Annotated in this window: 36 protein-coding genes (2 of these 36 cut by a window edge); 6 read left to right on the top strand and 30 right to left on the bottom strand. The window is 42.7% G+C overall.

The genetic code is table 11. The features are described 5' to 3' along the window. The 3 genes from E0F88_RS27315 to E0F88_RS27305 form a co-directional block, all read left to right on the top strand. Window positions 1–455: the 3' portion of a (2Fe-2S)-binding protein gene (locus E0F88_RS27315; RefSeq protein ID WP_131961511.1), read on the top strand. Its footprint begins 43 nt before the window's first position; only the last 455 of its 498 coding nucleotides appear in the window; the start codon falls outside the window, past its left edge; it ends in the stop codon at window positions 453–455. After that, window positions 436–2,604 (top strand): xanthine dehydrogenase family protein molybdopterin-binding subunit, encoded by a 2,169-nt coding sequence (locus tag E0F88_RS27310; RefSeq protein WP_131961509.1) that lies wholly within the window; start codon window positions 436–438, stop codon window positions 2,602–2,604. The genes E0F88_RS27315 and E0F88_RS27310 overlap by 20 nt, the downstream gene beginning before the upstream one ends. An 81-nt stretch (window positions 2,605–2,685) precedes the next feature. After that, window positions 2,686–3,474: an alpha/beta fold hydrolase gene (locus tag E0F88_RS27305; RefSeq protein WP_131961507.1), complete on the top strand. Its 789-nt coding sequence runs from the start codon at window positions 2,686–2,688 to the stop codon at window positions 3,472–3,474. Between the two features lie 60 nt (window positions 3,475–3,534). On the opposite strand, the gene E0F88_RS27300 is transcribed toward E0F88_RS27305, so the two are convergent. The 10 genes from E0F88_RS27300 to E0F88_RS27255 all read right to left on the bottom strand — a co-directional run bounded on the left by E0F88_RS27300 (window position 3,535) and on the right by E0F88_RS27255 (window position 24,421). Further along, window positions 3,535–7,359 (bottom strand): sigma 54-interacting transcriptional regulator, encoded by a 3,825-nt coding sequence (locus E0F88_RS27300; protein WP_131961505.1) that lies wholly within the window; start codon window positions 7,357–7,359, stop codon window positions 3,535–3,537. A 189-nt stretch (window positions 7,360–7,548) separates the two neighbouring features. Then, window positions 7,549–8,436, bottom strand: coding sequence for a 3-hydroxyacyl-CoA dehydrogenase family protein (locus E0F88_RS27295; RefSeq protein WP_131961503.1), 888 nt, complete (start codon window positions 8,434–8,436; stop codon window positions 7,549–7,551). Window positions 8,437–8,520: 84 nt separating this feature from the next. After that, window positions 8,521–9,423, bottom strand: a complete 903-nt coding sequence (locus tag E0F88_RS27290) for a YncE family protein (RefSeq protein WP_131961501.1) — start codon at window positions 9,421–9,423, stop codon at window positions 8,521–8,523. Between the two features lie 24 nt (window positions 9,424–9,447). Continuing rightward, window positions 9,448–10,926 (bottom strand): CoA transferase, encoded by a 1,479-nt coding sequence (locus E0F88_RS27285; RefSeq protein WP_131961499.1) that lies wholly within the window; start codon window positions 10,924–10,926, stop codon window positions 9,448–9,450. Between the two features lie 178 nt (window positions 10,927–11,104). Next, a complete protein-coding gene (locus E0F88_RS27280) occupies window positions 11,105–15,265 on the bottom strand; it encodes a sigma-54-dependent Fis family transcriptional regulator (RefSeq protein WP_131961497.1) in 4,161 nt (1,386 codons plus the stop codon). Window positions 15,266–15,291: 26 nt separating this feature from the next. Beyond that, window positions 15,292–16,533 (bottom strand): MFS transporter, encoded by a 1,242-nt coding sequence (locus tag E0F88_RS27275; RefSeq protein ID WP_131961495.1) that lies wholly within the window; start codon window positions 16,531–16,533, stop codon window positions 15,292–15,294. Window positions 16,534–16,538: 5 nt separating this feature from the next. Further along, window positions 16,539–19,286 (bottom strand): sigma-54-dependent Fis family transcriptional regulator, encoded by a 2,748-nt coding sequence (locus E0F88_RS34110; RefSeq protein WP_131961493.1) that lies wholly within the window; start codon window positions 19,284–19,286, stop codon window positions 16,539–16,541. A gap of 75 nt (window positions 19,287–19,361) precedes the next feature. Then, complete coding sequence (locus E0F88_RS27265; protein ID WP_131961491.1) at window positions 19,362–21,947, bottom strand: TonB-dependent receptor; 2,586 nt, start codon at window positions 21,945–21,947, stop codon at window positions 19,362–19,364. 30 nt (window positions 21,948–21,977) lie between these two features. Continuing rightward, window positions 21,978–23,381: a dihydrolipoyl dehydrogenase gene (gene lpdA, locus E0F88_RS27260; RefSeq protein ID WP_131961489.1), complete on the bottom strand. Its 1,404-nt coding sequence runs from the start codon at window positions 23,379–23,381 to the stop codon at window positions 21,978–21,980. A 101-nt stretch (window positions 23,382–23,482) separates the two neighbouring features. Beyond that, the gene (locus E0F88_RS27255; protein ID WP_131961488.1) at window positions 23,483–24,421 is read right to left on the bottom strand and encodes an AraC family transcriptional regulator; all 939 of its coding nucleotides are present in this window, start codon (window positions 24,419–24,421) and stop codon (window positions 23,483–23,485) included. Between the two features lie 377 nt (window positions 24,422–24,798). On the opposite strand from E0F88_RS27255, the gene E0F88_RS27250 reads away from it, so the two are divergent. Next, a complete protein-coding gene (locus E0F88_RS27250; RefSeq protein WP_131961486.1) occupies window positions 24,799–25,632 on the top strand; it encodes a hypothetical protein in 834 nt (277 codons plus the stop codon). A gap of 445 nt (window positions 25,633–26,077) precedes the next feature. Here the strand turns inward: E0F88_RS27250 and E0F88_RS27245 are convergent, their stop codons facing one another. The 7 genes from E0F88_RS27245 to E0F88_RS27215 form a co-directional block, all read right to left on the bottom strand. Then, window positions 26,078–27,025 (bottom strand): hypothetical protein, encoded by a 948-nt coding sequence (locus E0F88_RS27245; RefSeq protein ID WP_131961484.1) that lies wholly within the window; start codon window positions 27,023–27,025, stop codon window positions 26,078–26,080. A 224-nt stretch (window positions 27,026–27,249) separates the two neighbouring features. Further along, window positions 27,250–27,669: a DUF262 domain-containing protein gene (locus E0F88_RS27240; protein ID WP_131961482.1), complete on the bottom strand. Its 420-nt coding sequence runs from the start codon at window positions 27,667–27,669 to the stop codon at window positions 27,250–27,252. A gap of 254 nt (window positions 27,670–27,923) precedes the next feature. Beyond that, window positions 27,924–28,523 (bottom strand): hypothetical protein, encoded by a 600-nt coding sequence (locus E0F88_RS27235; protein WP_131961480.1) that lies wholly within the window; start codon window positions 28,521–28,523, stop codon window positions 27,924–27,926. A 703-nt stretch (window positions 28,524–29,226) separates the two neighbouring features. Further along, entirely contained in the window at window positions 29,227–29,640 is a 414-nt protein-coding gene (locus E0F88_RS27230) for an OsmC family protein (protein ID WP_131961478.1), read from the bottom strand. Window positions 29,641–29,995: 355 nt separating this feature from the next. After that, complete coding sequence (locus tag E0F88_RS27225; protein WP_131961477.1) at window positions 29,996–30,817, bottom strand: alpha/beta fold hydrolase; 822 nt, start codon at window positions 30,815–30,817, stop codon at window positions 29,996–29,998. A gap of 29 nt (window positions 30,818–30,846) precedes the next feature. Next, entirely contained in the window at window positions 30,847–31,719 is an 873-nt protein-coding gene (locus tag E0F88_RS27220; protein WP_131961476.1) for an alpha/beta hydrolase, read from the bottom strand. Window positions 31,720–32,078: 359 nt separating this feature from the next. Continuing rightward, a complete protein-coding gene (locus tag E0F88_RS27215; protein WP_131961474.1) occupies window positions 32,079–32,981 on the bottom strand; it encodes an AraC family transcriptional regulator in 903 nt (300 codons plus the stop codon). 400 nt (window positions 32,982–33,381) lie between these two features. Here E0F88_RS27215 and E0F88_RS34405 point away from each other — a divergent pair, with 400 nt between their 5' ends. Beyond that, the gene (locus E0F88_RS34405) at window positions 33,382–34,236 is read left to right on the top strand and encodes a hypothetical protein (protein ID WP_229213931.1); all 855 of its coding nucleotides are present in this window, start codon (window positions 33,382–33,384) and stop codon (window positions 34,234–34,236) included. A 111-nt stretch (window positions 34,237–34,347) separates the two neighbouring features. Continuing rightward, window positions 34,348–37,059: a BamA/TamA family outer membrane protein gene (locus E0F88_RS27210; protein WP_229213930.1), complete on the top strand. Its 2,712-nt coding sequence runs from the start codon at window positions 34,348–34,350 to the stop codon at window positions 37,057–37,059. A gap of 146 nt (window positions 37,060–37,205) precedes the next feature. Here the strand turns inward: E0F88_RS27210 and E0F88_RS27205 are convergent, their stop codons facing one another. The 13 genes from E0F88_RS27205 to E0F88_RS27145 form a co-directional block, all read right to left on the bottom strand. After that, window positions 37,206–38,615, bottom strand: a complete 1,410-nt coding sequence (locus E0F88_RS27205; RefSeq protein ID WP_131961472.1) for an efflux transporter outer membrane subunit — start codon at window positions 38,613–38,615, stop codon at window positions 37,206–37,208. A gap of 65 nt (window positions 38,616–38,680) precedes the next feature. After that, the gene (locus E0F88_RS27200) at window positions 38,681–41,860 is read right to left on the bottom strand and encodes an efflux RND transporter permease subunit (protein ID WP_131961471.1); all 3,180 of its coding nucleotides are present in this window, start codon (window positions 41,858–41,860) and stop codon (window positions 38,681–38,683) included. A gap of 8 nt (window positions 41,861–41,868) precedes the next feature. After that, on the bottom strand, window positions 41,869–43,041 hold the full coding sequence (locus E0F88_RS27195; RefSeq protein ID WP_131961469.1) for an efflux RND transporter periplasmic adaptor subunit: 1,173 nt from the start codon (window positions 43,039–43,041) through the stop codon (window positions 41,869–41,871). A 112-nt stretch (window positions 43,042–43,153) separates the two neighbouring features. Beyond that, entirely contained in the window at window positions 43,154–45,712 is a 2,559-nt protein-coding gene (locus E0F88_RS27190) for a DUF5686 and carboxypeptidase-like regulatory domain-containing protein (protein WP_131961468.1), read from the bottom strand. Window positions 45,713–45,951: 239 nt separating this feature from the next. After that, window positions 45,952–46,443, bottom strand: a complete 492-nt coding sequence (locus E0F88_RS27185) for a hypothetical protein (RefSeq protein WP_131961467.1) — start codon at window positions 46,441–46,443, stop codon at window positions 45,952–45,954. Window positions 46,444–46,467: 24 nt separating this feature from the next. Then, window positions 46,468–47,736: an NAD(P)/FAD-dependent oxidoreductase gene (locus E0F88_RS27180; RefSeq protein ID WP_131961465.1), complete on the bottom strand. Its 1,269-nt coding sequence runs from the start codon at window positions 47,734–47,736 to the stop codon at window positions 46,468–46,470. Between the two features lie 42 nt (window positions 47,737–47,778). Then, a complete protein-coding gene (locus E0F88_RS27175) occupies window positions 47,779–48,942 on the bottom strand; it encodes an ABC transporter permease (protein ID WP_131961464.1) in 1,164 nt (387 codons plus the stop codon). Continuing rightward, window positions 48,939–50,117 (bottom strand): ABC transporter permease, encoded by a 1,179-nt coding sequence (locus E0F88_RS27170; RefSeq protein ID WP_131961462.1) that lies wholly within the window; start codon window positions 50,115–50,117, stop codon window positions 48,939–48,941. The genes E0F88_RS27175 and E0F88_RS27170 overlap by 4 nt, the downstream gene beginning before the upstream one ends. Before the next feature lie 14 nt (window positions 50,118–50,131). After that, complete coding sequence (locus tag E0F88_RS27165; RefSeq protein WP_131961461.1) at window positions 50,132–51,091, bottom strand: HlyD family secretion protein; 960 nt, start codon at window positions 51,089–51,091, stop codon at window positions 50,132–50,134. 108 nt (window positions 51,092–51,199) lie between these two features. After that, window positions 51,200–52,597, bottom strand: coding sequence for a TolC family protein (locus E0F88_RS27160; RefSeq protein WP_131961459.1), 1,398 nt, complete (start codon window positions 52,595–52,597; stop codon window positions 51,200–51,202). Window positions 52,598–52,864: 267 nt separating this feature from the next. Further along, window positions 52,865–53,866: a lipid A deacylase LpxR family protein gene (locus E0F88_RS27155; protein WP_131961458.1), complete on the bottom strand. Its 1,002-nt coding sequence runs from the start codon at window positions 53,864–53,866 to the stop codon at window positions 52,865–52,867. A gap of 300 nt (window positions 53,867–54,166) precedes the next feature. Then, window positions 54,167–56,644: a sensor histidine kinase gene (locus E0F88_RS27150; RefSeq protein ID WP_131961457.1), complete on the bottom strand. Its 2,478-nt coding sequence runs from the start codon at window positions 56,642–56,644 to the stop codon at window positions 54,167–54,169. Window positions 56,645–56,654: 10 nt separating this feature from the next. Then, on the bottom strand, window positions 56,655–57,671 hold the end of the coding sequence (locus tag E0F88_RS27145) for a sensor histidine kinase (protein ID WP_131961456.1). It continues 1,473 nt past the right edge of the window; 1,017 of the gene's 2,490 nt are visible here — the last part of the coding sequence; its start codon lies off the right edge, out of view; it ends in the stop codon at window positions 56,655–56,657.

The raw sequence follows: 57,671 nt of genomic DNA, 5'->3' as shown, positions 1-57,671 counted from the left end.
ATGTGGACCCTCAGATGCCGCTGCTATGGGTAGTCCGGGATGAGCTGAACCTGAAAGCAACAAAATACGGTTGCGGCAAGGCGATGTGCGGCGCATGTACGCTGCATGTAGATGGAGATATATTTCGTTCCTGCTCGTTGGCTGTGGAATATGTTTCCGGGAAATCGGTAACGACTCTGGAAGGTTTATCAAAAAACGAAGGTCATCTGCATCCGGTACAGCAGGCATGGATTGATGAAAACGTTCCGCAATGCGGTTATTGTCAGCCTGGTTTTATGATGGCGGCGGCGAAACTCATCACAGTAATCCCAAATCCGACCGACCAGGATATTAAGGCCAATATCAGCAACATCTGTCGTTGTGGTACGCATCCACGTATTATCAAAGCGATTAAAAGAGCAGCACAAATTCAGCAAACTACAACACTGATATCCGATGGAAAAGCAAAAGAATGAGGGGAAATCTTCCCGCAGAAAATTTTTGCAGACAGGCGCTATCATATTGGGCGGAACCATTGTTGCTACTTATCTGGGACGTGGGCCGCTGCGCCGATTTGCCGCCGAAACCGCAGAATCACTCGATACTCCACTTCTGGTTTCTACTTACAAGCCCGACTTTTGGTTTGAGGTTTTGACTGATAACACGATTTTGCTGAAATCACCAAAAGTAGAAATGGGGCAGGGCATTTTCACCGGGCTGGCAATGCTTGCAGCCGAAGAACTGGAAGTTTCTGTCAGTCAGATCAGGGTAGAACATGCCGGTTCGTCCAATGGTCCGATGGATTTGACTTTAACCGGTGGAAGCAGCTCTACGAGTTCTTTGTATGTACCGATCAGGGAGGTAGCGGCCACCATGAGAGAGATGTTAAAAAATGCTGCTGGTAAATATTGGAATGTTCAACCAGGCTCAATAAATGTCAAAGAAGGCATTTTGACATCAGGAAAAAACAGCATGAGTTATGCCGAGATATCTGCCTTAACCAAAGACTGGGATGTTCCCGATACGCCTGCTTTGAAATCTGTATCTGACTTCAAGTATGTAGGAACTAATGTGAAACGTATTGATCTTATCCCCAAAGTAATGGGGAAACCAATTTTTGGCATTGATTATACATTTCCTGATATGGTTTATGCACTCATCCTGCAATCACCTTACATCAATGGAACCATCAAAAGTCTGGACACAAAAAAAGCAGCTGAATCTGCCGGTGTGATCAAAGTCATTGAAGAGAAGGACCTGGTGGCAGTGGTTGCAAAAACAAGGTATGCAGCCGAGATGGCCCTGAGGCTTATAGAGGCAGATTGGGATATTCCCCGCAAATGGCAGCAAGCCGATTTTGAACAAATTGTGAAAGTGGGTAACGGAAATGCAGTCCATATCCAGGATGACGGAAGTGCAGAATCGCTTATCAACGAAAATCCTGGCAGCGCATTCAGACAAGAATACCGCACGCCTATGGCTGCCCATGCACAAATGGAGCCGAACGGAACGGTTGCTTGGGTGGAAAAAGACAGTGCAAAAATAGTGATCGGAACACAAATGCCCGGTATGGTTGCCAGGGCGGTTGCGAAAGCATTGGATTTAGATCCTGAGCAGGTCAATCTGCAGGTTGCGTATTCAGGAGGTGGATTTGGTAGGAGGGGAATGGTAAATAATGCTGTTCATGCTGCCATAATTTCAAAGCTTATCGGCAAGCCGGTCCATGTTTTTAACACCAGGGAACAGGAATTTCAGAATGCGGTTTACAGGCCAAATACACATCACGTACTGGAAGCAAAGATAGGTCAGGGTGGTGAAATTGAGGCGATTGTACATAATCAGGCAACTCCTGATACGCTGGTAGAAGCCTTTGCGGGAAGTACCGCATTGTCCCTGCTTGGCGCCGATTTTCTGTCGTCCGGACATGGTGCAGGTTTGATTTACAATATTAAAAACAGGGCTGCAATTGTCTGGCAAAATAAGCTTCCAGTACGGACCGGGATCTGGCGGAGCGTTGGTATGTATCCCAATACGTTTGCTGTTGAAAGTTTTATGAATGAACTGGCCGTGAAGACCGGGAAGGATCCGTTTGAAATGCGGATCGTATTACTGAAAGGTACAGAAAAAGTAAATGAAAGGTATGTGCATGTATTGGAAACTTTACGTGAAAGAAGTGGCTGGGATTCACCTAAACCGCCGGGCAAAGGAAGAGGACTTGCCATTTGCAATGACAGAAAAACGATTGCTGCTGCGGTTATTGAAGTGCAGGTGATTGATAAAAGAATAAAAATCATAAAAGTTACCAATGTGATCGATGCGGGTTTGAGTATTAATCCGGAAGGCATCCGTCAGCAGGTCGAGGGTTGTGTAATGATGGGTATAAGTTCGGCTTTATATGAAGAACTGACCGTAAAAGATGGACAGATTGCTGCCAGTAATTATCATGAATATCCTCTGGCAACATTGGCAGATACCCCACAGATCGAAGTCATTATTTTGCAGGGAACAGATCAGCCTCTGGGAGTAGGGGAGCCTCCGATCGAACCAATTGCCCCCGCTATTGCAGCAGCTGTTTTCGATTTGACGGGGCAAAATCTGCGCTCTTTACCGCTGAGGATCTTATAATTAACAGCTCGGTTTAAGTGCATAATCCTACTGCCAGTATATTAAATCGTAATCATTTTTTAATATCTTAACAACATATCTATGGGCAGTATTCAATCCAAAACAATCCTATTCATCACCGGTGCATTTGTAAGCAACACTTGCTGGGACGAATGGCAAAAGTACTTTCAAAGCAAAGGATATTCAACATCTGCGCCTGCATGGCCTTATAAAGATGCAAGTGTTCAGGAGCTCAGGGCAAGACATCCGCATGGAGATAAAGAGCTTGCTCTGCTAACCCTTCATGAACTGGTTGAATACCATGTGGCCATTATCAAATCGCTCCCCGAAAAACCTATTGTGATCGGGCATTCTTTTGGCGGGCTGCTGACGCAGATTATGGTTAACCGGGATTTGACTGCTGCCGGCGTTGCCATTCATTCGGTTCCGCCGCTGGGTGTTTTTCCTTACGAGTTTTCATTTTTAAAGGCTGGCTGGAAATCACTGGGACTTTTCACTTCCATTGAGGAAACTTACATGATGTCTTTTGAAGACTGGCAATACGCTTTTGTTAACGGAATGCCGCTGGAAGAGCAGCAGGCAGCCTATGACACTTTCACGATTCCGGAATCAAAAACCATAGCGCGTGATGCATTGACCAGCGCAGCAAAAGTTGATTTTGAAAAAGCACATGCACCTTTGCTTCTTACCGCAGGAGACACAGATCATATTATGCCCGCACACTTAAATAACCGTAATTTCAAGGCTTATAAGAACAGCGAATCGGTTGTCGATTATAAAATGTCTCCTAACAAGAATCATTTTGTTCTGGGACTTCCTAGCTGGAAGGAGGACGCAGATTATATTCTGGACTGGATCGGCAGAAACTAGACCATCGATGATTATCAAAACCAGAGCCTACCTGAATTTTGGAGGCTTTTGTTTTGACAATCAGATTTTTGAATAAAGTCCTTTTTCCTTATTAATACCCAGCTTTTTTATTTTGTGATTGAGCGTGGATATGTTCAGGTCTAAAATTTCAGCAGCTCCTCCCGGCCCGGATAGTTTTCCGTCACAACTGTTGATTACTTCAATAATGTAGTCCCTTTCATTTTCTTCAAATGTTTTCACGGGCTGCGCTGGTTCTACAAACATTTCTGTCTCTACCATTCTTTTAACAGGCAGATTCATATCGTTGAGGGTATTGTTTTTTGTAACCAGGATATTCCGTTCGATCAAATGCTCGAGTTCTCTGACATTTCCCGGCCAGTCGTAGTCCATCAGTTCTTTCATCGCTTTTGCAGAGATATTACTGATTTTTTTTCCTGTGTTGCGGGCATACTTTTCAATAAAATGAGATACAAGTGCCGGTATATCATTTCGTCGTTCCCGCAGCGGAGGGAGTATGATCGGAAAAACATTGATTCTGTAAAACAGGTCCCTTCTGAACCGGCCTTCATCTACTTCCCTTTGCAGGTTTCTGTTTGTGGCGGCAATGATGCGGACATCGATTTTAATTGTTGACTTTCCGCCGACCCGTTCGATCTCTTTCTCCTGAATCGCCCTGAGTAGTTTCACCTGAAGATCCAGAGGCATTTCCCCGATTTCATCCAGAAACAGAGTCCCGTGATTGGCAAGCTCAAATTTGCCGATCCTGCGCTCGGTTGCGCCGGTAAAGCTCCCTTTTTCATGGCCAAACAATTCGCTTTCAATCAGACTTGCCGGCAAGGCAGCACAGTTTACTTTGACGAGTAATTTATCTTTTCTGGGAGATGAGTTGTGAAGTGCCCTGGCAACGAGTTCCTTCCCCGTGCCAGTCTCACCTAATACCAGGACAGTACTGTCAGCAAATGCTACCTGAGAGAGCAGTCTGAATACTTTCTGCATCTCGGGGCCGAACCCCACAATATCATCATAGGAATAACCGCCTCCCGCTTCCTGTTGCAGATAGAGATTCTCCTCTTCGAGCTGCTCTTTGTAGCTTTTTATCTCTTCAAACTGCTGATCAATCTTCTCATTGGCAATAATATTGGATACTGCGGTCGAAATATGATGAGAAAGCCGCAGAATCAGGTTCTGATCTTCTGATGAAAACGAATTTGCCTGTTCTGACATCAGAATGATCGCTCCCATAAATTCATTGTTGTTCTGTATTCTGATGCCTGCAATCTCGGCTATCCCGGCCCCAAGCATAAAATTGACGTGAGGCATTTGCATGGCTAACAGCTGTTCATAAGAAAATATGACTGCATTGTCCGAATCAACGAGAACATTATGAATGCCGTCTGACAGAGGAAATACAGCTGTTACAATCTGGCCGAAATCGGGATGCAGTTCCATTTTCGGACAATCGTAAATAAAAATCTTATAGGTGCTGTTTTCAGTACTGTAGTTCGATACGCAGATGTCCGAAAAAGGCAGGATTCGCTTAAGGTGTTTTTGGATTACGTGAAGCAGATCCCTTTTGTCACGAATAGAAGAAATTGCGTCACTGACCGAGAGCAGTATTTCGTTTTCGTTGTCTCTTCTTTTTATTTCTTCAAGAAAAATAATATTGGAGACAGCTACTGACAGCTGGTCGGAAATCCCCTTGATAATATTCAGATTGATATTCTCAAAGGATTCTGCCGACTCGGAAAGAATATTTAAAAAACCAATCACTTCATTGTTGGAGGTCAGCTTTACAACCAACATTTTTTTTATGCCTGACTGGTGAATGAATTCTGTGCCGCTGTGTTTGTTAGGGCTTTGCAGAGCATGCTCAATATCGATAAAGACCGGGCCGTCGGCTTTCATGGCAACCTCGTGAATACCATCTTCGACAGGGAATTCGCTGGTAAGAAGAGGTCCGAAATCCGGATGTAATCCTCTTTTATCGTGAACATTGTGGGCGAAGATTGTATATTTTTTCTTTGGGGCATTATAAAGTGCAATAGATACATCGTCAAAAGAAAGAAGATCGGTCAAACGGTGCCGGATAACGCGCATCAGATCCGTCCGGTCTTTCACTTTATCTATATCACCACTAAGAGAAAGTAATATCCGTGTCTCCTTTTCTCTGCTTTCAATATTTTCATTGGCAATAATATTAGAGACAGCTGTAGCAACCTGATTGGATACACCCTCTATGATGTCCAGATGATTGGCTGTAAAGAAATTGATCCTGTCAGAATAAAAATTCAGTATGCCAAAAACTTCGTTCTCGTTGCGTAGCGCAACTGCAACCACCTCTCTGATGCCAACCTCATAATGCATTTTCAATACATTGGGTATCTGGCCGAAAAGAGCCATCTCTTCCAAATTCATATAAACCGGCTTTTCAGATTGGATCACCAGTCTTGGGAAAGGCTCTACCGGATGATTTGCTTTAACAAAAGACGCATAGTTTGGATGATTCTTAAGCGTTGATGCTGGATCTGCAAGAAATGCCCTCAGATACTTCTGATCTTCAGAGATCAATACAATGTTGCTATAGGAAAAATAAAACAGTTTTTTTAACTCCAGACGCATCACTTCCAGTAAATCGCCCTGGTTTCTGATCTGGGCCATGCGCTGACTTAAATTCAGCAAAACCATTTTTTCTTTGTCTCTCTCTTGAATGTCTTCATTGAAAAGAACGTTGGATAGTGCCGTTGACAGATGATATGATATTCTTTCCAGAAGACCCGCTATCCTTTGGTCAAAATGTCCTTTGCGATTGGAATAAAATGCCAGGACTCCGATAGGTCTCTGATCAGCCGAGCGCAGGGCCAGAGCAATACCATGGCGCAGCCCGGTATTAAAGTGCATTTTCATGTAGGCAGGTGCGTTAACCCGTAAAGCTTCTTTTTCGATGTCCACAATTACTGAGCTCTCTGAGTCAAGAACAATGTTAAGAAACCCGTCGTTGACAACCACGCGCTGAGAAACGATGTGCTGATAATTTGGATCCGTTCTGCTTTGTGAATGCGGATCGAGCAGAAATGTGGTCAGATAGCTAAGATCGTCGCTGCATTTGAGGGCCAGGCTATGTGAAAAACTAAAAAGGCTGCGAAGTTTATTTTGAATAATATCCATCAAACCTGCCCGGTCTTTCACTCTTGCAATGTCATTGCTGAGCGCAAGCATCGTTTCTCTTTCTTTAACCCTGTTTTCTATTTCTTCCTGAGCCAGTATGTTTGCAACTGCCGGAGCGATAAGGCTTGCAATACTCTCCACAAGCCAGAAGTTATCTTCGGTAAACTGACCTTTCATATCAGAAAAAAAATCAACGAAACCGAACACTTCGTTCTCCTTCATCAGCCGGCAGCCAATCATCTCTCTGATGCCACTTTCGTAGATTACCTTACCTTGTGGCGGTAATGTGCCCATTTCTTCAAGCTGATCGAAATCAAAGAAAATGGCATGGTCAGAATTGATGATGATATTATCTATTCCGTTGGCAATAGGAAAGGTATCTGTTATCAGGTTATTGTAATCATTGTGTTTTTTGACTTTCGAATTGGGATCCAGCAGGAAAGCACGCAACGACACCTTGTCTTCGCTTAAAGTGCATATGGTGCAATGATAAAAGTAAAACAGCTTACCAAACTTTGTTTTAATCAGCGCGTTTAAATCCTCCTTGGCTCTTATTGAAGCAATGTCTTTACTGAGCGATAGCAGAATATTTTTGTACTCCAGCTCTTTTTGAAGTTGGTCAATACTTTTTTGCTGTGTAAGGCCGGGACCTGCTGATTCATGTAAAGCGTCACGCTGCTTTTCAATGCCGGGCTCTGTGTTGTCTGATGATTCGAACATACCTCTAAATTACGGCAAAACAAGCCAGCGTAAAAACGCATCCGTCAGTTTTTGACTTGAAAAGAGAAATTTCCATTCCTGCAACAGGCGGCTTTAAAGACTCCTTGAGCTGATAGCTCCTGCAGCGATGGAAGGCAGGTCTTCATTTTGCATGTGTCTGGAATTGGAAAGCAGGACTGTAAGTTACGTTCACAGGTAATCGTTATAAAAGCCACGTCCGGTTTTTACACCCAGGTAACCCGCGTCAACGTACTGATGAAGCAGTTGTCGAGGGCCGACAGGTAAATGCGGGTTTTCGGCAGCATAATGATTTTCAATGTCCAGCACCACATCCAGACCAACTTTATCCATTAACCGAAATGGGCCGATTTTGGTGTGCATATTGATCTGACACATTTGATCCAGTTCAGAAGGTGTTGAAACGCCCTGTGCAACCAGAGCCAGAGATTCACGCTTAATGGCAGCCCAAACCCTGTTAAAGATAAATCCGGTGCTTTCTTTTCTGGCTTCAAATGGAAATACACCGTATCTGGGCAGTTCTTCAAGCAAAAAATCGATCACTCCCCGATCTGTACTGCCGCTGGACATAATATCAATTGCATTTTGTGTGGGCGGCATATAAAAGTGCGCATTTAATACACGTTCAGGATGCTCAACAAAGTCCAGGAATTGACTTGTCGGATAGGAGGACGAATTACTGGCAATAATGGCATCGAAGTCCGCAAGTTTGTCGAGTTCGCCGAACACCTTTTTTTTAAGATCCAGACGTTCCGGAATGGCTTCAATAATGAGCCAGGCGTCTTTGAGTGCTATTGTCAGATCTCCACTGGAAAATATCCTTCCCTCAGTACCGCCCGGGACGCTCGCAGTTACTGCGGGCAGTTGTTGTTGTACAAATTCAACGGCCTGCTGCCGCTGTTCTTCGGAAAGGTCATAGATACGAACTTCTCCTCCTCGGGTGCAGAACATCAGGGCAATTCTGCGTCCAAGTGTACCTGCGCCGATCACGGTGACGGGGCGGTTTTCCAAATTAACGGGAAGAGAAAATGGATTTTTCTTTTCTGTTGCGTTTTGCATATCGTATAAATTGTAACGTGGAATATTGTTTGAATAGATTGACGGTAACAGATGAAAATTCAGCCCGTTGCTGCAATTTTGAAATTACAAGCCTTCGGCAAGCAATGCGATTCCGGTATATTTCCCTTCACCCGAAAAAAAGTAGCAGCACATATCTTCGTACATTTTCCTGCAGTAGAGATTCCCACCCAGATCGCCATAAAAAACACGGTTGTTTTTAATATCCAGTGCCAGTCCTATTGCCTCTTTTAGTCCGGAACAGAGTATTTCCGGTTCTGTGCAGGTCCCTGCGTTTACACTGGCGCGATTCAGTGAATTCCCTTTTGGCTCTGCACCGCGGTCAGTCCAGTAGAGCTCTCCGGTTTGCACATTTAAATCCAGATCGATTGGTTCTGGCAGATTTTCCCAGAGCAACTCCAGATCTTCACGGTAAGCGGGGTCTTCATCTTTTGGAATTTGCAGCCCGGCGCGAAATATTCTTCCCTTTCCGCCCTTTGAAGGTCCTTTCTGTGTCCAGTACAAATAGCCGTTTTTTGTATCAAGAGCTATTCCTACGCAGTGATTGGTTTGATCCAGCTGGTCAGACACGGTGTGTCCGGTTTGAACAAGGGTCGTAATGTTCGAGCCATCCAGCTTCGCGCGCATCACCCGCATTCCCTCTCTGTCGCACCAGTACATCAGGCCATTTTCTAAGTCAAGTTTTATTTGTTTAGGTGTAAAAGTGGTTCCAGGCGGAATAATTATCTTACGATTTGATCCGTCAAAATCCACTCTTTCTATGTATCCGTCGTTCTGATCATAGTGGTTGCCCATATTTGTCCAGTATATATGGCGTTTATCTGCGTCGAGGGCAATGCCGTCCGGGGTACCTCCACAGTTTTCCAGCACCACTGAATTTGATGAACCATCTGCACTAAACGCAAGTATTTTCCTGTTCCAGCCATCAAGTACAAATAGTGTTTGCTGACTGCTTGTTTGGTTTTCCATAGTCATAAGTTTTAAGAATGATCCTTAATTTTCCCATTCCGGTTTGGCTGCACCCCGTGGGAGCAGTGCATATTTATAATGTCCGGGTGTCTCAGACATCGCAACCTGCTCGGCAACTCCCTGATATGTGCCCAAGGGTGTTTCTGCGGAAAACAGCTCAGGATCCAAAAATGCGTGTTCCGGAAAACTACCAGCCGTAGCAGCAGCATAATTTTTATCGAAAATTCCCAGCTGATACATCCAAAGAATTGTTCGCGACAAACAGATATGGATTTTGTAACTTCCTCCTTCTTTGGCTCTTCGGATCAGGGTAGACACGATTCCGGTGGTAATCAGCCAGGCCACCAGATAATCATCAACTACCATGATTGAAGGCAGTTTTGGCTCCTGAAGTGATCCTTCCAATGCCATTACGCCGGTGGCCACTCCGGCAGAAACGTCAAAGCCGCCATAACCAGCCCAGGGGCCTTGTTGTCCAAAGAGCGAAACGGTAGCATGGATGATTCCCGGGTTGATAACAGCCATTTCCTCTGCGGACAGGCCGTATTTTTCCAGATACCCCATCCGCCGGTTTGCAAAGAAAATGTCGGCACCTTTTATTAACTCATGCATCCTGGCTTTGCCCTGCTCAGATGCCAGATCCAGTTTAGCCGACCTCATCCCTACATCGGCAGTTGCATACAAACTTTCCATCTCTACATCATTCAGCGACCATATGTTCAGAACGTCTGCACCGTGCAAAGCCAGTGCACGTCCCGTCCCGGCTCCGGCAATGACATGGCCCATGCCCAGCGCCCTGATTCCGTCCAAAGGCGCTTTGGCGTCCTCAGTAAATGGTATCGGGAGGGATTCTCCGATTTTTTCAATTTGTATGATGGGTAAATGTGACAGCACATTAAACTGTTTTGTTTCTAAAAACTCCTCGACACTGCGTAGTTTGGTCATGACCAGACCCGCCTGGTTTGCTTTTTCTTCGAGCTCGTCTGAGTTCCATTGGGCAATTGCACCGGCTATGGCCTCTTTGTCTTCCGGTACGTTCAGAAACCGCAATGTGGAAATTCTTAACCTGTTGTAGAAATCCAAAGGCATAACGTGTCTTCCATCTTTGGTTTTATAAAAATGTGGTGAAAACGGACTGGCCAGCTCAGTGGGAAAACCGGGGCTGAAACCATTTATTTTCTCCCATTTCCCCTGAAAAAACGGAGATAGCCGGTGAATTACTTTTCGGAGGTCGACCTCAATATCCTGGCCTTTGCCTGAACGGAGTTTCCACAATTTAGCTATTGCGACCGCCTTGGCGGCCAGTCCGATTGCTGTGGCTGAGGCAAACCGGATGGTACTGGGAACAATGGGATCTTTTCCGATGAATTTGATCTTTCCTCCCGTATCCTGAGCAGACAGGTCGAAGTTTTTCAGAAAGGATTCCAGTTCACCGTCAATATCGAAAGGCTCGTCTGCCGATACTGGGTTGTTGACTGATTTTAAAATTTGTTCTTTGAGCATGTTAACGGATCTTAACAGATGAAACTTCCGGTTGTGATAGCCTGGCTTATTAAGAAACTCGGCAGAGTTGTGATTACAAAGCTACCTGGACATCCCTGGGGTGACAATGGATAAATAAGGACTCTGTTTGTATCTATTTGACCTGGAATCAAAAGTTCGTTGACCGATGCCCGGCCTTTCAGGGTTGTTTGTAAACGGTTTTTCCCTTTTTAATACCCAGTTTTCTTATTTTTGAATTCAGGGTAGAAATGTTCATATCCAGTATTTCTGCTGCGCCGCCTCTTCCATATATTTTTCCATTGCATTTGTTGAGTACCCCAATGATGTAGTCCCGTTCATTTTCTTCAAAAGTCCTGGTAAAATCCTGCTGAGTAAAATCTTTCATTCCTTCGCTTTTCACAGGTAATCCGGTCTGATCGATCGTAGAGCCACTCGTCATAAGCACACTTCTTTCAATGAGATGTTCCAGTTCTCTGACGTTACCAGGCCAGTTGTAAGCCATCAATTCCTTCATCGCCCGGGATGAAATATTCATCATTTTTTTACCGGCGTTCTTAGAATATTTTCTCACAAAGTGAGTAGCCAGAGCGGATATGTCGTTTTTTCGGTCCCTTAATGGAGGAAGGACAATCGGAAAGACATTGATCCGGTAGAACAGATCGCTACGAAATCTGCGTTCGTCGACTTCTTTCTGCAGATTGCGGTTGGTCGCCGCGATCAGGCGAACGTTCGTTTTGATCGTCGATTTACCACCGACGCGCTCAATTTCCTTTTCCTGAATGGCGCGAAGCAGTTTTACCTGAAGATCTAAGGGCATTTCTCCTATCTCGTCGAGAAACAATGTGCCATTATTGGCCAGTTCAAACTTGCCTATTCTGCGCTCGGTTGCACCGGTAAAGCTGCCCTTTTCGTGGCCAAAAAGTTCACTTTCAATCAGATTAGCTGGTAGTGCAGCACAATTGACCTTCACCATCAGTTTGTCTTTTCTGGGAGATGCATTGTGAATCGCCCGGGCAATCAGCTCCTTGCCGGTTCCGGTCTCACCCAATATTAATACAGTGCTGTCAGCAAATGAGACCTGTGAGAGAAGCTGAAAAACCCCTTGCATTTCCGGTCCGAAGCCTACGATGTCATCATATGTGTAACCGCTGCCGACTTCCTGTTGTAAGTAAGACTTCTCTTCTTCGAGTTGCTGTCTGTAACTTTGGATTTCAAGTAAATGCTGTTGTATTTTTTCATTGGCTATAATGTTTGAGATTGCTACCGCAATCTGAGCAGATACACTTTTGAGAAGGTAATTATTTATAACCTCTGGCTGAATCCAGAATATACCGATGTACTCGCCAGCGAATTTGAGCGAGGTTCCAATAACGGCATCAATACCTAATTCTTTCCAGAAATAAATGTAATCCGGCGCAGTCCCTTTTTTAATCAGCTCGTCCAGATTGTAATACAGGGGTTCTTCTGAATATAATGTGACATCCCATATACCGTCGGCGATATCAATGTGCCTGGTGTTGAAGCTTTCGAACGCGGGGTGTCTGGTGTAGGCAGCGTCTGAATCCGACAGGTACCCCACACACGTTTTTTTGTCCTCATTTAAAATGGATATGACGTATTCCTTTAATATGCCAAGACTTTTCAACTGACGGTTTATCACCTTTGAGAGTCCGTTCTTATCTCTGATGGAGGCGATCTCGTTACTGAATGCCAATAAGACTGATTTTTCTTTTTCTCTTCTTTTTATTTCTTCATTGGCCATAATATTAGCCATTGCCGTTGAGAGATGGTGGGAAATACCATTGATAATGTTAATTGCATAATTATCAAAGCTATTTTTGTTGTCTGCAAACAGGATAAAACAGCAGACACTTCTTCGTTCGTTTCTCAGGGCACAGATCATAGTTTCTCTGCTTCCCAGATCATAATTCATCCGTAAATACAATGGTGTGGCTTCGGCTTTTTCACTGACATATTTTTCAAGATCAAATACAACCGGGAAACCTGACTGCAAAGCGATGTCATAGAAGCCATCATCTACCGGATTGGCCATCGTAACAGCCTGCCGGTACAGGGGGTGTTCCTGGGATTTTGATCCAGGGTCCAACAAAAAGCCATTGTATGCCTTTTGTTGTTCATCTAAGACGCCAATGACACTATGCGTAAATGGAAATAATCTTTTTAGTTGTGAGTTGATTACTTTCAACCAGTCGTTTTTGTCTTGAATATCAGACATTTGAGCGCCCAGTTCCAGCATGACTGATTTTTCGTGATCGCGCTGCTGCAATTCCTCTATGGCAATGATACTGGAAAACGCAATGGCCATTTCATCGGATACACTCCTTAACAAAGCAAGATTTTTTTCGGTAAAACTGTTTTTAACATCCGAATGCAACACAAATGCCCCCAAGAATCCTTCACTGTTTATCATGGGCAAAAAGAGCATATGTTTGATGCCCTTCTGGTGATTCATCAGTACATAGCTAACTTTATTTCCTTCATTGACAAGCTCCTCGAGATCAAAGAGAGATAATTGCTTGGTTTCAAAACATTTACCGGCGACTCCGTCATCCAGGGGAAGAGAGGTGCTGACTACTCTTTTATAGTGGGGGTGATCCTTGCTTAACGAACCCGGATCAGTTAAATAAATACGAAATGTTTTCTGGTCGTTATTGTAAATTCCAACCGATGTGTGCGTAAAATAAATCTGTTCTCTCAACTTGGCGTTAATCACCTCCAGCAACGCATTCTTATCCCGTACTTTGGCCATTTCATTTGTCAAAGCCAGTTTAAATGCCTTTTCAAGATCACGCTGTTCAATAGCCTGGTTGGCAATAATATTTGCAATGGCGGTAGAAAGCTGCGCGGATATTCCCTGTAATAAGCGCATGTTGACCTGGTCGGGCATCAGCCAGAAAACGCCTATATTTTTATTGCCTACTCTCAGCGGAGCTCCGATCACTTTCGTCAAGCCGATTTTTTTCCAGAATGCCGCGGCCGGCGGCACATTTTTGCGGTTAAGCAATTCATCCACATCATATTCCACAGGTCTGTCGGAGGCGAGCACTACGTCAAACAGACCATCTGCATTGGGAAGTTTTCTGCTTCCGATATTGAGAAATTCAGGATCGCGGGTGTAGGGCTCGTTGGGGTCAAACAGAAATCCTGAATGGGTAAAACCATCCTCGTTTACTACGCTTATGACGTATTTGGTCATCAGCCGCATGTTTCTCAACTTGTGATTCACAATGACAGAAAGGTCATCCTTACTCCGAACCGCCGCCATATCGTTGCTGAATGAAAGAAGCATGGTATTTTCCTGCTCCTTATTTTCAATGGATTCGTTGGCAATGATATTAGCAATTGCCGTAGAAAGGTGATGAGAAATTCCTTTAATAATCTGAATCGCGGCATTGTCAAAGTTTTCCACTCGGTCTGCAAACAAGATCAGACAACAGGGTGTGGAATTTTTATTTTGCAGGGAAACCACCAGCAATGCTCTTGAACCAAGCTGGTAATTCATTTGTATGTAAAGCGGCGGATCCAGTTTGATCAGACTGGAAAGGTCAATGACTACCGGATATTCACTGGCCAGACTCAGATCAACGATTCCATCATCTACCGGTATTTCACCATCAGTTGCATCCTGATAATCCTGATGAGATATGGATCTCGATGAGGGATCAAGTATATAACTTTTATAAAACTTTCGATCCTCAGAAAGCATTACTATAACGCTATGAGAAAATTGAATGGTTTTTTTTAGTCTTGAATTAATTTGATGCAGCCAATCTTCGGTGTTGCGAATACCTGCTATATCTTCACTCAAGGAGAGTAAAAGGTTTGCCTGATGGGTTTTTTGTTCAATTTGCCTGTATGCAGCCACCTCAGAAACTGCACCTGCAATTTGATAAGAAACGCTTTGTATCACGCCCAGTTCCCGCTGGCCGAAAACATCGGGATCATCAGAAAACAAAAATAAAGCACCGATAATTTTGCTTCTGCTAATGAGCCTTATAGCGGCAAAATGGATGTTCGCTTCTGAAATCGTGATCGTCTGCTCGGAGTTGATAATACTTTTTAAGACCGCGTCGCTGTTGACGGTCATGTTCGGGAAAGGCTGGGAGGATGTTTTTGATGCTCCTTCAAGAAGTTTAAAGGACTGGCTTTCCTGATCAAATAATGCGATAGAAATCTGTGAGAAGGGCAGCGCTTTTTTAAGGTGCTGCTCGAAGACCTCAGTCAGATTTTCGTTCTCTGAGATGGTTGACAATACTTTTGCTAAAGAATCTATCAACTGATTCTCTGAATTAGTTTTGTTACTGGAATTGGATGGCATTATTGTTTGTTTTATGTCAGGGATATTTATGAGGCTTCCGGGTAGGGATGCTTTCTGATCTGAAATAAAAGGACAATGCAAAGGATCATCAAGATAGATGCAAAGCGAAATATGTATCCTAATTCAACGTGCATATCGCGCAGAATTCCACCTGCATAAAGACCGGCGCCGCCTAAAACACAGGCAAAGAAGTTAAGAATTCCAAAGCCCGTAGCTCTGTAACGGGGTTGGGTGGTTAAAACCAGTATGGGCATAATGTTGGCGTCGCTGAATGCCCGGGTAAAGGCGTAGAGCATAAACAGAGCGACGGTTATGGGTAAAACGGAACTGTTGCTGGCAAAAAAGATGGCCGGTGCGGCAATACAAAGGCCTATGACAGGGACAAAAATTTGTGCATGGGCGTTGATACGAGCCCAGCGCGAAGTAAGAAAACCACCTGAAATGACACCCAGAATTGCGCAGGGGTATAGATACCCTGTCGCGTAAAAACCTGCCAGAGTTTGGGTTAAGTTAAACTGTTCCTTAAAAAACGTAGGCGTCCAGCCGATAACAATCCAGCCGATCACATATAAAAGCGCCCACAGCGCCAGTAAAAAGAGGTAGGAACGATGACTTAAAAGGCTTTTTACCGCATCGGAAAAATGGATCGCCGATGTGATTTTACTTTTTTGTGAGACTTTGGAAACATCCCGAAGAAAGAATGATAACAGAACTGCATAAGCCATTCCGATAGCGCCGAAAACCAGGAACGATGTATTCACTTTATATTGTTCTGCAATCCATCCACCCAGAAAAGCCAGGCTTTGACCGAGGGAAAAACCGGCGACATGAAGGCTTGTAGCAAGTGGAAGTGTAGAGCCTTTATGATAATCCACGATTAAGGCCATAGCAGCCGGAATATAACAAGCCTCTGTTACGCCAAGCAAAACTCGGGTAGCAAGCAGCTCCTGATAAGTTGTGGCAAAACCGGTTACCCAGGTAACAGCCGACCACGCAAACAGACTGACGATGATAACCCGGCTTCGTTTGAAATGGTCAGCAAGAAAACCTGCGAAAGGACTTAAAATTCCGTACACCCACAGAAAGACAGAAGTCAACAGCCCGAACTGCGCATCAGTCATCGGGTATTGCTCAATGACTGAACTTCTCATGGTTGTCAGCATAGTCCGGTCGAGGTAATTAAGACAGCCAGCCAGGCATAGTAAGGCAACAACCCGCCATGCTCCTGATTTTAGTTCAGGGGCTAATTTAATTGTTTCAAATGACATAGAATTTACTTTTTATAGCGGGTTTTTCCTTTGCGGATCCCGAGTTTTTTAATTTTAGAATTCAGCGTCGATATATTCAGATCCAGTAATTCAGCTGCACCCCCGCGGCCGTAAATCCTTCCATCGCATCTGTTGAGGATGTCAATGATATAGTCTCTTTCATTTTCCTGATAAGTCTTGATATGAAGCGAGGCGCTGTAATCTTTCTGCTGGGATGCTATGTCGGGCAAATGCATCTGTCTTAGTATGCCATTACTATTCATCAGCACGCTGCGCTCTATCAGATGTTCAAGTTCCCGTACATTGCCAGGCCAGTTGTAAGCCATCAATTGTTGCATCGCACCAGCTGATATGCTCGTGATTTTTTTTCCGGTATTCCTGGCATATTTTTTTATAAAGTGGGCGGCCAATGCCGGTATGTCATCTTTACGGTCGCGAAGAGGAGGTAGGGTGATCGGAAAGACATTGATCCTGTAATACAGGTCCCTGCGAAACCACCCTGCTTCAACTTCCTGCTGCAAATTGCGGTTCGTCGCCGCTATGATGCGAACATCGGTTTTAATGACTGCTGTTCCGCCAACCCGCTCAATTTCCTTTTCCTGAATAGCCCTGAGCAGTTTTACCTGAAGATCAAGCGGCATTTCTCCGATCTCATCTAAGAATAAGGTTCCGTGATTAGCCAGTTCAAATTTGCCGATCCGACGTTCGGTAGCGCCGGTAAAACTGCCTTTTTCATGGCCAAACAATTCACTTTCAATCAGGTTGGCTGGCAGCGCAGCGCAGTTTACCTTCACCATCAGTTTGTTTTTACGGGAAGATGAATTGTGAAGTGCCCTGGCTACCAGTTCCTTGCCGGTACCGGTTTCTCCCAAAATCAACACCGTGCTATTTGCAAATGACACCTGAGAGAGAAGACCAAAAACCTTCTGCATTTCAGTGCCAAAACCTACGATATCATCGTAAGTGAGCCCTGCACTGACTTCCTGCTGCAGGTAGAGTTTCTCTTCTTCGAGCTGTTGTTTGTAACGGTTGATCTGCTCGAGCTGCGAAGCTATTTTTTCATTGGCGATCAGGTTAGCAATGGCTTTTGAAAACTGAAAAGAGATCTTTTGAAGCAAACTTTTACTTTGAGCAAAAGCATTTTTCTGTTCCGAAAGCAGCATGAACAAACCTATGATTTGATCTCCGTCGGTCAGCTTCACACGGATGTATTCGCTGATTCCCATCTGATGAATCTGCTGACCCCATTGGAATTCAGAATCAACAAGATCGTCAACATTGACAATGATCGGTTGATGAGAATAATCTATGATCTCTTCATTTTCAGGTATCTCAGTTCGGATCATCGCCTGAAATTCTTGACTTTCCAGTACTTGATCCCGGGCATGGAAAATATATGTCTTATATGTTCTGGCGCTGGTGTTGTAAATGACAATATGACTGTCTGTGTAATTGAAATATTTTTTTAGGGAAACAGAGATGATTTTCAAAATGTCATTCTTTTCCTTTACAGCTACGAGTTCATTGCTGATTTCGAGCAGAATCCGGTTTTCTTCATCGCGGCGGCTAATGTCTTCCAGATATAGAATTTTAGAAATAGCGGTCGATAAATGATAGGAGATGCCCTTTATCAGCGCGCGGTAATTTTCTGAGAAACCATTGATGGTGTCATTGTATAAGGCTAATATTCCCAATGGCTGCTGGTCCGACCGGCGCAATGTCACACACATGATCTGCTTTACGCCTGTTCTCAAATTTAATTGCAGACAATCTGGTGAGCCTTCTTTCCCTGCTTCTGCTAATACATCAAATATAAAAGGATCTTTGGAGGAAAGTATCCTGTCTAAAAACTCATCATTAACAGCCAGCCATCCCGAAGCGATATGTTGATAATCAGGGTCGTGCCTGCTGATTGAATCAGGATCCAAAATTAAAGGTGATAACTGTTGTCCATCTTCACTTAATGTTAGAATCATACTGTGCGTAAAGTAGAACAGCTTTTTCAACGATTTGTTAAATACATCAAGCAGGTCGTTTCTATTATTTACGCTCGCAATCGCGTCACTGATAAAAAGCAGCGCATCGGCTTCTCTGATCTTCTTTTCAACCTGCTCGCCGGCAATAATGTTTGCGATAGCCGGAGAAATCAACGTAGCAATCCCAGCGATCAACCAAAGGTCGCGCTGTGTAAAATTATTTTTCCTGTCCGAATAAAACCAGATCGATGCGAACCGTTCCTGATCCATAGACAACGCAGCTCCAACGACTTCCATAATGCCCGACTCACGCATGATCCTTACATGCCATGGTATTTTGTCGGTCTCGCCGAGCGCATCAAAGTCAATGATTAGCGGAACGTCGGAATTCAGTACACGGTCGTCGAAACCATTGTGAAGAACAATAGGCTGAGTGATCAGGTGCTGGTATTTTTCATGAATTTTAATCCTGGAATCAGGATCCAGGAGAAATGCCCGGAATGTCTTTTTGTCTTCGTTTACAATGGCAATGGTACAATGGTAAAAATAAAAAAGCTTACTAAATGTTTCTTTGATTAATTTATTAAGGTCTTTTTTTGCCCTGATTTTAACTATTTCTTTACTTAGCGAAAGCAGGGTACCTTTTTCTTCAAGTGCTTCCCGCATCAGCGAGATCTCTTCTTCGGGTGACACTTCGTGCGCCTCAGATATAGCTTCTATGTAGGTTTGTTTTGTAAAAAAATCTTTGCCCTCAACTTCCGGTCCCTGCATATTCATGACTCTTTAATTGCTTGTTACAGAATGTTGTTACTAAATATAATCAGTTGTAGCGTCAGTTCTGCTATTATTACCTTATAATGAACCAGGTTTTTTATTCTTGGCAGCAACATTTACTTTAAGTTCCACAGAATATAAACGCCCAATTGATGGAGAGGCAACAAACTCAATTTGTTTTGTGTTAAAAGCATTGCTAATACTGCCGTTCAGACTCATCAGTTCAGATACTTTATATCCAGCGGAAATGTCAAAAGTCGTAAAACCGCCAATGGGTCCCCAGTCAAAATTTTTGGCATAATAACGTGGCTGGTCGTTGATGGGATTTTTACCTCCGTACACCATTCCCCTTTTTCCTTTGCCTTCCCTGGTACCGATCTGGCTCCCCGAGTACATGTCAAACTGCTGGACCCACCGGGCAGAAATGTTACAGAAGACTTTGCTATGCAACAGATCCTGAATAGAAATGCTGCCCATAATCCTGTTTTTTGGCGCATTTAAACTACGCTCATCGACGGCTACGTAGCCATCTTTGTTGGCATCGTTTTTAATATTTTCACTGGTAATGTCTGATCCGAACCAGGAATATTTTAAAGCTATACTAATCTTACTGTTAGCATAATAATTCAGGCCGGCATCTGCGCCGTAGGACGAAACTTCTCCATAATTGAAGTAGGTGGAAAAAGCGGCTCCATTTAGTATTCCTGAGTTAGTGACGGTTCCTGGAAACAGCAATGTATTGGTTTCGATCGGAAAATCCCCAACGCTCACAGTCCTTCCACCTACCGAAATGGCAGGGCTGAGGAAATTCTTACTTTTGCCGTAATATGCATTTACATCCACATAAATCTTTTTGGTGACTTTTCCCTTGTAGCCCAGCTCCCAGGTATTTATTTGTTCGGGACTCAAAGGTGTAGTCTTAGTAATGGCGGCTGGGTCGTTGGTGTTGGCCCCGTTAGGAATATACTTAACACCGTTCCCATTACCGAATATCAGTCCGAAAACGCTGGCACGCTGAAAGAGAATGATCGGTGCAGCAAAGGCCCTGCCCCATGTCAGCCGCATTGCGCCGGATCCGATTCCTTTCACCAGTCCGAATTTTGGGGAAAACATTTCACCGAACAGACTGTGATGATCTATCCTGGCCGCGGCGGTAAATTTGACATCGCCAGGCAATGTTTTTTCAAGCTGTAAAGCCGCACCGTATTGAGTAATATCGACCTTTTGAACTTTATCAACCAGAATTGACCCGTACGTGTCAGGCTCGTCTTTCTGATAAGTGGCACTTGCAATTAAGAATAAACCGGCATGTTCGAAGTCATAATTATACTGTATTTCCGAATTAAGCCTTTTGGAATTTTCTTTAAATACATTGCCTACGCGCATGGCATATTCTTCGGCCTGATCCGGTGCCAAATAACCCGTAGCCGCAAAAGCTGGATTGGCCGGATCTGTAATGGTGCTGTGGGTACGGTTCCAGAAATCTCGGGTGTAGCTGGCAACACCGAAGGACTTCCCTGCATCAGCCCAGGTTTGGTAGAACTGAACAAACAGATGCGGAGTGACAAATCGTCCCTGAAGAAAGGTGAATATCCAGTCCTGCTGGTAGTTGCGGGTCAGGTTTGTTACGTTCAAATAAGTGCTGTTGCTTCTGCCGTAGGTAAGCGCCGCGTAGGATCGCGGTGTGAAGTTGTAAAACAAATGTGCTTCGCCTTTGATATACTTAAACTGATACGATGAAATCCTTTCAGGAATCACTACTGCGGGACCGTAAACACCTCCGCCGGCGTAAACACTGTCTTTAAAATTAAAGTCTTTACCAGTGGTGTACTCTCCGGTAACCTTATAGGCCCAGTGTTCATTAATCTTGGTGGCATGCCTGAACCTTCCGCTAAACACCTGTTGGTTGCCTGCCGTAAGCGCAACAGTAGTACCCTGGTATTTTCTTGGATCTTTGGTGATGGTATTGAAAATTCCGTTGTGTGCGTTCGGGCCATAAAGGGCTGAGTTAGGTCCCAGGACAATCTCAAGGCGTTCGATATCTTCCTTGACTACGGTATTCATCATACCTGGCGGCAAACCGTTTGCTCCCGCAAGCATACTGTTACGGCCATCTGTCATTTGCAAGATCTTGGTATTAAATGCACTGTTAAATCCCCTTGCATTAATACTGATGCTGTTGACACCAGTCCTGACAAATTCAACTCCCTGTATTTTAGACAGCAATTCAGCCGGATTAAAAGATGCACTTTCTTCCAGGTCACTGGCACTAATGACACTGATGGTTGCCGGCGCGCGGGTTATTTTTTCAGGACGTCTGGATGAGGTAATAACTACTTCATCCCCTGCGATAGGGCGTATGGATAATTTTATGGTAATTTCGTTAGTTGAGTTTGCCTTGATTTTTAAATTTTCAACTACATCTGCGTAACCCACAAAAGAAATTTTCAATGTGATCCGGCCAGCTCTGAGATCTGTAAAAGAGAAATCCCCGGCGCTGTCTGTAGCAGTACCGGTACCCGTTTCCAGGATCAGAATATTGGCACCGGCCATGGGCAAACCTTCGGCATCGTTCACCTTACCGGTGACTCGTCCGGTTGATTGCGCCAGACAGGTAGCCTGGCAGGCGATGATACAGAATAAAATAAAATATAGGTTTTTCATAGGAGTGAGCGGCGGATTTGCCTCTTAAAATCAGATGTTTAAAGAACCTTTGCCGGAAGCAATCAGATAAGCTTCCTTCAGGGTTTCCGAATAGGTAGGATGTGCGTAGGAAATCGTCGTAGATGCGCTGTCTGTTATTTCAAATTCCATATTGATTACGGCTTGCCCGATAAGATCTGCAGCCCTGGCACCAATAATATGTACACCCAAAATTTCACCGTATCTGGGATCGGAAAGCACTTTGCTAAATCCTTCCGTATCACCGGCGGCTCTGCCTCTTCCGCTTGCTGTAAAGGGAAATTTCCCCTTCCTGTATGCAATCCCGTTTTTGATTAATTCCTCTTCCGTTGCGCCTACGCTGGCGACTTCGGGCCACGTGTAAACCACAGCCGGAATCAGGTTGTATTTGATATGTGGTTTACTGCCGGCAATAGTTTCAACTACAAACACCGCTTCATCTTCCGCTTTATGCGCAAGCATCGGACCTTTGATCACATCGCCAATAGCAAACACATTTTCAAGGGTTGTTTCCAGCTTTGCATTGGTTAGTATCCGCCCCTTTTCGTCAAGCTCAATACGGGTATTTTCCAGACCAAGGCCTTTTGTGAACGGTCCTCTTCCGACAGCGACCAGGCAATAATCGGCATTTAGCTTCTGCACGCTTTGGTCTTTATCTAAAAAATTTACCGTAACATCTTTGCCGTTGTTTTTGGCCGACTGGACTTTCTGGCTTACTAGGATCTGAATACCGTTTTTTGCAAGGATCTTTTGTAACTCTTTGCCGAGTTCCTGGTCCATGGTCGGTATCAGTCTGTCAGCGTATTCGATGATGGTAACCTTGACGCCTATTCGGGCATAGACAGAAGCCATTTCCACGCCGATAACCCCGCCACCGATGATGGCCATGCTTGCCGGAATTTCCGGCAGAGAAAGTGCTTCGGTAGAAGTAATGATCCGCTCTTTATCGATGGGGACATTGGGAATTGAAACCGGTTTTGATCCCGTGGCAATGATGATGTATTTTCCTTTCACGGTTTGCACGGAGCCCGCCACATCTTTGATTTCAATATCTTCATTATTCAAGAACGATGCAGTGCCATAAATAACCGTGATTTTATTTTTCTTCATCAGAAAATTGATTCCCGCTACATTCTGAATGACCACATCCGACTTTCTTTTAAAAAATTGCTCACGGTCCACTCTGACCGAATCCAAGTGAATGCCGAAATTTTTAAACTTGGTCAGGGCATTATGATAGTGTTCGGTGCTGTCCAGCAACGCCTTTGCAGGTATACAGCCGACATTGGTACAGGTGCCACCCAGCGAAGGGTATTTTTCTACGATTGCTGTTTTGTATCCCAGTTGTGCTGCGCGTATGGCCGCGGTGTATCCGCCCGGCCCCGAGCCGATAACGATCATGTCGAAGTTGGTCATATTTTGTGAGTGCTTTCGGCATTCGGTGGTCGGCTTTCGGCAATCAGTGCCGAAATACATGCTCACTGTCAATGCCAATCCGTAAAATGAATTTATGTTTATTAACGACTTACACTGCCAGAGATACCGACGGCCGACTGCTGATCGCCGAAGGCCCTCTTGTACTCCGTAAAGTTTTTGCCTGTCACATTTTTATAAAACTTGCTGAAATGGGCTGCATCATTGAAGCCCAGCTGAAAGGCGATTTCTTTCATGGTTGTTTCTGAGCATAACAGTGCCCGTTTAGCTTCCAGTACGATTTTTTGCTGAATGTGATGGCTTGCCGTAGAGCCGGATACCTTTTTTATGATTTCGCTGAAATAGTTAGGCGTTACGGAAAATTCATCAGCATAGTCGGCTACATTCTTTTTTGAAACGAAATTGTTATCCAGTGACAGCATAAACCGGTTGAAAAGCTCAGCATCACTTTTCTGGGTTTCAATTTGTTCCTTTATTTCAAATCTCCTTGAAAAATAGGCAATGAAGATTTTTAATAAACCCATCAGGATCTCAGATTTTAAGGGATAATCGTTTGCACATTCCTGCATCATGGTTTTAACTACCACCTCAATTTCCATCTGTATATCCTGACCAACACGGATGATCGGAGCAGTGCCCTTCTGATCCTTGACCCCGGTTGCGAAAGGAAGACCACTCATTCCGCCCGACATTTTTAAAAATTCCGGCGAAAAGTTGATCCTGTACCCTTCGATCATTCCATTGGCTTCCACTTTGTGAAGCTGCCCCGGAGAAATAAAGTAAAGTATATTGTCATTGATCTGGTATGTCTCCATATCCAGCATAAAACGTCCGGAACCTTTTTTGATCCAGATGACCTGGAAGCAGCATAATTTTTCGTGCTGCCCGGTTTCAATTGTGGCTGCTGACTGCAGGTATTGTATTTCAAACGGTGATCCAGACCGAACCACAGGTTTTGATCCCAGTTTCCCATTAGTGAAATGGGGTACGAATTGGTTAGGGTATAAGTTGGTACTGCTCATAAGGATAAGGTTTTGCCGTTATAGTCGCAATCTGACTATTATACAACAATACCCATGCCATGATATAAGTATCTTTAAATCAGATATTTACAGAAAAGTATCATCATTTTGATTGTTGATATTTCACTAATTGTTCAAAATATTGGCGAAATGTCACAGTGTGGGAGGGATGACGTGACCGTTAGGGAGAAGTTTTCATTTATATTGATCAAGTGTAATAACTATACTCTATTCAAATGCTTTTTAGTACACTTTACTTGATGGCAAAATTGACCTTAAACACATTTGGTAAAGGAATATTTGCTTTATATTTACCTTAATAATTTGTTTATAAAGCGCAATACAATCATTTTTGATAAACAGAACTTTCGTCAAAGATGTCCAAACAACCGCCCGAGCATTTATCACCTATCGAGTTAGAGATTTTGTATTTAACCAGCTGCGTGGCATCAATTAATGAGATGGTTAACAATATGATATTTGAATTGCAAGATTGCGATGATGGAAGCCATGTAGTAATACTTAAAACAGAAATTAATCAAAAATATTTTAACATTCATCTTGTTGATCTGCTGACAATGCCCCCAGGAGACGGGCGTCCAAACTCTATTGAAGGGTTGTCGAGCTCCCTTAGGAAACCACTTCTAAACAGAAAGGTTTCAAAGCTCAGGAAAGTATTAAATGAAGCGGTTACTTGGTTGGATACAGACGTGAATTTCACAATTAGGGGTAAGACACGAAAATTATGGTTTCCAACCGTTCAGCAGAATTTTACTCCAAAAATAACACGGCGGGAAGCAATTGTTATTTGTGGAAATATTTCAAAGCACAATCATTTAGTATTGTCTCGAAATGTGAAAAAGATACAGGACATATTTTTACGAAGCGATATTAAAATTACTTCCGAAGAAGGTTTTGAACTCATTCCTGAATTTTATGCTCAGTTTCATGATGACATATTTAACTATCAGGTTACCAAGATTGTTGAGTTGCTTAACAATATTAGATGGGAAATATATCACTATGTTAAACCATTTTTTGAGAAAAATTCCTTGCAAAAAGAGCAAGGAAGAAGAGCGCATTATGTTGTGCCACAAGGTATTACTGATCAATTAATCAAACACTTATTTTATGATCTTCTCAACAGTGGAGCCCCCACGCCTTCTGTTGAGAGATTTAAAACCTGGAAGTGGGTGAAAAAGAGATATTGAATTGGCGTTCACGAAAGGTTAAGGCTTTCCATGGGAATGATCGTGCTGGAACTGTACAAAAGACCCCAGGATCGGATAGATTCGGACATATCCTATACAAAAGAAAATCAGGCAACTACGTTAATCAAGTCAAACTACTTATCCGTGGCTCGTGACTGCAATTAAGTATATAATAAGGAAGTGTCTTTGATAAGTGCAAATAAGGGCAGTGTCCTCAATACTCAGTAAACGTTTTGTAATTTTGTTGATCAATTATTTATTTAAGATCATTTTACCTACGGACTGTGTCTAAACAGTCCCAGACCGACTCGTAATTGTCCCGTGTGTTATTTACTTTCAAATAATCAGTTTTAAGGCTGTGAAGGCACAGACTACGGAGCAGATTGTTCCAACTAACTACGTTTTGGTATTTAGTTGGAGTTAATTGCTTTTGTTAGGCGAAATTTTAATTAGTTAACCGGTCTATTTCGGCAATTATTAACTCCGCTCTTTTCTCAAGAAAGTCGTTATAATTATTTTTCTCATAAATCTCTTTAGTTAAAGGAATAAGATTACTGCTGAGAATGTCATTAAAATTGTTGTCAGGAACAAGAGTAAAAAAATATTCTGAAGGATTTTTACTTGAAATTTGCTTATTACTATCGGCTGGTAGAAAACAAAAATTTGCAATACTAAAAATTTTTTCAGTTGGGAATCCCTGTTTTTTAAGAAATTCGTTTGGAAATATGTGATGGTATTGTTTACGATTGTATTCTGAAAGTGACTTTGTAATATCAATTTTCATATTCTTAACTAGGTCTGTCGGCTTGTGTTGGACCATTAATAATAGAAACGACCTTGTTAGCGGATTTGCTTTTGAAAATTTAGTATCTATCAGTTCATTTTTTGTCGTGGTATATTTAAGTTTTCTAATTTCCGTGAAATTATTTGTTCTTATTTCGATAATTCTTTCAATGTCAGAATTCATTTTGTCCGTTGTCTGACCAGTAGAGTACCTATTAGAAAATGATGTTTTCCAGAACCAAGCTTTTAGCTCCTTAAGTTGATCGGCAGTAGGTCTTTCAGAAAATCCGAAAAACTTTGTTAGAGCAACAACTTGTTGTTGAAATGGAAGAAAATCGATGTGCGAGCAGTTTATCTCTGAAGATAAAAAATCAATTATTTTACGCAAGGATTCGCAGAAATTTTGCCAATTATCTCTTACTTGTTCTCCACTTAACTCGGTAACTGAGATTGTTGTAGTATTATTTTGAATGAGACCAGAAATTGACTGCAAAAAAATACTTTGAGTTAAATCGCCAAAACTCTTTTCTTCTAACTCCTCTTGCAACTCGTTCATAGCTTCTAATAAATGGAAATCATCGGTCCAAGTCCAAGCAGTCATTAAATCCAACGTAGTAAGTTTAGTTCCGGTGTTATTAATTCTTTCGAAAATTATTCCCACCTCACTTTTTTCTCGATTTTTGATTGTTACAACTGGTAATTCATAGTTAATAAATTTTGAATAAAGCTCTTGCGCGTCACTATGAAAACTTGCACTCAGAGATTGAAGTGATGTAATAAGTTTAGCTGCGTTTAAAAAGTCTCGTAGATAAATAGTGTTATTATTTCCTACTACTACTTCAATTTTGGAATAAATTTTTTACTTGAAAAATTGTAATAAATTTCGAAAATATTTAAATTTGGATTATAGCTGGCAGTTGCTGGGTCTTGCTGGGTCTTATCACTAAAAGTTGCGTAGATTGATGAAATCCTTTGTTGCCCGTCAAGTACATAGTTGACTGGATATTCATCTGCGTTATCAGGAATTTTATAGCCGGCAATATTTCTTGTATGATTCAAGCGCTCTGTTGTGCTCCACAATAAGACGCTTCCGATTGGATAATTTTTTATGACGCTGTCCAATAAATCAAGAATCTGATTTTGCTTCCAAACGTAAGCCCTTTGAAAAGCTGGAATTCTTATGTCCCCTGAATTAATACGACTTATTATCCGATCTATTTTTTCTGCTCCTGTTGATAATTCCGGTGCTCTCATGTTTTTTTGTTTTTTGTGTTACGCAATAAAAATGTGGCTTTAAATACGAGCTTGCAAAGGCAGAGAATCTATGATAGTCTGAACCTGTATAGACAAACGATTGAAAATGTTGTTATAGTTAAATAATAAAGCCAAATATTTGTGGTCTATTCCGAATCGATGCTGTGGATTTCACATAGCTGATGGTCTATTTTCTATCCCTGCTTTTGCAAATAATCATTTGTTTGCTATCGGAAAATAATGACGTTGGAAGTTTATTTAATAGCTTTCATTCTATCAATTATTTTGTCAATATCATTTATGCATTGTTGCGTCGCAGTTATAACTTTTTCACTTTCAGTTTTTAGTTGTTCTTTGTTATATTTCTTTTTACCTGTTAGGTCATTCATTATTTTATCTAAATTTCTTTCCTTATAGTCTAAATCAGTTTTAAAGTTTTTTATCACATCATTGGTTGTTGCCTGATATTTATTAGCGCACAATACGTTGATTTCTTTCAATCTTTTATTTAATTGATAAAAACTTCCATTCATTAAAGAAACAATTTCATAAATGTTAACACAATTTCCTTGATATGCGCAATTAAATAATTCTAACTTTTTATTCATTAGCGAAACCATATCTCTTCTTAAAAATTCTGTCTGGGTTATTATCATATCTCTCTTCTCTTTTTTAACTGTATTAATAAATGAATTTTCTACCGATTCAAGTATGGATTTTATTGAAAAAAAAGATTGTACATAATTTGCTAAACCTTCACTTGTTACTTTGTTTATCGTAGAGTCGGCTACTTGCGCGTGAAGGGTTGAAGAAAAAAATATCAATAAAATTGAGATGAATTTATATTTTTTCATTTTTCTTGGTTTTGAAAGAATTGATAAATAATGTAATTGAAATGATAATTGCAAGAATTGGAGTTATCAATTTAATTAGTTCCTCACCCTCTACATTTGACGGGGTTTTGAAGAATTCGACAAGAATATGAAACCTGAAATAGGTTAAAATCAAAGCATATAACATTAACAAGCTTGCAATTATAATTTTCGGAAGTCTAAGCATATCTGTTATTTGGAATATAAAATACTAAATTATAATCTATTTTGTTGGTCAGACATATAGCACATAGTTCGATTATATGCTAAAGTATGCCGTACTTTCTAAATTTATTATGTCTTTACAGAGATTATTAATAGTTTATTGACAGTAAAATGCTCGGTCCCATTTGTTTTTTTTACATATGGAAACTGACTGTTGATACCGTAATTTTCCGCCGTGAGGGATTTTTAATTACCTATACCACTCAGACTATCACTTTGACATTGGGCATTTTACGCCGAATTGTAGGTAGAACTTGTATTGTAGTTTGTAGTAACATTTTCATAATTAAAGGAAGGTTTATATTATTTCTCCAAGTAACAAAATTTTTACTGCCTTGCGAAATATTTCTATAAAATAGTTATTAAGCGGTAAGTCACCACGAGAAAAAGCTCCTGCAAGCGGTAACTTACAAGAGCTTTTCTTTTACATTACGAAATATTTCTACTTCAACCCGGCTTTTCACTCTACTAACAAAATCTCCGAACTTATCTCCACACTCAGCGCCCGGCTTACAGGACAAGTTTGTTCAGATTCCTTGGCAATCACTTCCAAAGCACTCTGATCAATACCTGCAACCTTCGCTTTCACGACCAGGTGTGATCCGGTAATGGTGCCGTTTTCGAAATTGATTAAAGCAGTCGTTTCAAGTGACTCAGCTGTAAAGCCGGCTTTGTTTAATCCGAAGCTCAGGCTCATCGTATAACACCCTGCGTGCGCAGCTGCTACGAGTTCTTCCGGGTTCGTTCCTACGCCATCGGCAAATCTGCTGTTGAAGGAATATTGGGTTTGGTTAAGTACTGTACTCTGGGTGGTAAGATGGCCGTTGCCGTCTTTTCCTGAGCCGTTCCAGACAGCTGTTGCATTACGTTTCATAAAGTTGTAGATGTTTATTTTAAAATTTATTGCTTGTAATTTTCTTTGGTGACACTTTGCAAATCAGTGTATTTGGATCACTCTAACAAGCTTCCAGTTCTCTTACTTTTTGTCTTGACCGGGACGGCGGTCCGCACAAAAAGTAACCGTGCGGCATTCGCAAAAAGATTAAGGCAAATAAATGCTTCCAGTTCTCTTACTTTTTGTCTTGATACAAAAAGTAACCGCGCGGCGTACGCAAAAAAATCAAGGCGAAAAAAGCTTCCACACGCAATGCCCGCGCGCGCACCGCTTTTTCGCCACAGCCAGCGCGCTCGGTAACACGGCTCGTGCATCCAATTCCCGGCTTATGAAACTATAACTTACTGACCTCCATTAAAATATCTGTGACCGCTTGTGGCTGGGTTAAGAATGGGCTGTGGCTTGTGTCCAGGGTGTAGGTTTTTTTGAATCCTGGCGCGGCGGCAACCATTCTTTTTTGCAGAGCCGGTCCCACGGCCATGTCCTTGGCGGTATGAATGTAATACTTGGCGACTTTGCCAAAATTCGCTGCGCTAACAGCCACTTTATTAATGAAGGGAATCGCAGGCTCCACTCTTTTATTATCCATTAGAAGCTTTTTTATATCGGCAGAACCATCCTGGGCGAAGATAGGGGCAACATTTGCTGCGGCAATGTCCAGGGTGAGCTGGTCAGCTGATGGAATCAGTGCGTGGCCGAGCAGCGAGGTGCTGTCAGTGGATGAAAGGTCCAGCAATGATTGTCCGTTAGCAGGTACAAAGCCGGCAATGTAGACTAGTTTTTCTATTTTGTCCGGTACTTTTTCTGCCGTTGCCGAGATCACAAGTCCCGCCAAACTATGGCCAACCAGAATGACCTTGCCTTCCAAAGGATTGATGACACTGATTACCTTATCACGGTAAACGTCAATGGATACCGTTGCTGGGGCTGTCTTGTCCTCGCCGTGGGCCGGTAACTCCACAACCACTACTTTTTGTCCTTTTTTTATCAACTGGTCTTTTACATATTGCCATGCAAACGGCCCCTGAAATGAGCCGTGCACCAGTACAAAGGTTTTGGGCGAAACAGGAATTTCTACCACGTCATCGTCACTGCACGAGGAGAGCAAAAATAAGGTGAGCACATAGGTTGCTGCCTGAATTAGGGAAAGTTTCATAATCATTGTTGTTTAATTTATTTTAAATTTTATGCAAAATGAGCCCTTAAGGCCTGTGCTACTTGAAGAAAGGCCGGTTGGCTGTAATGGTCGATTGTCGGGTCGTTCAAACCTATATCCTGCATACGTTCCTCAAACTGGTGCAGACCGATCTGGACACCTGCGTCTTTAAGTTTGCAACTGAAATAATCAATTTCGTTTTGGAAAATGTGGTCTTCCACGCGATGTATGATCGTTTTTGGAAGGCCGGATAATTGCTTTTTGTCGGCCTGGATCGGTAACCTCATGATTTCTGACACGTCATACCATTCTCCCGATCCGGGCCCGCTGTTATTTCTATCCGGTAATCCGGAACCGGCTTTGGCCCAGGTTGGCGGTTTTCCAACGTTAAAAACAGGATTCATCAGTATCTGCAGAGAAATTTTCGGATATTGATCGCATGCTGCCATCAGGGAAACAATAGTTGCGATGTTGCTGCCACAGCCAGATCCTACAAGCGCTATTTTATTGCTGTCTACCTGGATCTGTTCACCATTTTCTGCAATCCAGTTCACGGCAGCGAAAACTTTAAAAACATATAATTCAGGATTTTGTCTGGCTTCGGGATCATCATGTACAAATACGGCCGATACTCCCGAAATTTCAACCAGATTACACAACATGCGCTGATGGCCTTCGGGATTGACTGCCAGACCACTTTCTGAATAAATAAACACAAAGACCGGCAAATTTTCACTGTTGTTGCTTGGCCTTACAATTGTAAAATCCACCTGATACCCGTCATAAACAACGTTTTTTTTTGTCGTGGAGGTTTCAAGTGAGTTTTGGAGGTCATAATTAAAATTTGTGTCCAATGGGTTAGCATTTAAACCATCAGGAGGATGTCTTGAAAAAATTGGCATACTGTCAGGGTTTAAACATTGTACAAATATTTGCTGCTAAACGTAAGGCCATAACAATAACATGGAATGTCCGCTTTGGGTCGCTGCTCGATTGCCAACTGGTAATTTTGGTAAGAAACAGTCGGTTATAACGAAGCCGAAAGACAAAATCAAAACTTACAGTTGACTGTAACGCTGATAGCTAAACGTTAGTAGTTTTTACTCGGTCAATATGCCTAGGCTGATAGAACAAAATTAGCTTGGCAGCGCCCGCCAGACAATTGACAAATAAAGAAATCACTTGTATGGATTGCTCCGGATTTAAACACATTAAAGAAAACACCAACGGTCAGGTTTTGTCTTAGGTGAAATGCACTGGGTCAGGCAATGGTTTTTTTAAATTCTGAGAAATTAATGCCCGCTTGATTTTTGAAAAATTTACTGAAATGTGCGATATCATTGAACCCAAGGTAGTATGCGATTTCTTTCATGCTTTCGCCCAGGCATATTGCCCTTCGTTTTGCTTCATGAATAATACCTTGCTGTATGTGATAACTGGCCGTGAAGCCCGAAGCCTTTTTTACAACTTCACTTAGGTAGCAGGGTGTCACGGCAAGATCCCGAGCATATTCACTTACTGTTTTTTTAATCAATATGTTCTTTCTGATCAGTGACTTGAAGTTTTCAAACAGTTCTGAATCTGCACACTTTGAACCGCTGGTTTCATGGAATTCAAATTTGCGGGAGAAATAGACCATTAAAATCCGTAACAGGCCTTTCAGAATGTCTGATCTGAACTGAAAATTGGTGGCATATTCCCGGATCATTGCCTTGACAATCTCCTCGATATCGTTCTGAATCTCCCGGCTTATTTCAAGCACGGGGAGATTTAACGATTTTACACGCTGGTTCTCAGAGAGAAACTGGGTCGTCTGACCTCCGCTCATATATAGAAACTCATCTGAAAAACAGATTCGGTATCCCTGCATTCCTTCATTTGGTTTAAACAAGTGGCGTTGCCCTGGAGAAAGCAGGTAAAGCATATTATCCCTGATATCGTACTTTTCCATATCGACCAAAAAACTACCTGAACCTGATTTGATCCAGATCACTTCATAGCCTGATAATCTGTCATTGTTTTTTGTTGGTGGCTGCCGATGAAGACAGCCGTCTTCCAGACGGTGAGCTTCAAACTGAATTTTCGGTTTGACAAATCCGGCAGGTGCCGATTCATTTATCAGACTCAGATTCGACTTGTACAGATACTGTGTTGAGCTAAGCATGTTATGAGCGTTTATGGTAAGGATTTTCGATGGTCAAACGGAAGTGAATTCGCATACAATGATTTGACTGTATTATTGCAATCGCCGTGCCAATTCATATACATCTGTGAATGAGCAGATTGTAAAAATGTCGCCTTGCTAAAATTGGTTATATTTAACTAATTGATCAAAATTTTGGTGATATGTAATTGTTTACTGCCTGAACTCAGAGATATCAGATCCCTGTGAGCAAATAATAGAATTTAGCAGTCAGAAATTTGTAAACAGGTTGAGGATGCTTCCTGTTACGGCCTCGGCACGACATCATAATATTACATACAACATTTACCAAGAAACGTCTATTTATATAAGGTTTCAAAGGATGTAACATTGCCTGTTAGTCATTCAATCCTATAGATTGATGAAAGAAAGTCCATTAAAATGCTTTTTGAGGCGTACTGCACCGCTTCATTTACTGAAACTGGTGTTGGTTATTCTAACCGGCACATTAGCACGGGCATCAGATCTCACAGTAGTGCTCACAGGTAATACGGCTGATCTGAAAAACGCTGACGATTTATTTCCGATCATTGAACAGCATTTCAGAGCCAGCAAAGACACGGTTGTCTGGGTTCTTAACGGGGATGTTTTTCCTGAATCTTATTCGGACCAGCAGATTGTTGCATGGAATGCAAAAGACAATCAAATGCTTGATGATTTTCTCGGTCTTTATATTATCCTCAATCAGGGCGACAGGGACTGGGATCATTCCGGCAAAAAGGGACTGAAAAAAATACGGTCTCTTGAAAAGTTACTGGCAGAGTCAGCTCACCCGCGATTTGAGGTGTTTCTCCGGCAGGGCTGTCCTGGTCCATGGACGATATCATTTCCGACGCTACAAATCGTGGTCATCAACTCTCAATGGTGGAATCATCCTTTTGAAAAACCAATTCCTTCCTCCGATGTCTGTACCATAGCTGACACGGGCAATTTTATTGAAGAACTGGAAGGGATTCTCGATGAAGTAAATAATAAAAATGTATTGATACTCTCACATTTTCCGCTTAAATCACTTGGCAATTATGGGGGAAGATTTGCAGCTTCCTCTTATTTATTTCCTCCGCTCGTTGGAAACGCTCTGGTTGCTTTCCACCAGCACGTGGGAACAAGTAAAGATATTACCAATGCGCAATTTGATGTTTTCAGACAGCGGCTCAGCAATGTGCTTCACGATTATTCGTCGTTGATTTTTGCTTCCGGTCACGAACAAAATTAGTCGATCCAAAAGGCGGGAAACAATTTTTACATCAACAGCGGCGCACTGGCAGGTGGGGGTTATGTCTCAAAGAGCAGGCATGAGCCGCTTGCCTGGGGCAGTCGGGGATTTATGGAAATTACCTATAGTGGAGACGGTGCAGTCGGTTATAAAGAAATTAACCTGGCTGGGGATAAGCAATTACCGGGACAATCCGGTTTGCTGATGGACTCTCCTTGTGTTGAGCGGAAAGGAAGCAATAAAAATACATTGTTTCAACCCTGTAAGCCCGTGGCTGTCGAGGCAGAAAAAATCCATTCATTAGCACTACAGAAGTCTGTTAGAATAGCCGCTGGAGCAGAATATGCAAGCGGCTGGTTTAAACAACTGTGGCTCGGCCGGCACTACCGGTCTTCGTGGACAGAGCCGGTTAAAGTGCCATATCTTGATATGGACACCACCCGCCGGGGACTAAAAGTAATTGGCAAAGGTGGCGGCAGGCAAACCACCTCTTTGAAAATGGAAGCGGAAGATGGCAAGGAATATGTTTTCAGGTCCGTCAATAAAGATCCTTACCGTGCATTGGGATACGAATTACGTGGGACAGTCGTTGCTGATGTGCTCAAAGACCAGACTTCTACGCAGCAGCCCTATGGCGCCATGGCTGTCTCACCGTTACTGGAGAAAGTGGGAATTCTGCACGCAGCACCGGAACTCTTTGTATTGCCGGATGACACTAAAATGGGTTTGTTCAGAAAGGATTACGCGAATTTATTTGGTATGCTTGAAGAAAGGCCGACTGACAAGATTCAAAAAAACAAAATTTTTGCCAGGGCCACTGATATTGAAAAGAGTTTTAAGATGTTTGGTAAACTTTATCAGGATCACGACAATCGCATTGAAAAAAACGAATTTGCCAGGGCCAGAATATTTGACCTTTGGATCGGCGACTGGAGCAAACATGAGGATAACTGGAAATGGGCAGGATTTAAAGATGGCAGGGGTGAAGTTTTTCGTCCGGTTCCCCGCGATCGCGATCATGCATTTTCCCGTTGGGACAGTATTATCCCCTGGATTGCCGACCGGGAATGGGGCGTTCCCAACGGAGAGAATTTTGGTGAAAAAGTGCATGGCCTGAGAAGTTTGATGTGGCAGGCAAGGCATCTTGATCGCTTTGTAGGAAATGAACTGACAGAGCAGGATTGGGTGGATGCTGCAAAATCAATACAACATAAAATTACGAATCAGGATATTGAGGAAGCCGTTAAAAATATGCCCCCGGAAATATATGACAAAAACGGAAAGGAGATTGAGCGGAAACTGAAAATCAGGCTTAACGATCTTGCTTTGTATGCAAAGGGGCATTACCGTTTGATTGCCCGGCAGGTAGATGTGGTTGGGTCCAATAAGAAGGAATACTTCAAGGTAATTCGTCAGTCGGATGGATCGGTTGATGTGACGGTTTGCGGTTATGATAAGAAGAAAAATCCGGATCTTTCTAAAATATATTATCACAGAATATTTCTGCCCGATCAGACCAGGGAAATCCGCCTGTTTGGTTTAGCCGATGATGATATTTTTGATGTAAGCGGCGAGGCGAAAGAGTCCATATTGTTAAGGATTGTAAGTGGAAGCGGCCATGACAGTGTCGCAGATGGATCAGTGGTAGCCGGAAAAAGCAAAAAAACTTTACTGTATGACATCTCAGAGGACACGGCAACGGAGAAAGGAAAGGAGTTAAAGGTGGTCAAACCTAAAAATGACGCCTTATATGATTACAACCGCAATGCTTTTGTCTATAATACTTACATGCCGATTGCCTTGTTTACTTATAACCCATTTGTAGGTGCGGCCATTCATACAGGAGTTACTTTTACAAGACAGAACTTCTCAAAACCCGATTTCAGCGCCAGGCATATGTTTCGGGCATCAGTCAGTGTAAAAGGAAATTACGATTTCAGCTATGCCAATCAATTTCGTCAGCTTGTGGGTAAATGGGATGTGATCTCCGGAATGGGTGTTTCAAGGCCTTTAAACTACAATTACTTTTTTGGTATTGGTAACGATACACCCAACGATACCGAGCGGTCGGCAAACTATTACCGCACGCAGTATAATTCATTATACGCATTTGCAGGAATCACACAGACATTCTGGAAAAAAAGTGGCGCAGAGCTGACCATTGATTACGAAAGAGATGAAGGTATTAAAAGAAACGATAGTTATCTGGCGGATCATCCGGACATTTTTGGCGCAGACAAACTTCATCTTATTTTTGCCAAAGGTGCATTGCGTTTGGATCTGCGGGATAGAGTTGCTTTGCCGGAAAGAGGGTTTCTATTGAAACTAAGCCAGCATATCGGTCATGTATCTGATTCAGGCAAGAAAGTAGCATCGATTTCAGAAGTTGAGCTGGAACAGTATCTTTCCACCTACAATAAAAATCCGCTGACACTGGGCATCAGGCTGGGAGCAGGGCTTACCAAGGGACAACTTCCGTTTTATAAATTGTTCTCTCTTGGGCAGCTTAACGATCTGCATGGGTACCGAAGAAACCGGTTTACAGGAGAATCCAAAGCTTTTTTGAATACTGAGTTAAGATATCAGCTTACCCAAACAACAAACTCATTTGTTCCGCTTAAAATAGGAGTCAGAGGATTCTATGACCTGGGTCAGGTCTGGAGTGATGAGCGGCCAGGCAATGCAAAATACTGGCACAAAGGTTATGGAGCAGGCTTTTATGTTACACCGTTCAGAGAGCAGTTTGCCTTTAACATCAGTGCCGGCTCTTCCAAAGAAGAATCACTTTTATTAATGATTTCGGTTGGGAGTTTTTTCCGGTAATATATGTAAAGCAAGTTTTGGTTAGCTGGATAGCGTATCAATATCTTAACAAACGATGACATCCCAAACAGCATCTAGCGCTTCTTTGGGATGTCGTCTTAAATAGGTTGGTTAAGTTTGTTTTAAAAATGTTTACTAAATATTCGTTATTTCCAGCCTCCACCAAGTGCTGCGTATAAATCCGTAACAGCATGAAACCGGTCTCTTTTAATACTGGTCAGTGTTAGCTCGCTTTCAAGTACATTTCCCTGTGCTGTGATCACTTCCAGGTAATTAGCCATGCCATTTTGAAAGAGCATGCTGGCATTTCTGGTAGCCAAATTCAGGTTTTGTGTACGCAGCAGCGCGATGTCTTCCTGCATTTTAAGCTTTTCTATTCTTACCAATGCATCGGAGGTTTCTCCAACAGCGTTTAAGACGGATTTTCTGAATTCAGCCACCGCACGCTGCTGTTCGAGCTGAGCTACTTCGTATTGTGTCCGGAGTCTTTTTTGCTGAAATACAGGCTGAATCACACTGCCGCCGACCACACCGAAAAGGGAAGCAGGTATATTAAACCAGTTACTGGCCATAATGGAGTTGATACCACCGCTTGCTGTAATTCTGAGCGCCGGATACATATTTGCTTTGGTTATGCCAATGTTCGCAGCCGCGTTAAGCAGGGCCAGCTCACGGCTTTTCACATCGGGCCTGCGGCTGACGATCCCGGCAGGCAATCCTGACGTTAATTTTTCAGGAATCGTTAACTGATCAAAGGTAAGATACCGGTCAATAGGGCCAGGCAGATCTCCTGCCAGTATTTTTAAAGCATTTTCCTGAATGTGAATTCCCTGCTCAAACTGAGGGATTAGCTGTGCTGCAAGCTGTTGTTGTGCCTGCGCCTGCTGAACGGCGAGTGAGCTGACCTGTCCTGCATTGAACTGAAGCCTGATAATCTGCAGGGTACTGTCATTGAGCACGACATTTTTTCGTGCGATGGCCAGCTGTGCGTCAAGCATCATCAGATTGTAAAATCCTTTGGTAACGGAAGAAACAATTTGGGTCTGGACTGCTTTTCTGGCTTCCAATGTTTGCAGGTAACCTGCAAGTGCTGACTTCTGCTGATTTTTTATTTTGCCCCAGAAATCTGCCTCCCAGGACACGTTTACTGCGGCCGTGTAATCTTCAATGTGGCTTGATCCCAGAAATTCATTGAGACTTAAACCATTCAGACTGTTGTCTGATGGACGGCTGCTGTTGGCACTGATTTGTAAACTGGCCTGTGGGAGATAATTGAACCTTACCTGACCAAATAAAAGCTGAGCAGCTTCAATATTGCTCAGGGCAATCTGCATATCATAATTTTTTTCGATTGCAGCGGTAACGAGTCTTTGAAGGATGGTGTCAGTAAAAAACATATTCCACGGAAGGTCCGCAATGCTTGAGGTATCCTGACCGGATTGGCCGCGAAAATGGTTGGGTAAAGTCGCAGTCTCTTTCGGAGCTTCTTTGGATATTTTGCAACTGCCTGCCACCAGGATCAACAGAAAAAGAAGTCTTGTTATATTTTTTTTCATCTGGATTTCTTTAAAGCGTAAAAAATTATTGGTCCGCCTTTTTAGAGCGGCCTGAAAGTGCTTTGTTACACAGCGCTCAGCTTATATTGATCTGCTAACGGATCAATGTAAGGCTTAGGTTTTCCTGAGATTTTTTCCTGTAATGCCTGGAAAACGACGAACAGAACGGGTATGATCAACAGCCCCAGAATTACCCCTGAAATCATTCCACCCGCTGCACCGATACTGATCGAATGGTTGCCCTGGGCCGACGGACCGCTGGCTGACATCATCGGAATTAATCCAGCTACAAATGCAATGGATGTCATCACAATGGGCCTGATGCGAAGCCGGGCAGCTTCGATAGCGGAATCCTTTAAGGAAAGACCGGAATGGCGGCGCTGGACTGCAAATTCAACGATCAGAATGGCGTTCTTGGCCAATAATCCAACGAGCATAATCAATGCAACCTGTACATAAATATTGTTTTCGATACCTGTCAGACCAATTGACAAAAACACACCAAGAATACCTGTGGGAATCGAAAGGATGACCGCAAACGGAAGGATGTAGCTTTCGTATTGGGCAGAAAGCAGAAAGTATATAAACACCAGGCTTAAACCAAATATAATTGCAGACTGGCCTCCTGAGGCAATTTCTTCGCGGGTTTGTCCTGAAAATTCGAATGCATAACCCGAAGGAAGCTGGCTGGCAGCAACCCGTTGTATTACTTTGATGGCATCTCCCGAGCTGTGCCCGGGCTTGGGTATAGCAGTGATGCTGATGGAATTAAACAAATTATATCTGGATGCAGTTTCTGATCCGTAAACCCTTTTAAATTTCACAAGCGTGTTAAGGGGAACCATACTCCCAAGCTTATTTTTGACCAATATGCCATCCATTGAAGCGGGATTGGCCCTGTCTTTTTTGTCTGCTTGAACCATTACCCGGTAGTATTTTCCGAAACGATTAAAGTCTGAGGCTTGGGCACTGCCAAAGTATCCTTGCATGGTAGCCAGAATATCCTTGGTGCTGACACTTAATTGCTCTGCTTTCATGTTGTCTATCTCCATTTCAAGCTGTGGGTAGTCAGCTCTGAATGTGGTGAATGCTACTCCGATTTCAGGTTGCTTCATAAGCTCTCCGATAAAGTTGCTGCTAATGCCACTGAATTTATCCAGCTTACCACCTGTCTTGTCCTGCAGGACAATGTCCAGCCCATCGACATTGCTGAAACCAGGAACAGTTGGAAAAGTGAATACAAAAAAATCAGCGCCTTGAATGGTAGATAATTTGGTGCGAACAATGTCGACAATCGCATTGATGTCTTTAACATCGCCACGCTGCTCTGTTGGCTTTAAAAGTATGAAGGAAACACCGGCTGATGGGCTGGTAGACTGTGTGAAGAAATTAAATCCGCCCACGACCAGTACAGTTTTCGATGCATCGACAGATGCCAGTAATTTTTCAGCTTGTGCCATCACTTTGTCGGTTCTATCCAATGATGCGCCAGCGGGCATCGATAAAGATATCGCAATAAATCCCTGATCTTCGGCAGGAATAAACCCTGTTGGCGTACGGTTAACCATCCATACGGTAGCTAGTATCACCATTGCCAGTCCTCCAAGACTGAGCCATTTAAACCGGATCAGATAGTGAAGACTTCCGGTGTATTTGGAAGTAAGCTTATCAAAGCCGGAATTGAAACCGGCAAAAAACTTTTCCTTATAGGTTAATTTTTTAACCCTTCCGTTTGCTTGTTTGTGATTTGATTTAAGAAATAAAGCAGCAAGGGCAGGGCTGAGTGTCAAAGCATTAACAGCAGAAATAACAATGGCGATGGCCAGTGTAAATGCGAACTGCCGGTAGAAGACGCCTGTGGAGCCTTCCAGAAACCCGACCGGTAAAAACACCGCTGCCATAACCAGTGTGATGGAAATGATTGCGCCGGTAATTTCGCTCATGGCGGAAACGGTTGCTTCTTTGGGCGGCATGTGTTCGAACTGCATTTTTGCATGCACTGCCTCCACAACGACTATGGCATCATCGACGACAATCCCGATAGCCAGGATCAGTGCAAAAAGAGTAAGCAGGTTAATTGTAAACCCAAAAAAGGACATAAAGAAGAATGTTCCCAAAATGGCGACGGGCACCGCTATGGCAGGAATGAGCGTAGAGCGGAAATCCTGAAGAAAAAGGAATACAACAATAAAGACCAGTACAAAAGCTTCCAGTAGTGTATGCTGAACCTGGGAAATGGATTGATCCAGGGAGTCTTTGGTATTGTACATGATCAGATATTTTACATCTTTCGGGAAATCCTTAGAAGACTTTTCCAGAAACGCGTTTATTGCGATTTGTATCTGATTGGAGTTGGAGCCGGCCAGCTGAAAAATTCCGATGGGAAGGGCCTGATGTCCTTTTACGCGCGCTTTACTTCCGTAAGAATAAGAGCCGAATTCAATCCGCGCCACATCTTTCAGTCTGAGCACAGAGCCGTCTGCATTGGCCCGAATGGCAATGTTCTCATATTGCTCGGGCTTATTGAGCTTGCCTTTGTATTTGATGACGTATTCGAAAGATTCCTCACTGTTTTCGCCAAACCTGCCAGGGGCGGATTCGAGGTTTTTGTCCTGAATGGCAGCGCTGACGTCCGCCGGCGTTAAATTGTAGGTTGCCATCTGAGCAGGATTCAGCCAGACGCGCATGGAATAATCCTGACTGGAACCAAGCACAATGGCCTGTCCGACACCGGGAATGCGTTTTATGGCCGGTACAAGATTGATCTGGGCATAGTTGGCCAGAAATGTCTGATCGTAGGACTTTCCATTTTCAGAATATAGGTTGAGCACCATGATCAGACTGTTTTGCTGCTTGGCTGTGTTGATTCCCTGTTGAATTACTTCCGCCGGCAATTTGCTGGTGGCCTGAGCTACCCGGTTCTGAACATTGACTGCTGCCTGATCGGGGTTGGTGCCCAGTTTGAAGTAAACGGTGATGGCAAGTGAGCCGTCATTGCTGGCCGTTGAGCTCATGTAGGTCATACCTTCAACGCCATTGATGGACTCTTCAATAGCGGGGGCAACTGATCGGAGCACGGTTTCCGCATTGGCACCGGGGTAAACTGCTGTAACGAGTACGGCTGGCGGCGCGATATCCGGAAATTGTTGAAGAGGCAGACTTTTAAGCCCGAGTAAGCCAAGAATAACCAGGATCACCGAAATAACGGTAGCGAGTACGGGCCGGTCTATAAATTTTTTGATCATAATAAATTTTATTTGAAAGCGGTACGTGTATCGTTATGCGGTTTTTTAATTTCCGGCTGGATGATCTGACCTTCCTGCAGATGGTCCATGCCGCTGATGACAATCCGGTCGCCGGCCTTCAATCCATCTTTTACCAGATAATTACTGCCACTTCTGCCAATAATTTCAATGGCTTGTCTGCTGAGTTTATTTTTCTCATCCAGGGCGAAAACAAATATTTTATCCTGTATCTCTGTCGTGGCAGCGGTGGGAACCATCACGGCATCAGCATGCATCAGGCCCAATCTGATTTTGCCTGTATTGCCTGAACGAAGCAATCCCTGTTGATTGGGGAAAGTTGCCCTTACGGTAATAGCGCCTGTATTTTTGTCAAACTGTCCATCAAACATGTCCAATTTTCCTTTTTGAGTGAATATGCTTTCATCTGAAAGAATGAGGTCAATTTTTGGGACCCGGTTGATTTTTTCACCCAGGGAGTTGCCCGGATATTGTGCTTTAAAATTGATAAAATCCTGTTCGCTCAGTGAAAAATAGACCCGCAGGTCAGAAACATCAGACAACTCAGCCAATGCTGCCGGATCTGTTGGTGCCACCAGCGTTCCCTGTTTTTTAACTAACCGGCCAACATAACCGCTGACTGGTGCTTTAACCGAAGTATATCCCAGATTAATGTTTGCCGAGGCGACGCCGGTTTGTGCCTGTTCGAGTCTTGCTTTTGCCATTTGCAGCGTGGCGTCTGCGCTTTTAAGCTGGTAATCAGCTATTACTTTGTTTTCTACAAGCGGTTTGAGCTTATCTGTTTCGATCTGCGCGCTGAGCAATGAAGCTTCTGCGGCATGCAAATTAGCAATTGCTGCGTTTAACTGCTCCCGGTATGGCTGATCATTGATTTTAAACAGAATCTGTCCTTTTTTGACAAAAGCGCCTTCATCTACAAAAACCTGGTCGATATAGCCGTTGACCTGTGGCCTGATTTGAACGTTGGCCACAGCTTCGATGCTCGCCGGGTAATCCTGGTAGGTTGTAACGCTACCGGAACTAAGACTCACGACGGGTATTACTGCCAAAGCTTGTTTGGTCTGGGATTTTTCTGGCCTGGAACATGCTGCCAGGAATGCAATGGCTAACAGGTAGGTGATCGGTACGGTACCGACAATTTTGATTAATAATTGCTTTCTCATTACTTCTGGTTTATTGGTGATATCATATCAGCGGGCATAGAGCGACAGACGCCGGTAGCGTCCCTTCGTTAAAATAGTATGCAAAGTCAGCACGATATTTGTTTATCTGCTGTCAGAAATCTAGCTTAAATCTGGTTCGGATACCCCATTCCGTAGCGTCAGGATGATCCAAATAATTAAAACGTTTGACCAGGTCTACCCGAAAAATTTTGAAAATATTAGCAATGCCGACACTGCCTTCAAAATAGGGTTTATTATTCAGGGTGTAAGTTGCCTGGCTACCGTCAGGATTTACGGCGAATTGGTACAGCGAAGGATTGATATCCGGATTATTATGTTCGCGCAGGTTGCCGATTAGCCCTTTAAAGCTAACTACCTCTCGTAGTTTAAGCTTTTTGAATAATGGAATTTTGTTGAATAGAAAGCCATTCAGATAATACTCTGCATTGACACTTGCATAACGATCACTGACAAATTCCAGAAAATTCATCAGGTTGTATGAATTGAGCTGATAAGCATAGGTTTGGTTGGCCCGGTGAATGGTCAGAAGCGGAAAGGGTATTTTCCTTCCTGCGATATAGCCTCCTTCGAGCGTCACATCGGCATAGCCAAACTGCGACAGGAAAAATCGCCTTGCAATATTACCTGTGAAATTATGATAGCTGTGCTCGCCGTTAAAAACTCCTTTTATACCTGCATTATACCGTAAAGTGAAAACAGGATATTTATTTGGTATAGGAATGCGGTAAACTTTACCCTGGTAATATTGCTCTTTGGGCGCATATCGTAGTTCCAGGGTGGCTTCCGTGTTGTTAAGAAAGCGATCCCTGATTTTTCCGTCAACCGATGCATCGGTGTATTCGTAAACCAAGCTACCGGCCGGTTGCTGCTTCCACTGGGTTAATCCTGCTTTGAAAGAAAATTTGGTCTGAAATTCCCTGACATATTCAAATTTATAAATGTCGTTGTAGAGCCACCGGTCGTTATTTCCCCTTTTAAACGAAAGCAGAAAATTGTCTTCCTGAACAAACTGCAATTCCTGTCCCGGGATTTTTGTATCACGCTGATAGCTGAATCTGAGGTAATGCAACGGGAAATGATAGATGGATTTGTTGTTGAGCGAATAGGATCCGCTTACAAAATACTTCCATTTCCGGTCTTTAAATCCATAAGCGCCATATGTTTCAAAGTACATTCGTTTGTTGAATTGCGGCGTGGTGCGCCCTCCAACCCGCAGCCTGAAACCTTCCACGGGATTGAAACTGTAAAAAGTGTTGACCGGTCCGAGCTCGACAGGCCCGAAACTCTTGTAGCCTGCAAGCAGCAGTGTAGTAATATCCAGGGTTCTTCGGAAGGAAGAGATACTTTGAAGCGTATCTACATTGTGATAGATTTCCTTTTCATTTCTATCCAGGGGGATATGTCTTGCTTTGTCCCAATATGCATTGTTTTTATGATCGATCGTACTGTATACAACCGTTTCCGAAGGTCCTTTGAAGACTGTGTCCGAAACGGGTAAGTTAGTCTGGTAATTCTTGAAAGTTACCACTCTTTGTCCAACCAGACCGCCTCCTTTCTCACCCAATGCAAATTCCATGGCCAGTGTTCTTTTAGCCTGGCGATATCTTCCGTCCGAATTTCTTTCGAACTCGAGTTTCGCTTCCAGATCCCGCATAAAATTCAAATTAATGGATTTATTTACTGTCAGATACGCATGCTGCACGCCGTAGTGGCCGTCAAGTGTGATAAAGAGTTTTCCTTCAAAGAGCAGGTCTGTTTTATTGCGCGGTACAAATCCAAGCTCGATCAACCAGGGCTGATTTGTTTTGATTGTGTCCCGAATGAAGAATTTATAAAAGGTGGGTGCGTTGCTGGCAACCGGGCTGAGAAACTGGTTTGTTACAATAGAAATATTGTTTGCATAAATATCGATATCTTCATAAAGCCGGTTGAAATAAGTACTTAAACCTTCATTATCCACAAACCTGGGATCGTATTCAGCCCGGTTTTCTGCCAGAATTAATTGCTTTTTTGAAGAAGGATTTTTGCGCAGGTAAACCTGAGAGATTTTTTCCTGAAGATAGGCAGGCAGAATGTTTTTGCCACCAATGGTTGCAGAATCCTGCTGTTGAAAAAGAAACTGGTAATTACGGAACATCCGGCGCTCCTTGAAATTCTGCGATAAATTACTCAGTGCAAACGAGACTTTCTCATACTGTTCATACTGCACAAAATCGTATGCATTTGGCTGATTCTCTTTTTTATGATCAATTACCTGTCTTATCAGTTCCACTGCCGGGTTATTGCGGTTTTTATAGCGGGACTTTCCCAAAACCGTTACCTCTTTCAGCAAGGCAGTGTTAACTGCCAGCTTCACATTCATAACCGGATTGCCGCCCGCAGTAAAAGTTTTCTCAACCGTCTTGTAGCCAATATATTCAAATCTAATTTTCGCCTGCTTACCCTCTACGCGGATGGAAAACTTGCCATCATCGTCTGCCAACGCACCAGTGGTTGTACCCACAATTAAGACCGAGCCAAAAGGAAGTGTTTCTCTGGATAACGAGTCCGTCATTACACCTGTCACGATCGTCGTCTGAGCTGACGTGATTGAAATGTTAAGACATAGCATAAGCAATCCCGTCAACGCAGTTTGGTATAGGTCTTTCATATCATGTTTTGGTTTGGCAGGGTATGTTCTATTTAACGCTGCTGTCAGGCTTTTAGGACTTCTTTAATGCGGCTCCTACCGTAACGGAGTGCAGTAAACGAGGATCGGACACGGTTGCTTTTGAATCACCTGGGATCTTCCGTTAACAAATTATAAACAAAACTAGTCGTCTTTTAAAGGGTCTTCAATAGACATTCCAAGGAAGCTGATGTATATTTTTATCAGGATTTTTTCTGCTGCTAAGGCTTCATGTACTGCAATTTTTCAAGCTCTCCTATTACCGGAATTTCGCTTTGTACACTGGCATGGACAGCCGTGATGATGTATGTCTCAATCTGAAAAAGTGTTGCCGCTTTCAATCCGCCGATCTCTCTTTTAAATCTTTTGAAATAAACCTTATTGAGCTTGTTGGTTTTTTTGTCGTTGGCCATGTATCCCAGCGCCAGTTTGGAAGCGGTCTGGTCATTTAGTGTTGCATAATTGTCTGCATACTTTTTCAATAGTTCGTACCGCTGACGGCTTATTGCTTTGCGTTTTTCTTCATAACTGTCATAAAGCACCCAGAAGTTGTTGTTTTTTTCTATACTTATTTTTAGATATTCATCAACGATAACCCTTTTGGTTTTACCAAATATGGATTGGGCAATGGCGATGTCTTCCTTGTCAATCTGGGCTGCGACGCGGCCTGTAAGAAAGAAAAATGCCAGAATGGAAAGAGAGAGAATTTTCATGATTATCAGAAATTTAGGTTTGAATTATTGGTTTTTTATCGGCCTGATGATCATTCGTAGCGACTGATCTTTTGTAAAGTAAGTTCCTGCCCAGTTGTAGAGCGTCCTGAATCTGTTTTGATTCGTTATCAGAAACATCAGATGCACAAATACCCAGATAAGCCAGGCAAAAGAGCCCTGAAAATGCATTTTGGGTTTTGGTAAGTCGACGACGGCCTTATTTGTGCCGATCACCGCCATTGTTCCTTTATCATAGTATTGGAAAGGATTTGGCTTTTCGTTCATCAGCATACAAGAGAAGTTTTTTGCCAGATTGATTCCCTGCTGGATTGCTACCTGAGCAAGCTGCGGATGACCTGCCGGGTAATGCGGGTCGCTGGTCTGAATACAAGTATCACCGATGGCATAAACATGCTCCATACCCTGAACTTTATTACATTCATCGACCATCAGTCTTTTACCTCTGCCATAACTTTGCTTTGGAATTCCTTCAAACACAGAAGCTGAAACACCAGCTGCCCAAACAAGCGTTTTGGTTTCTATTGAATCACCGTCGACAAATTCGACAATGTCATTTTTATAATCTTTGACCTGCTTGGCTAACATGATTTCAACACCCATATCGTTTAGGGCCGACCAGGTATCCTGCTGAGATTCTTCACTCATGGGAGCAAGCAGATGCTGGCCGCCATCGACGAGAAAAATATGTGACTCGTAGCCGTGGCAGCTCAGTTCGGGGTAGTCTTTGGGAATGATGTTTTGTTTCATTTCAGCGAGCATACCCGATATTTCCACACCGGTTGGGCCTCCGCCAGCTACCACAACGGTCATTAGTTTTTTTCGCTGCTGCTTGTCAGTTGCGTAGGTGGCCTGTTCAAGTGTTTGTAAAAAGTGGTTTCGTAGTTCCAGTGCATCATTGATTGTTTTCATGGGCAGGGCATTTTTACGCACATTCTCCATGCCGAAATAATTGGTTTCTGCACCCGTAGCGAGCACCAGATAGTCGTAGTAAAGTTCTCCCGTTGATAGTACGACCTTGTTTTTAGAGGCAATTACCTCGAGCAACTCACCCGTGCGGAAGCTGATGTTATCCATTTTCTGAAATAGTTTTCGGAAAGGATAACTGATATTGGAAGGTTCCAGAAATGCAGTGGCAACCTGATAGAGCAGGGGAGGGAAAAAGTTGTAATTGTTCCGATCCACCAGCATCACATGAAAACCGGTTTTTCCGGCCATGCTTTTAGCAAGGTTAATGCCTGCAAAGCCTCCGCCGATGATGACAATTTGTTTCATAAGACCTAATTTAAATTTATAAATAGAAATAAAATAGTCGGGTTAAATCGCTGGCGGGGCTATTTTCATGATGTTGACCTTCAGAAGAATACCGGATATGGATCCATATATTAGAAGCAGGATAAATTGCATTTGTATGTAGTCCTTGATATCAGCCAGTGTTCCGTCTTCGATAAAAAGTATTCTGAAACCATTTACAAATGACATGTACGGAAATGCCCCGCCATACAGTTTTGCCGCCGCCCCGTCCTGCTCAAATGGCCAGCTGAAACCTGAAGAAACATAGGCAGGCATGGATAAGATGATCAGAAATTGCAAAGCCTGCAACTGATTTTTAAATAATAGTCCTGCAATGATCCCCTGAAAGCTGATGGTGACAACGAAGACCAAAAACACCAGAAAAACCGGTCCGATTTTATCAGGAAGTGTTTGCCGGAAAAGATGGAAGTAGACCGCGTAAACACCTAAAAGTAAAACGGCTAAAATCCAGTAGGGGATAAGTTTCGAAAACATAACGGTAAAAACAGAACCGCTGCTCAAACTTATCAGATTTGCAAAAGTGTGATTCTCAAATTCTGAGGCGAAGCTGATGGCAAGTACAACAAGAATAACCGACTGCATAATAATGCCCAGAAATGAGGGCCACACGAAAACGGAGTAGTTCGATGCGGGGTTGAATAGCCGGAACGTATTTACTTTGAAGGCTTCATATTGCCCTGCTGCCAGACTACCGGGTACTTTGTTTTTCTTTAATCCTTCAACTGCCAGGGAAGTGTTCAGGGCGCCGGCAGCTGCATAGACAGATCTGCTGATGTAACCGGCTGGTATCAGGTTGGCGTTGTTGATATAGGTATTGATTTCAGGATGGCGGCCTTGAAGCAAGTCCGCTTCAAATCTTTCGGGGATCAGGATTGCACCATGAAATTCTTCTCCCATAAGTAATTGACTTGTCTCCGTATTTTCGTAGTAAACACGCTGCACATCCACGGCGTCTATATCAGTCAATATATCGATGAAGCGGTTGCTGGCTGGCGAATTGTCCAGATCCACAACGACAACCGGCAGATTATTCAATTTCCCGTCCACATAGATAAATCCAAAGAGCAATCCGAACAGCACCGGACCACCAATGTAAAGCGTTGGCATAACCGGATTTGAAAAGAACAGCCGGATTTCCCGTTGAAGTAGTTGGAGGAAATTTTTCATTTGGCGGCGATAATTGATTGCTTCGATGCAATGCCGATCTGCTTTCTTAAAACCAGTATACTCAATGACAAATAAACGGCGATCTGCATCAGCTGATGGTTCAGGTTGGGCAGAATATCTGTGAAGTTGGCACCCTGAACAGTTACCATGCGCATTGCTCTGAGAAATGGTGTTAAAGGAATAATATTAGCAAACCATTGCAGGATTTCTGGCATTTGGGATGACGGCCAGCTGAATCCGGACAAGCTGAATGCAGGCGAAGCCAAACTCATCAACAATTGCGTGGCTTTGAGTGGAAGCGGATTACGAATGCTGTATAAAATGGCAAGCGAGCTGGTTGCGATAGCCATTAATAGTGCGGAGATAAAAAGTGCTGCTGGATGCGTCGGAAGCGGTATATGAAATTGATTTGCCAGCAGATAATAACAACAAATAGTCCAGACTGACATGAGTAAATATGGCACCATCTTGACAAAAATTAATACCAGGGGCGATAAACTGTAACGCAAAAGACCGCCTTCATTAAACTGATTTGAGGCATATTCCAAAGAAAAACCCGATCCCAGTGCGAGCAGTAAAAGCTGGTGCATAATAGCAAAAATAAAACCTGTCCACAGGTAAATAAGGTAGTTTCCACTTGGATTAAACTGCTGGAAAACATTCATTTTCAGGGCTTCATAGTTCTCATTTGCCAAAGCAGCCGGACTTCCTTTGCGCTGTAAAGAACTGATGGCAATGCCTGCATTTAAGGTGGCAGCTGTGGCCGAGATCGCAGAGCTTACCGCGCCGGATGTCAGCGTATTGGACATGTTCAGATAGATGTTGATTTCGGGATGGCGCCTGGTAAGTACGTCCGCTTCAAAACGGTCCGGGATTGTCACTACGGCCACAGCTCTGTCTTTCAGCATGGCTTGGTGAAGTCCTATGGACTCGAATTTTATTGCGATGACCTTCAGTGTCGGGTTATCAGACAGCATATCACAAAGCGTGCTACTGAGCGGCGTATTGTCTTTGTCAACAATGACAACGGCCTGTTGTTTTACTTTGCCCCTGACGTATACATTTCCCAGAACTACGCCCAGTATAACTGGCATACATAAAAAAGTGAAAGCAAATACTTTGTTTGTCCAGAATATTGTGAACTCCCGCTTAATCAGTAAAACTATATTTTTCATGGTTGTCAGATTAGTTATTTACTAAGGGTAATCGTCGCATTGTAAAGCAATTCTTCTGCAAGACTGACATTTTCAGGGAGTATTTTTAGATCATAAACGGCATCGTCCATCTCGTAGTCAGGATAAGCTGTGGTGATGTCGGCATAACGTGGCAACTGTTTGATGTTGATAATTTCGGCAGTGTAGCTTTTCTTGTTATAGGCTACATTTACAGTTACTTTCTGTCCTTTCGTAACGGCGGAAATACTGCTCTCGGGTATGGTGAAACGAAACCAGGTGCTGTTTGGAATGTACCCGCTAAAAATAGGATAACCGGCTGTGGCGAGCTCGCCTTCCCGGATGGTAATTGTTTCTACGGTCATGTTATTTGTCGCGATGATATATCTTTCCGAATAGGCAATTTCCGCTTCCATAAGCACGCCACCTGCCTGTTCATTTTGCCCGACTGTCGTAATTTTTGCTTCAAATCGCGTACCCTTTACTGCTTCATTTAGCTCGGCAGTCACCGCGTCGAGCTGTGATTTGGCGGTTTGAAATTTTACGTATGATTCGTCGTAAGCCTGCGGTGATAACAGGCTGTCCGAAAACATGGCGCTGGCTCTGGTATAGGATTTTTGAGCAAATTCAAATTGCTCCCGATTGATTGCTTGCTTTGCATAGAGCTGTTTAAGCTGATTTTCAGTAGCCCCGTTCGAAGCCAGTAATCGTTGCGCAGAAGATGCCTTAAAAATACCTTTTGCCTGAGCTATTTTTGCACTTACCTCAGGAACATCCAGGATTGCCAGCGTATCGCCCGTTTTCACGGACTGGCCTTCGTGGCCAAAAAGTTTCACGAGCCTGCCAGTCACTTTTGACGTAAAAGAAAGTGATTCTCTTTTGATCTTTCCCTGCAGTAATTTTTCTTTCTTACTTTCACAGCTGCTGGTTGCTATCAAAGTCAGAACGGTATAAGCAATTATTTTAACGGGATTCATATTAAATCAAAAGTTAGACTTGTAACTAGGTATATCTTGCTGATTGTAATTTGTTAAGGATAGCCTGGCATGCTTCACATGTACATCCGGCCCGCCTTCTAATTTCGACTAATTGCTGATTCGTATAGATTCTATGGTCAATTCGCCTTTCGCTTGTAAGAGACCGATTACGGCCCTTCTCTGGTCGTAAATCGCCTGAATATATTCTAATGCGGCACTTTGATAATCATCTTCTGCATCAATGAGCTGTAATGACTTAATCAGCCCGGTGCGATATTCCCTGGTTGCCTGGGCTAGTGCGTTGTCAGCAACTTGCTTTTGTTTTTCCCTGTGCAGGATTTCAGCATCAGCCACGTTGAGGTCATTCCTGTTTTTGAACAGATTCAGTTCCAGTTTTTCAAGAACCTCTTTTTTCTCGTTTTGTGTTTTTTGTAGTTCAATCCCGGATTTTTGAATTTCCCTTCTGCCTTCCCGGCCATCAAAAAGATCCCATTTTAAACCAATCCCGATGTTAAACATAGGCAGAATGTTCAGATTTGGCATGCCAGCAGACAACTTTTCTCCTTCTACCATTAATGGTCTACTACTTTTGATATGCCCATTAAGCAATCCCAGATAACCTAAGGAGGAAGATGCCTGTATTTTTGGGACAAACCAGGTTTTGTCTGCTTGTATCTGAAAACGGTTTGCTTCCATGACGGCATCAAGTGCGATCAACTCCGCCCTGGTGTCAAATGAGTTGTCTGAAGTCACATTTTTGAAAGCAATCAGCGACGGATCAAGAACAGAAAGTTGCACAGGCTCAATGTCTGTCAAAAGATGCAGCTGACGCAACACCAATTCACGCTTACCGTTATACGCTGTGATTTTCGATGCCAATTGCGCCTGTGCAACCTCTATTTTCTGATGTTCATATTTTGTAATGAGTCCGTAGCCAAATGCTTTATCCGATGTCTTTTTGTTTTCTTGCAAACGTTTTTCACTTTCATTCAAAACGATACGTACTTGTTTTAGCAAAGCAAGCTGGTCATAAGCTGTCATCACTTCGTGGATAATCTGCTGCTTGTCTTTTTCAAGTAATGCAGTCTGGGCATTTACCTTTTCAGCCAGTGCTTTTTTAAGATATGGAATTTTACCACCTGAATAGATCAATATTTTGGTTTCCACACCTGCCGTGAGTAACTGAGAAGTGGCTGTAAAATGATTTTTACCTTCCGCAATGTCAATGTCAAGCTGAGCAATTTGCATTTCGTGCGTCCTGACAGCAAAGGAAGAAAGCATAAATGCATCTTTGGCTGAGAAGTCAATACGTGGCAGATAAGCATTCTTTAATTTCTGCTGATCGATGTTTGTCGATTGAATATCCAAACGCTTGTTGGCCAAAGCAAAGTCCTTTTCAAGTGCTTTTTCAATTAAATTCTGCAAAGACGGCGCACCTGGCTGCGCTTTGAGGGTTGGCGCCCAGAACAAAAAACAGAATGCGATATGTTTTAAGCTAACTTTCATTTGTTTTCTGTTTTCATATTTTGCAGATATAATTCAATACCAATTGGCCAGGAAAGCGGTCAGATGCCCGGTAGCCATCAACTATCAGGAAAGCCGGACAGAAGCGGCTTTGGGTTGGTGAAAAAATTGGTGTCAGATCCGAAAACCAACCGGCATTGAATTACACTTGTTTATACAAAAATAAAGAATGGGTATACGCTTTGAAATGGCTTGCTAAAGGTAAAAGTTGTACATCTGTGGTAAGTTTTTTCTTAGTTGCCAGCTGGCTCACCAACTGTAATAAAGTGAAATATTTCCAACATTATGACCCTGCAATCCTTTTAAATAAGCAGTTGTGGGTTTTTGAGTGTAAGAGATTGCAAATTGCTGAAACACGAACGTCAGCCCATAATTGACGTCTGCCATAAAGTTGTTAATATCATGTTTTGTTTTTGTAACGTTTTTACCTTCCCCACTGTCTGTGATTCGTCCCTGTAGTAAAGCATTCGAAAAAATAAAAGATATCTTCGGTTTAATAAAAAAGTAGAATTGTAATTTTCGCCTTCCGGTACTGCTTTCAACTGTTGAAAACTGACTTATAACTCCGTTGAAGTATGGATTCATTAAGCCGCATCTTAAAACCGGATAGACAGATAAAGCGTTAAGCATTGTTCCGGCTGATAATTCTGTCCCACCTAAGATATCGATGACACCATTGTGGTTTGCGATTTGTTTTTCAAAAATGAAGTTGGCATTTAACAAAGGACGTATCTGTAATTGATGGTGCCAGCCCTGCGGTATTTCGTCGCGGATCATTCGGTGAACGAATTTTTGGACAGTTTCTGACATTGCAGGTGAGCCCCGGATACCAAGGGTCATTTCTGTTTCAAAACTGGATTTACCGTTCAAATTGTATGTTGTAATGCTGTGGCTGACCGTCAGAGCACCTGCGTAAGAATAGTCGTTGGCTTGATACTCTGTTTTACTCAGATCATTTGGCGTAAACATCATTTGAGACAAACTCCATCCGTGCACATGATGGAACTGCTTATTCTTTGTGTTTAAAAAACGATTTTGAAAGGGTAACTTAGATGTGTTTTTTACGTAGAAAATATCAAGTTTCAAGCCATTGGTGTATGCCTTGTCAGTTCCCCGAAGGTTAATATTCAGAAAGTCATTGTCATCATATAAACGAAACAGAACCTTGGTTGTATTCGGCTGCGCAGATTGGCAAAAGGCGCATTGCGAATAAACAGAAAGTAGTGGCAGAATTAGTATGATATTTTTCATGGCTTAGCAATAACATCTTAATCAGGAAAATAATAACGTCCCTAAGTTTGAGACGTTATTATGAAATACACTGTACCTACCCATATTCCTTATCAGGTTTTTGATTTTTCAGGCGTTAATTGCACGGCTATTTCTAGCTCCGCGCATAGTAAGGACACTTTTATTTATATGGCTGAATATCTTATTACAAAGGTGCAGACTTAGTGAATCCGGCAAAATGCCTGAATGAGGGAATTACTTGTATGTTTTGCGAAATTTAATTGGCCGTAGCTTCAGTATCGGTAAAACACAGATAGTGGGCTAACTCTGATTAAGAGAAAACATCTGCTGGCCAGTCACAACCCGCTTGCTACTGAAAGTCAGCGAAATGGTCGTTCCGTGCTCACTTAATATTTGCAGATCCGCATGAATTTCATTGCTGAGTCCTCTCATGAGTTTCATGCCTAGCGAGGAAACCTTTTCTGTGTTAAAATTCGGCTTAAGTCCGATACCGTTATCTGCCACCGAAAGCTTAAAAAGCTGATCATTCACCTGTTTGAAGGTGATACAGATCAGGCCGGTCCTGTTGCCGGGGAATGCATATTTTAAAGAATTGGTAATAGCCTCGTTAAGAATTAACCCCAGCGGAATTGCCTGTGCAACATCAAGTTCGATAGGGTCAACGTCAAGTTGGAAACGAATATCCTGGCCATGAATAAAACTGTCACGCAGATAGCTGGCTAATTCCTGAATGTATGACGACATTTCGATTGTCGTTACATCTTCGGATGTATATAACTTTTGATGTATCAGAGACATCGCATGAATCCTGTGCTGGCTATCATGAATGGCTAATAAAGCATCATCGGATAGATATGCAGATTGAGATTCAAGAAGACTCATAATGGTGTGAAGATTGTTTTTGACGCGGTGATGTACCTCTTTCAGCAGCCATTCTTTTTCTTCCAGAAGATTTTCCAGAGAACTGTTTTTCCGGCTGATTTCATCCTGTTTGGTCTGCAATTGTTCATTGCTTCGCTGCTTTACCCGGTACTGGTTGTAAAGTAAGCCAACTATGACGAGCAAAAGCAAAATTCCACCGAAAGTCATGTTCCTGATAAAGTCACCTTCCTTTAACCTGGCTTTTTGAAGCTCTCCTTGCTGAGTAAGTAATTTAATATTCTGATCCTTATTCTTAGTTTCAAATTGAACCTGCATAAAATTCATTTGTCTTACGGAAGACAGGTTTAAAAGAGAATCAGAAGTCAGTTTAAATTTTTGATAATTTTTAATTGCAGAAACATAATTTCCATTAAGGGAATCAAGCTTAAAATTAATGAAATCTATTTTGGAACGGTTAAACACCGATCCTGTGCCAGAGAGGAATGGCTTTGCCTTTTCAACATACCATTTTGTCTTTGCCTGATTGCCCAAACTAGCATAGAACATGGCAATATTGAGATAATGGCTTGGTATTTCTGCATAAGCGAACTTAGCCGGAAAATTTTCTGCCAACGTGGAATATAAATCGTAAAATTTAATAGCGATTTTCGGTTGATTTAAATATGTATGGCAATGACCTTGTAGAATAGCTAAACTCATTTTTTGATACAAGGTGGTAGGAGGATATTCTCTGATAACTGGCGCGAGAAATTTTAAGGCCTCTTTCGGACTATTAAAAACAATCATTTGATTCGCGCAGGTAATAAAGCTGTTATACCAGAACAGTTGGGTTTCCTTTGACTTATTTTTTAAAGATTTCAGCAAAAGGTTGATCCCTTCTTTTTTATCCATGTGAAAATACAATTGAGCCAGCCTGAGATAAAAAGGGGCTGCAAATTTTGTGTCGCCGGTTTGCTCCATCACCTTTACAGCCTCCGAAGCGTGCGTTATGGAAGAAATATAATCTCCCTGAACATCTTCAATAAAGGAAATGGCATTCAGGGCAATGTGGGTGTGGAAATAGCCCGCGGCATTTTGAAGCTTGATTAGTTCTGCTTGTTTCGCTTTGGAAATATTAAAATCCGTAATAAAATATTCAATGACAATATTTGAGAGTACTTCAACTTCTTTTTCCATTAATCCTGCATCTCTGCAAAGCGGACGTGCTTTTTCAAGCAAAGCCAGTTTTATTGGGTTCCCTACTGAAACATTGATAGCCTGATTAGCTGTCGCCAGTGCAATTCCCTTTTTATCCTTCGCCCTCATGTTGGCCTTTACAACATCCGAAAAGTGCTTTTGGCTTTGCGCAATATCACCTTTTTGCGCACAAAATTTAGCCAGAAGGCTCAAACTTTCATTTTTCCACAAAGGTTTATCAGATAAAGCTGCCAGTTTTTGGGATTGCAGAATATATTTTAAAGACTGATCCAAGTCTGTTTTGTTCATTCCTGGCTTAAACAGATAATAGGTCCCTAAATCCAGTCCAAGTCGAATGCGGTCGTCCCCGTTGATTTTATTAAACAACCGTTCTGCCTCACTGATTCTGCCCGAGTCGATCAGATTTCTACCTTCGGAAGCTGCGCCGTTGTCATAGCCTTCGTTAAACGGAAATAACCGGCTGAACTTATAAGCCCTGGTGGAGAGCAGCATTGCACTATCTAGATCGAGTTGTCCCTGTCCTACCATAAACAGGTTCATTCCAGTACTGATAGCCAGCAAGCGCTTTTTGTTGATATCATAGCGACCGACAACTCTATCTGACAAAGATTGGCTGTGACAAACGTTATAAAAGGACAGAATTATTAGTGATAGCGTTATGTTTACAGCGATCACTCCGAGTTTGATAGAACCTCTCATTTATTTGACGTTAATTCTGTGCTGAGATTTGATAACTACTTTTTAGTAATATGTCTGTGTTAAATGACAGATAAATACCAGTGCCGCTTAAACTTTCAACACGAAAATCAGCATGTAGCTCGGTGCTAAGCCCTCTCATTAGTTTCATTCCCAGAGAGGAGATTTTATCCTGTTCAAACCCAGCGACAAGCCCAACTCCGTCATCTTCCACCGACAGCTTGAACTTTGTGTCGTCTAATTGAGCAAATATAATAGAGATTAAACCCTTTCTGTTATCCGGAAAGGCGTATTTAAGCGAATTTGTGATCGCCTCATTTAATATGAGTCCGAGAGGAATTGCCTGAGCCACATCCAGCTCAACAGGCTCAACATTTAAATCAAAAGTAATTCTCTGCCCTGTGGTAAAACTTTCACGCAGATAGCTGACCAGTTCCTGAATATAGGTGGACATTTCGATTGTTGTTACATCATCAGATGTGTAAAGCTTTTGATGGATAAGTGACATGGCATGAATCCGGTGCTGGCTATTTTGAATGGCTGACAGAGCATCATCAGCCAGGTAAGCAGACTGAGATTCTAATAGACTCATCACGGTATGCAGATTATTCTTAACCCGGTGATGTACTTCTTTGAGCAGCCACTGTTTTTCTTCCAGCAAATTTTCCAGCACCTGGTTTTTGTTTACAATTTCATTCCGCTGGATTTGTAGCTGTTCGTTATTACGTTGTTTCAAACGGAACTGTTTATAGAGCAGGCCAACAATAACAAGTAGTGCCACGATTCCACCCATGGTAACGTTACGTAAAAAATTGGATTCATTCAGCTTGGCCTGCTGAAGTTCGCCACGTTGGGTCAGCGATTTGATACTCTGTTCTTTATTTTTAGTTTCGAACTGAACCTGCATAAAATTCATTTGTCTCATTGACGCCAGGCTAAGATTCGAATCGGATTTTTCTTTATATCTCTGATAATTTTTTATAGCGGAAACATAATTTCCGTTTAACGAATCAAGCTTGAATTGCACGAG

This window comes from Dyadobacter psychrotolerans (assembly GCF_004349265.1).
In the GTDB taxonomy this organism is placed as follows: domain Bacteria; phylum Bacteroidota; class Bacteroidia; order Cytophagales; family Spirosomataceae; genus Dyadobacter; species Dyadobacter psychrotolerans.
Note: the sequence above shows the minus strand (reverse complement) of the source record. Positions and strands in the feature narration are given on the sequence as shown.

Bases quoted from the DNA above. Each gene is read 5' to 3' on its own strand.
- E0F88_RS27310 (WP_131961509.1), top strand. From the start codon at position 436: ATGGAAAAGCAAAAGAATGAGGGGAAATCTTCCCGCAGAAAATTTTTG.
- E0F88_RS27305 (WP_131961507.1), top strand. From the start codon at position 2,686: ATGGGCAGTATTCAATCCAAAACAATCCTATTCATCACCGGTGCATTT.
- E0F88_RS27300 (WP_131961505.1), bottom strand. From the start codon at position 7,359: ATGTTCGAATCATCAGACAACACAGAGCCCGGCATTGAAAAGCAGCGT.
- E0F88_RS27295 (WP_131961503.1), bottom strand. From the start codon at position 8,436: ATGCAAAACGCAACAGAAAAGAAAAATCCATTTTCTCTTCCCGTTAAT.
- E0F88_RS27290 (WP_131961501.1), bottom strand. From the start codon at position 9,423: ATGGAAAACCAAACAAGCAGTCAGCAAACACTATTTGTACTTGATGGC.
- E0F88_RS27285 (WP_131961499.1), bottom strand. From the start codon at position 10,926: ATGCTCAAAGAACAAATTTTAAAATCAGTCAACAACCCAGTATCGGCA.
- E0F88_RS27280 (WP_131961497.1), bottom strand. From the start codon at position 15,265: ATGCCATCCAATTCCAGTAACAAAACTAATTCAGAGAATCAGTTGATA.
- E0F88_RS27275 (WP_131961495.1), bottom strand. From the start codon at position 16,533: ATGTCATTTGAAACAATTAAATTAGCCCCTGAACTAAAATCAGGAGCA.
- E0F88_RS34110 (WP_131961493.1), bottom strand. From the start codon at position 19,286: ATGAATATGCAGGGACCGGAAGTTGAGGGCAAAGATTTTTTTACAAAA.
- E0F88_RS27265 (WP_131961491.1), bottom strand. From the start codon at position 21,947: ATGAAAAACCTATATTTTATTTTATTCTGTATCATCGCCTGCCAGGCT.
- lpdA (WP_131961489.1), bottom strand. From the start codon at position 23,381: ATGACCAACTTCGACATGATCGTTATCGGCTCGGGGCCGGGCGGATAC.
- E0F88_RS27255 (WP_131961488.1), bottom strand. From the start codon at position 24,421: ATGAGCAGTACCAACTTATACCCTAACCAATTCGTACCCCATTTCACT.
- E0F88_RS27250 (WP_131961486.1), top strand. From the start codon at position 24,799: ATGTCCAAACAACCGCCCGAGCATTTATCACCTATCGAGTTAGAGATT.
- E0F88_RS27240 (WP_131961482.1), bottom strand. From the start codon at position 27,669: ATGAGAGCACCGGAATTATCAACAGGAGCAGAAAAAATAGATCGGATA.
- E0F88_RS27235 (WP_131961480.1), bottom strand. From the start codon at position 28,523: ATGAAAAAATATAAATTCATCTCAATTTTATTGATATTTTTTTCTTCA.
- E0F88_RS27230 (WP_131961478.1), bottom strand. From the start codon at position 29,640: ATGAAACGTAATGCAACAGCTGTCTGGAACGGCTCAGGAAAAGACGGC.
- E0F88_RS27225 (WP_131961477.1), bottom strand. From the start codon at position 30,817: ATGAAACTTTCCCTAATTCAGGCAGCAACCTATGTGCTCACCTTATTT.
- E0F88_RS27220 (WP_131961476.1), bottom strand. From the start codon at position 31,719: ATGCCAATTTTTTCAAGACATCCTCCTGATGGTTTAAATGCTAACCCA.
- E0F88_RS27215 (WP_131961474.1), bottom strand. From the start codon at position 32,981: ATGCTTAGCTCAACACAGTATCTGTACAAGTCGAATCTGAGTCTGATA.
- E0F88_RS34405 (WP_229213931.1), top strand. From the start codon at position 33,382: ATGAAAGAAAGTCCATTAAAATGCTTTTTGAGGCGTACTGCACCGCTT.
- E0F88_RS27210 (WP_229213930.1), top strand. From the start codon at position 34,348: ATGGAAATTACCTATAGTGGAGACGGTGCAGTCGGTTATAAAGAAATT.
- E0F88_RS27205 (WP_131961472.1), bottom strand. From the start codon at position 38,615: ATGAAAAAAAATATAACAAGACTTCTTTTTCTGTTGATCCTGGTGGCA.
- E0F88_RS27200 (WP_131961471.1), bottom strand. From the start codon at position 41,860: ATGATCAAAAAATTTATAGACCGGCCCGTACTCGCTACCGTTATTTCG.
- E0F88_RS27195 (WP_131961469.1), bottom strand. From the start codon at position 43,041: ATGAGAAAGCAATTATTAATCAAAATTGTCGGTACCGTACCGATCACC.
- E0F88_RS27190 (WP_131961468.1), bottom strand. From the start codon at position 45,712: ATGAAAGACCTATACCAAACTGCGTTGACGGGATTGCTTATGCTATGT.
- E0F88_RS27185 (WP_131961467.1), bottom strand. From the start codon at position 46,443: ATGAAAATTCTCTCTCTTTCCATTCTGGCATTTTTCTTTCTTACAGGC.
- E0F88_RS27180 (WP_131961465.1), bottom strand. From the start codon at position 47,736: ATGAAACAAATTGTCATCATCGGCGGAGGCTTTGCAGGCATTAACCTT.
- E0F88_RS27175 (WP_131961464.1), bottom strand. From the start codon at position 48,942: ATGAAAAATTTCCTCCAACTACTTCAACGGGAAATCCGGCTGTTCTTT.
- E0F88_RS27170 (WP_131961462.1), bottom strand. From the start codon at position 50,117: ATGAAAAATATAGTTTTACTGATTAAGCGGGAGTTCACAATATTCTGG.
- E0F88_RS27165 (WP_131961461.1), bottom strand. From the start codon at position 51,091: ATGAATCCCGTTAAAATAATTGCTTATACCGTTCTGACTTTGATAGCA.
- E0F88_RS27160 (WP_131961459.1), bottom strand. From the start codon at position 52,597: ATGAAAGTTAGCTTAAAACATATCGCATTCTGTTTTTTGTTCTGGGCG.
- E0F88_RS27155 (WP_131961458.1), bottom strand. From the start codon at position 53,866: ATGAAAAATATCATACTAATTCTGCCACTACTTTCTGTTTATTCGCAA.
- E0F88_RS27150 (WP_131961457.1), bottom strand. From the start codon at position 56,644: ATGAGAGGTTCTATCAAACTCGGAGTGATCGCTGTAAACATAACGCTA.